The sequence below is a fragment of the Vibrio sp. Vb1166 genome (genome assembly GCF_033338695.1).
Taxonomy (GTDB): domain Bacteria; phylum Pseudomonadota; class Gammaproteobacteria; order Enterobacterales; family Vibrionaceae; genus Vibrio; species Vibrio alginolyticus.
In genome coordinates this window covers 346,029-403,699 of record NZ_JAWOTE010000001.1, presented here as the reverse complement: position 1 = coordinate 403,699, position 57,671 = coordinate 346,029, and the positions used below count along the sequence as shown (strand labels likewise).

Below are 57,671 nucleotides of genomic sequence, written 5' to 3'. Positions count from 1 at the left end.
GTTTTTGATAACGCTACGGAACACATTTGGCAATACTTTCTTAAAGCTTATTGATAGTTCAGCAAAAAGCGAACCAAATAGTGAAGAGGAAGAGCAATGACGGCAACTTATCGTCGGCAACAAGGAAGTAAAGTCTATACCTTTAAGTCATTAGCTGACTTGATGGCGAAAGCGACACCGGAGCGCTCAGGCGATGCGTTAGCCGGGGTTTGTGCTCAGTCAGCGGCAGAACGTGTAGTCGCACAAATGGCGCTATCTGAGTTACCACTTAAAACGTTTCTTAACGAGGCGGTTATTCCATACGAAAGCGACGATATCACTCGCCTAATTATCGATACGCATGACCTTGAAGCTTTTAAACCGATTGAGCACTTGACGGTCGGAGATTTTCGAAATTGGCTGCTGAGTGAAGAAGCCGATGGTGAAACGTTGGCTAAAATTCGTCAAGGTTTAACACCAGAAATGGTGGCCGCAGTCAGTAAGATTATGCGCAACCAGGATTTGATTCTCGTTGCTAAAAAATGCCAAGTTGTCACGGCTTTTCGGAATACGATTGGTTTGCCGAGTCGCCTGTCTACTCGCTTACAGCCGAATCATCCCACTGATTCTCTCAACGGTATCGCAGCGACCATTTTTGATGGTCTGATGTACGGAAATGGCGATGCGGTTATCGGTATCAATCCGGCAACAGATAATGTACCTCAAGCTATTAAGTTAATGAACTTAATGGATGAGGTGATTCAACACTATCAAATACCGACTCAGTCTTGTGTGTTAACTCATGTCACGAACACGATCGAAGCCATTGAAATGGGTGCACCAGTCGATCTCGTTTTTCAGTCGATAGGCGGCACGCAAGGGACGAATGATACCTTCGGAATCGACTTGTCGATTTTGAAAGAGGCCCATGAAGCCGCGTTGTCTTTGAATCGAGGTAGCGTAGGAAACAATGTGATGTATTTTGAAACCGGACAAGGTACAGCGCTGTCTGCGAATGCATTTCATGGGGTCGATCAGCAGACTTGTGAAGCCCGCGCTTATGCTGTCGCGAAACAGTTCGATCCTTTGTTGGTTAATACTGTCGTTGGGTTTATTGGCCCTGAGTATCTGTTTGATGGCAAACAGATCATTCGTGCTGGGCTTGAAGATCATTTCTGTGGGAAGTTGCTTGGTTTACCTATGGGTTGCGATATCTGTTACACCAATCATGCCTATGCCGATCAGAATGACATGGATAACTTGCTGACACTATTAGGTGTGGCCGAGTGCTCGTTCATCATGGGTATTCCAGGGTCTGATGACATCATGCTCAATTATCAAACTACCTCATTTCACGATGCCCTTTACGCAAGAAAAGTACTCGGTTTGAAGCCAGCACCAGAGTTCGAACAATGGTTAATGGAGATGCAGATTTTCGAGAGCGTGCAAGACGTTCGGTTAAGTGAGCAAATCTCTCGCTCGTTTTCGGGAGCAATTAACCAACTGAATAAGGGGTATTCTCATGGGTAAAGTAATCACCATTGCTCAGTCCCCACAAGATGAGTCTGAAGTTGTCACATACAACCCGTGGGGAAAGTTACGTGACTTCACCTCTGCTCGGATCGCTCTGGGTCGTAGCGGGAACAGTGTACCAACCAACGAGTTACTCTCATTTCAGCTGGATCATGCCCAAGCTATGGATGCAGTGCATTGCAGTTTGAATATTGAGTCTCTCGTTGCTGGTTTGTCGGACTCTTACTCGATTCTTGAAAATACCTTAGAGCCTCCAGTGGTAGTGAGCAGCCGAGTAAGTGATCGGCTTATGTACCTGCAAAGGCCCGATTTAGGAAGGCTGCTTGATGAATCTTCTTGGCAAACGCTCAACTTGATAGCAAATGAGCATAACACTGACATTGATCTTGCGATTGTTATTGCTGATGGACTTTCTTCCGTCGCAATTCAAAACCATGCCGTGCCTGTTGTTACTCGATTGATTTCTCTTTTAAGCGCTGATGATGAACATCAATGGAAATTCGCACCTATCACAATCGTAAAGCAAGGAAGAGTAGCGGTAGGGGATGATGTTGGTGAATGTTTTAACGCCAAGGCCGTGCTGGTTTTAATTGGAGAGAGACCCGGTCTAACTTCTCCGGATAGCATGGGTATGTATCTCACTTGGGGGGCTAAACGAGGCTCTAAAGATTCCCAAAGAAACTGCATTTCCAATGTGCGTCCCCAGGGGCTCAACTATGACGATGCCTGTGAACGCGCATTTTACTTGCTCAAGGAGGCTCGAAAATTACAACTGTCAGGAGTGAATCTGAAAGATCGCTCAGATATCAATGAGCCAAGTGGCGCAAGCGTTGAAGATAAACACAGCGACAACTTTTTAATTTCATCAAAGTAGAAGGATTTACTATGTCTAAACATCAGGAGTACTTGGCCAAAAGGCAGCTAAAAAGAGGCACCGCAGGTTGGATTTTACTTGCGGGCTTAGGTGTCTCGTATGTTATATCTGGTGACTTCGCCGGTTGGAACTTTGGCATCGCTCAAGCAGGATGGGGAGGCTTTCTTATTGCTGCTATCGCGATGGCAGTAATGTATTTCACGCTAGTATTGTCTTTAGCTGAAATGTCTGCGGCTATTCCTGCTGCGGGTGGTGGTTACAGCTTCGCAAGACAGGCGATGGGGCCGACAGGTGGCTTTTTCACTGGCTTATCAGTTTTGATTGAATATGCGCTCGCGCCTGCTGCGATAGTGATTTTTATTGGCTCAGCAGTTAATGAATTGGTTGGTATCGATGGTCCTGTTGTTTACGCACTTTTCTACGCCGTCTTTATCGCTATTCATATGGCAGGGGTTGGCGAAGCTCTCAAAGTAATGATGGTCATCAGCGGTTTGGCTGTGCTAGCTATTCTAATTACTGCTGCTGTGCTTATTGGTCACTTTGACGTTAATAACTTATTCGATATTGCTCCGGCGACGGCTCAGGCAACAGAAATCTTGCCGTTTGGGTGGTATGGCGTATGGGCTGCGTTGCCATTTGCAATGTGGTTGTTTCTTGCGGTTGAAGGTGTGCCTTTAGCGGCAGAGGAGGCAAAAAATCCGGCAAAAGATGTTCCCAAAGGCATCATTGGTGCGATGCTGTTTTTATTGCTAACCGCAACTCTCGTAGTCGTCCTTTTGGCTGGTGCGGTTGGCTCAAAGGTCATAGGCGATAGCGCGGTGCCATTAGTTGACGCCCTAAAGCTTACGGGCAATTCAACGGTAGCAATGGCCGTGAACTTACTCGGGTTAGCTGGTCTTATCGCTTCTTTCTTTTCTATCATTTATGGTTACAGCCGCTTGGTGTTTGCGCTTTCCCGCGCGGGTTATTTACCGCAAACTTTGTCATTAACCAGTGACAAAAAAGTGCCTTCTCGTGCGCTGTTGGTTCCGGGCGTTTTTGGGTTCTTGGTTTCACTTACGGGTGAGGGGGACTTAATCTTGGCGATGGCTGTTGTCGGTGCGACTGTATCGTACGCATTAATGTCCTTGAGCCATATTTTATTGCGAATTAAACAGCCTGAATTAACTCGTCCATATAAAACGCCTGGTGGGATAATTACGTCGAGTATTTCTCTGGTGCTTTCTTTGATCGCAATGACAGGTGTTTATGCTTTTGATCCCTCGGCCTTTTTCATGACAATGGGATTGTTTCTTATCGGTGGTGTTTATTATGGGTTATACAGCCGCAACAAATTGGTGGCAGCAACCGCCGAGGAAGAGTTTGCCATGCTGTCTGTAGCAGAGCTAGAGCTTGAATCAGATGTCGTACGATAGTCACTCTGATTCTTGTTATTCAGCATATTAAGGGAGCCATAGGCTCCCTTTGTCATTTCTATCAAAAGTGCATAGCGCACAAATGCATCACTTTAACTTTATAAGTGGTTAATCATGTGAAAGTCTAGTCTGGATAACGATGGCGCAGATCCATCACAGGTAAAGGTTAAGTTTTCAAGGAAAGGTCATGATAAATAAGGTATTTAATACACTTTTGGGAACAGAGTTACCGATTATTCAAGCGCCAATGGCCGGTGTGCAAGACAGCCAAATGACCATAGCCGTCAGTAATGTTGGCGGGCTTGGCTCGTTACCTTGTGGAATGCTGAACAAAGACGCCATCGTAAAAGAACTTCAACTTATCAAGCAGGCAACTAACCGACCGTTTAACCTCAATTTCTTTTGCCATGAAATGCCGGAGTATGACGCCAACAAGCACGAAAAGTGGCAAAAAACGCTGCAACCGTATTTTTCCGAGGTTGATGCAACCGTTCAGGCTCAGCCAAACGCTCCGACAAGGATGCCTTTCAATCATGATATTGCTGACGCGATTGAACCATTTGCACCGCCAGTGATCAGTTTCCACTTTGGTTTGCCAGACGATGATCTGTTAGCTCGAATTAGAGGGTGGGGAGGGAAGATCCTTTCGTCAGCGACCACGGTGGACGAAGCACTTTGGCTAGAAGCAAAAGGCGTTGACGGTATTATCGCCCAAGGCTTGGAGGCTGGTGGACACCGAGGTATGTTTTTATCGGATGATTTAACTACTCAATTAAGTTTGATGGCGTTATTACCACAAATCGCCAAACGGGTGAATTTGCCTGTTATTGCTGCAGGCGGAATCGCTGATAGAAGTGGGGTGGAAGCCGCGTTGAGATTAGGAGCGAGTGCCGTTCAAGTTGGCAGCGCCTATTTGTTGTGTGATGAGGCGAAAACATCGTCTTTACATCGATATGCCATTGCCAGTGAACGCGCGCAACATACCGCTGTGACCAATGTTTTCTCGGGCCGACCAGCGAGAGGCATTGTGAATCGCGCGATGTCGGAGCTAGGCTACATCAGTGAGTTTGCGCCGAAATTCCCATACGCCTCCATTGAAATGGCTCAACTAAGAGCGCTTATGGAAAAGCAAAACCGAGATGAATTCACACCGTTGTGGTGCGGACAAAACTCGTCGGGTTGTAAGGAAATATCGGCGGCAGAAATGACATTGTCATTAGTGGACGGCATCGATTTAAACTGATATGCATCTTGCCTTTTAAAGCGATGCTGACTGAATGGTTACGAGTTATCCCTGTATTTATGTAGTAAATCTAATGGGATGTGGCAGTAATCATTCGGAAAGTTTGTGAGTCTGTCTTGGTGCTCATCATCACTTGGCACATAATTTGTGAGTGGCAGTACTTCTACGGCGATCTTGTCGGCGTCCGGTCGTACTGCGATAAACGCTTTCGCCATGGTGAGATGCTGTTCGTTTTGGCTATAAACACCAGTACGGTACTTCTCACCTACGTCTTCACCTTGCTTGTTAACGCTGTAAGGGTCGATTATCTCAAACAAATACCCCATTAAAGTTTCAACCGAAACTTGCTCAGGGTCGAACTGGGTTTTCACGCACTCTGCGTAGCCATCGTATTCGGATTGAGTGTTATCCGTTGTGCCATTTGCTCGCCCGGCTTCTGTGTTGATTACGCCCGGAAGGTGGCGCATAAATTCTTGCACGCCCCAAAGGCAACCGCCTGCGAAGTAAATTTCTTCCATTACTTTTATCCTAGTCTTTACCGTTGTTGGGATGTAGGGAGTTAACCCCTCTTCTTCCATCCCATTTTCGTTGCCCTATTATCTGTTGATGGGAGCGATATTCGCAAGGTAAAGCTTGGCTAATCAGACCACGCGTTTTTTCCTTTTTACTTTCAAGTTCTTTTCATATGAAACATCAGGTGAGTATACTGTAAGCTCATCAATAAGGAGCGAACCTGTGAACCCAAGACAAAATGAAATTCTGCAATTAGTGAACGACCGTAAACGCGTTCAAGTCACGGAGCTTTCTGACATCATTGGCGTGTCGGGCGTGACCATCAGACAGGATTTGAACTTTCTGGAGCAACAGGGCTACCTAAAGCGCGTTCACGGCGCAGCTACCGCGTTGCAAAGTGATGACATTGATGCCCGCCTGGAAGTACGTTTCGATATTAAACAATCGCTCGCAAACCAAGCTGCGGATTTGGTCGCACCGAATGAGACAGTGCTGATTGAAGGAGGCAGTGCCAATGCGTTGTTGGCTCGGACATTGGCTGAGCGCGGCGATGTGACCATCATTACGCCATCGGCGTATATCGCCCATCTCATCCGTAACACTTCTGCCAACATTATCTTGCTTGGTGGCGTGTATCAGCACCAAGGCGAGAGCTTGGTCGGACCGCTGACTAAGTTGTGTATTGAGAACATTCATTTCAGCACGGCCTTCTTGGGTATTGACGGCTTCCATCAAGACACTGGCTTTACTAGCCGCGACATGATGCGCGCTGAGATCGCAGAAACCATCATTGCGAAAAAAAGGCGCAATATTGTTCTAACGGATTCTAGTAAATTTGGGCAAATTTATCCCTCATCAATTGGTAAGACTGACGAAATATCAGTGCTGCTGACTGACAAAGCCGCTCCGAAAAGCGACCTTGAACAAATCAAAAAGCGAGGTGTGGAAGTTATATTAGGCTGATTAAGCCACGCTTCGTTTTCGCTTCGCGAGCATTGCTGTTGGGGAGAAACCGGTGACTAGCATAGTGCCGCTAAGCACTAGAATTGTTCCTATGATGGTGTTAGAGCCGACGGGCTCATCTAGCACCAAGTAGCCCCATAAGATACCAAAAACAGGAACAAGAAAAGTGACAGTCAGTGCTGACGCTGGGCCGATATCAGAAACTAAGCGGAAATAGAGCAAATAAGCGAACCCTGTGCATACAACGCCGAGCGTGACAACAGAGCTCCATTCGAAATGACTTGGTTCTGCACGCATTGGTAAGAATGGTAGCAGCGGCAGTACCCAAATAACCGCCGCCCACATGCTGCCGTGAGCATTGTCAAAAGCAGGTACTTGTGGCGCATTTTTAGTGTAGTTGGTAGCAATGCCATAGCTGAAAGAAGCCATCAAACTGGCGGCAATAGGGAGCATGGCTTCTTCACCTATGGTTGAAGTATCTAAGCCGACCAAGACTGCAACGCCTCCAATGCCTATTAGCATACCGAGAACAGATTTCGCTGTGAGTGGGCTGCGGTACCAAACAAAGCCAACTAGTGCTCCCCATATTGGGGCGGTTGAGTTCAATATTGCTAAAGTTGATGCATTCAGTGTCTGGGCTGCGTACGCAAAGAGTAAAAATGGAACTGCGCTATTGAATAAGCCAATAATAAAGAAGTGTTTAGTATGCGCAGTTAACGTGAGTTTCTTCTTCAAATATACGGCGATCAATAACAAAGCGACGGCGGCAAATGTAACTCGAAATTCGATTAAGTAAGCCGGCCCGAATGTGTTGGCGGCGACTCGCATAAACAGAAACGAGCCACCCCAAATAGCAGCGAGGCAGAGTAAGCGAAAAAAACTGACGGCAGTCATTTGACATCCTTGGTCGAGGTCTAGCGCCTCATCGATTAATTGTTGCGCTAACAGTGAATTAAACCAAGGATGAGGTCAACCAGAAATGTAATGCCAGTTCCGGATCTGGCTAGCTTGGGCTCACGTTGATGGTGTGTTGTTGATTTGTGATGACTTAATGGCTCTCTGACCATACTGCGAATTCATTTCCACTCGGTTCAGTGAAGTGGAATCGACAGCCGCCGGGGAATTCGAAAATAGGGCGGATAATTTTTCCACCATGCTGCTCTACTTTTGCCTGAGTGGCCTGAATGTCTGAGCTATAAAATACTAAAAGTGCGCCACCATTTGCGGTTTGGTTTATAAACTCAGATTTGAAGAATCCGCCATCCAACCCTTGTCCTGAAAATGCAGAATATTCTGGGCCATAATCGGTAAAGCTCCAGTCAAAAGCACGCTCAAAAAATTGTTTGGTCGCACTGACATTAGTGGAACCAAATTCAACGTAATTCAATTTTTCATGTTGATGCATGGTGAAATCCTTCTCGGTTACTATCGTTTCTAGGCGAACTTTTCTACGATGATGTCGTCCGCTTTTTCGACAAATAATGCGCCATTATCTCTGAGCTCTGTCAGCACATTCTCTATATTATCAGGCAGCACCGCACGAGTTGAAGCAAGATTAACTACCACACTGTAGCCAAGTTCCAACGCTTGCATGACGGATTTTTTCACGCAAAAGTCTAAGGCAAGGCCACCGATAACTAAGGTATCAATCCCGTTGAACTTTAGAAATTCATGCGCGCCTGTCGTTTTGGTGTCGGCAATATCATGGAAAAAAATACCGTAAGGGTGCGCGTCAGGATCCATACCTTTATTAACTTGAAAATCATAGTCCAACACGGGTGGTAAACCATCTAGCAGCTCAGAACCTGTTGTGCCAAGCACACAGTGACGGTTCCACTTTATATCCACATTCGGTAAACCAACGGGCTCAAGCATATTGGCTGGCGATTCTGCATCCCATTTTGCTTTCGGTGGGTGCAAGTCACGACTGACCAGTTTTAATCGGCCTTTGGCATGATTACTCAAAAGCTCCGGTACGATTTCCAACGCACCTGCAACGGGCAGTTCATTTGGACATAACTCACTAAAGCCTTTCTCTGGATCAACGTCGATCACTGCTGTAGTTTGATAGTTTACTCGAACAGTCATGGCAGACTCCTTGTCTGTCTGATTGTCTGCGTTTATCCACGCAAACAGTTTTGAAAAAAGGTTACTTCGTCGCTAGTCAGCGTATATACCATTGCGGGTTTTCCACCTTTGCCTTTGTTGGTTGAAGCGACTTTATTAGTGGGTTTTAGTACGCCTGAATCTATCAAGCGGCGCTTAATCGTCATTCGGCTGATATCAATACCAAACTCTTGATAAGCAGAAATGATGTCCGCAACCAAAAACTCTTTGTCTAATGCAAACAAAAGAACCGATGTGTATTCAATGGATGCACGAAGCTTTTGCCACGCTTTTTCAATGGTTTTTTGATGATCAAATGCGAGGGTTTCTTCTCCATTGAGAATAGCCTGTAGCGAAAACCATTTAAGTTGGCATTCCGGTACACCTGCATTATTTATTTGCTCTACATTGTTACGATCGACTAAGGCGTAGTGCGTAATGTTTAAGCTCCAGTCTTCTGGATCGCGCTTTGGATCACCGTCGATAAACGCTTCGCTAAAATGGCGAGGGTAGGTATGGATTTTCTCACGGCAAATTCGGCGACGCGCCGCTTCAAAGTTTTCATCGGCCGGGCGTCCGCCTTCACTGGTTAAGTCTTTATCAAAGACAAATCCGCCCGGTAGTGCCCAGACTCCATGGTATGGCCGATTTGGATTTGAACGTTTAATCAACAACACTTCCAATCCCTTATCGGCACAGCCAGATAGCCTGAATGGAATAATGTCGACAGATACGATCATGGTTGGGTCCTAATATTGATTTGTAAGTAATCTAGCGCATAACAAGTGGTCAATCAATGGGTAAGTAACGAGTTGTTAGAAACGTTTTCGGTAGTGTTCTTAATACGGTTTGAGCATAAATTTACGGATGACTCTGACTTATTCACAATGCTTGTTCGAATTCTAGACAAAAAAACCTTATAAAAATGGGTGGTTAGTAACAAAAGTTGACAAACTATAGATGGGTGTTTATTGTTTACGCAAATTAGTTAGTAACAAAAAGTTATATACCCAGGAAGGGCATGTAGAAGGGCACCTAATGACCACCAAACTATTTTCTTCCCGCATCATTCAAAGCGCTTTGGATTTCGATGTCTACAAAGTCAATATGATGAGTGCTGTAACAGCGCTTTACCCTGATGCGATGGTGTCATATAAGTTTATCGTGCGCAGTGAGGAAGACCTTTCTGAGCTTTTGCCTGAGGTAAAAGCCGAAGTCCTTAAACTGCAAGATATTCAATTTACGCAAGAAGAAATTGAATATATTAAGCGTGTCGCGCCTTACCTGAATCCTGACTTTGTTGATGCACTGCGCCATTTCCGTTTCAACCCACAAAGCGATGTCTCTTTCCATAACAAAGCCATGGCTGATGGCTCAAGCCAGTTAAGAATTACTATTAACGGTTTGTGGCGAGATACCATCTTGTACGAAACGATCATCATGAGCATCGTGTCTGAAGTTCGTAGCCGTCAGCGTTGGTCAGATATCCCTGTTGTGCAATTTACCACTGTTTTAGAAGAGAAAGTTCGGCACCTAAAGTCGGAACTAAAACGTCGTAACATCACTAACTTTAAATTTTCTGACATGTCGACGCGTCGACGTTTTTCCTTCCAAGCTCAGCGCACTATGCTGGAATATTTGTGCCAGGAAGTGCCGGAATGTTTGACAGGAACAAGCAACTATCACTTAGCAAAAGAGCTAAACTTGACGCCTATCGGCACCGTTGCTCATGAATGGTTTATGGGACACCAAGCTCTGGTGAATGTGCGAGATTCGCAAAAAGTGGCGTTGCAACGTTGGCAAAAAATGTTTAATGGTGCACTAGGCATTGCGTTAACCGATACGATTGGTATCGATGCTTTCCTTAAAGACTTTGATGAAGAACTAAGTAACGCGTACTTCGGTGTACGTCACGATAGTGGTTGCCCTTATAGCTGGGGTGAAAAAATGATTGCACACTACCAGTCACTGAATATAGACCCATTAACAAAAACACTGGTGTTTACCGACGGACTTAACTTCGAACAAGCGTTAGATATTTGCGAGTATTTCCAAGGACGTATTCAGGTGAGTTTTGGTATCGGTACTTTTCTTGCCAATGATATGGGTGATTATGTCAATAAAGATGGTGAAGCCTACCAGCCACTTTCTATCGTGATAAAAATGGTCACGTGCAATGGTTCACCGGTCGCCAAAATCAGTGACGAACCTGAGAAAGCCATGTGTGAAGATATCTTCTTTTTGATGAATCTCAAGCGCCGCTTTGAACAACCTCTTGATTTAAATGAGTGTCGTAAAATGATCGATCGTTTAGAAACTGAAGGTCAAAATTATCTCATTGACGCGTAGGCGTTATCCTCTCTCCTTGATAAGCACCCTCTATCGTTACGACAAATTTATATAGGTAAACGTGGAGGGTGATTTCGTTATAGTAATATACAGAAGTAACCAGATACAGCGCAGGAAAGCACTCAAAAGTTGATGTGTTATCTGCCTTTGATTAGTGTAAATCGATACGTTACAGCATCGTGGACGGTGTATCTCATCCGACACTAAACTCAGTCTAATCACGTAGTTTATTCCCACGTACCATGAGCTCACTCGGGTATAGACGTCTATCTGCTTTTATGACTTTGGGCTTCACGTAGTTGCTTGAATCAGGAGTCAAAATGAACCTAGTAGTACATTTGCAAAAGAAAGCGATCCGAAAATATGGCTATGAGATGGCCACTCGCCAAGCATGGAGGTGTGGTATCAAGGCAAATCTTGTAAAGCGCGTGATTGGCCTTTTTAAAGGACAAATTGTTTGTGTGGTTGAAGGTTGCCGAGCAGAGTTTTCTTCTCCTCTTAATAACCCCCTTCACGAAGATGACAAGCAGGGGCGATATGTGTTTGTTGGCGGTGTATGCTGGGAACCAAATAACATTATAGCGCCTGGTTTCCCTGATTTTATGTTTATGCACGTGCGTAATCTAAGCCACCGTCATAAGTATTTAACGGATGACGAACTATTTTTGAGCTTGGCTTAAAAATAAATCTCATAGACTAGTCCAGCCCAATCATAATCAGTAGTGATACAGTTTTAGCTCTGTTGACACGTTGCTGAGTGTTTCTTGACGTACCTCTTATAAAACAGTGTTTCTTTACTTGTTAATAACAGAGGGTTTGTTTTCGTCTGATGTGATTTCCCTTTTGCGATTTACCATAACGCTCATCAAAGCAAACCATACTGGGATGTAAATCATGAATATGAAATCTATCGCAATTGCAACGGCAGTTGTTGCTGTACTAGCAGGCTGTAAAGACAAAACGCCACCAGCTCCAACTCAAGCAAACATTACTTTGGTTGAAGCGGTGACTGAAACGGTGAAAAAGCCGCACCAAGTATGTAAAGACGTGGTAGTAACCGAGCAAGTTGCCCCTGCGGATGACAATAAAATTATTGGTACGGTTGGTGGCGCAGCAGCTGGAGCAGCGCTGGGCAACCAAATCGGTGGTGGCTCAGGTAAAGTGATTGCAACTGCAGCTGGTACGATTGCTGGTGCACTGACAGGTCGTAAGATCCAGGAGAATGTGCAAAAAGGTGATGTAGTAACAACGACGAAAAAACAGTGTCATACAGAATATACGACATCTGATAAAGTAGTGGGTTACGACGTCACTTACGAAGTTTCAGGTGCACCAACGACGGTTCGTTTGGCGAGCAAGCCAGCGACAAAAACGTTCCCAATTCAAGATGGTAACGTTGTTCTACCACAATAGTTAGCGACTTAACCGAAGCGATTAACAAGCCCTTTTATCTTTGAGATGAAAGGGCTTTTTCACACAAGCGGCGTTTTCATCTGTTTTCCTATTGGAATGTGCGGCCAGAAATACCCGTTAATTTCCGTGTTCGATACAATCACTTTTCTAAAAGTACGAACGGAAAAAACATGGAAGATTTTTACCTGACCGAGCACGGTTTGGCTGGTTATTTCGAAGCGCAATGGTTCGACAAGTTCATTGAGGATCAACAGATTGAGATGATAACCAGTCGCTCAAAACAAGTCCCACTTTCTTTTTTGTCATCACCTCACTGCTCCCAAGTTGCTGATTTTATTGCGCAGGCGGTAATCGAAAGCAGCGTTCAGCCGTATTCCCTACTTGAGGTTGGGGCGGCGCTGGGAAGAAATTATTATGAGTTAGTGCAACGCTTACCTAACCTTAGAGAAGCGACGCTTGTGGAGCCTTCAAATAGGTTAATGGATGGCTTGAAGCAACTATTAATAGAAGAACAACGCGTCGAGCTTACTTACCTTCACGATGTGAACACCTTAAACACTTTAGAGGTAGAGAATAGAGATATCGTACAGAAATGTGCTCATGTTGATTTGACGCTAATTAACCAGCCTTTTGAGCTTGATACTCTCCAATCTCGCTTTGATTTAGTCGTATGTTTAAATGTGATTGATCAATGTGAGTCGCCACTTAGCGTGATCAATGCTCTAAAAAAAACCACCAAGGTGGGTGGGCTGATCGTTGTCTCTTGCACTTATCAGTGGAACGCGAAACACATCAAAAATAAAGAAGAGGCGGTTGATGATATCAAAGAATACTTTGCTGAAGGCTGGCGTCTAGTGTCGGAAGCCGAGCATGAATATCGCATCCGGTTTAATGATCGCTTTGCAAGGCAGTTTTTATCTCACGTAGTCGCTTACGTAAAAAACGATTAGAGCCACATAAAAAACCGAGCACTTACGGCTCGGTTTTTTAGTCTTTGGGCTAGAGCACAACTTTAAGTAACGTGCGCTTCTTGTTGCTCTTGCAACTTTTTCTTGCGACGCTCTCGTTTAGAAAGCCAAACCAGAGGCACAACAATCATAATGGTTCCTATTGCCATAAATATATCTGGCACTTCTCCAAACCAAATCAATCCCACAAACACGGCACCAATTAAGCCACTGTATTCAGCGCTAGCAATTTTGTTGCTATCGATCGAGCGGTAAGCGATGACACATGTTGCTGCATAAATCATGATGAACAAACTTGAGCCAGCAGCAACAGGGAAAGCACTCCAGTCCCAAGGTTCTGCTTCGATCAGAACAAGCAAGAAGGCTACTGGAATACCTGCCAAGTTTGTCATCAATAACGTTTGCATCACAGACTGATTTTTTGGCAGTTTTCGAATGAGCAAGTTATTGATTGCTAAAGTAATTGCAACAACTAAAGCTGAAATGGCTGCCCAATCGATTTGGTCTGGACGAATGATGACCAATACACCGGCAAAGCCCATTATCGCTGCAGCGACCGATTGCTTAGACAACTGTTCTCCAAAAAAGATTGCTGCAAGTGGCAACATGATCAATGGCGCGGCGTAAAAGATCGCGTTCGCAGTTGCGAGCGGTAAAGATGAGATCGCCAAAACCATGAATATTGCACCAAGTAACCATACGTGAGCGCGAACAGCATGCCACTTAAACCCTTCAAGAAAAGGCGCATTTTTTGTTAGCAGGTAGACTGGCAGCAGGAAAAGCACCGCTGATATTTGTCGGAAAAAGACAAATTGAAAAATAGGCACTTCATTTCCGACACTTTTAATTAAAGAGTCCGAAAGCACCGCAATGAGATTTCCAACAATTAATAGCAGCATCGCTGCTCCGACCGATGTAACTTTCACTTTTTCCTCTCCTCTTTCTTTGCCAAAGAGTAGGTGATGTCATAGGATGAAGTGAAGTGATATTTATTAGTTTAAGTATGAGATTTTTAGATAATGAAATTGCCACCACTCAGAGCTGTTCACTGTTTTGAATCTGTTGCCAGAAACTCTAGCTTTTCGCTTGCTGCTGAAGAACTCAATGTGACGCAAAGTGCCGTTAGCCACCAGATACGATTATTAGAAGATTATTTGGGTGAATCATTATTTATCCGTCAAGGCAGAAAGCTCTCTTTGTCCGATACGGGCACCCGCTATTTAGAGGATATTAGCCCAGCAATTAGCTCAATTGCGATGGCCAGCCAAAAGGTGCGAGAAGGGGACAAAGGCAGCATACGGTTGGCGATTTATAGCTCGCTTGCCGTAAAGTGGCTTATTCCGCGTTTGTCTGATTTTAAGCGCTTACATCCAGAAATCGATCTGACACTCAATATGGTCGTTGGTGATCCTGAACAGACAGACAGCGTTGGCGATTGTTTCATCACGGTAGAAAAGCCAAAGCGAAACTACATGTCGGTAAAGTTATACGCGGAGACGCTGTATCCGGTCTGCAGCCATAAAATTTGGAAAGAGTTGCAAGATCAACCGATTCCAGAAGCGCTTTGGCGATACCCTATTTTGTCGACAGACTCAATTTATCGTGAGAGAGGAAAAGACTGGGCTGAGTGGTGCAGAGCGGGCGGTTACACCTTGCCGAAAGATGTCGATGTTCAACATTTTAGTCATATGTTGTTGGCAATAGAGGCGGCGCGTTATGACCAAGGCATCGCATTTGCGAATGATTTTATGCTCAATGAAAGAGATAAAGCGCACGATTTGGTGTACATCCCTTCTCATGGATTGGAAACCGGAGACAGCTTTTATTTTATTCATAAAAAGAGTCGAGCCAAGCAAGCGGAAATCATCAAGCTCACTAACTGGTTGAAGCAGCAATGCTTGTGAAATGACTAAATTGTCAAAATTAAGAAAGAAAGTGGCAAAGTTGTGTCTAAATATTTCATGTTTTATTGAGTTTTTATTCATTAACATCCACTTGGTTTTGAAACCAAGTGAAATGGACAGCATGGCATGCTTAAGGATGGGCAAAACACAACCTCAATAATTAACAGGCAGTGAAATACAATGTTTAAAAAAACATGGCTAATGACAGCCCTTCTAGCAACATGTTCTGTTGCAAACGCAGCTCCTTACGTTGGTGCATCTGTAGGTCAAGCATCGTTTGGTGATGTTAATGGCTCTATCAATGGTGGTGGTACTAACGCTAGCACTAAACTTAAACTTGAAGATGACTCAAGCCTTTCAGGCAAAGTATTCGGTGGTTACAAATTCAACGAATACATTTCTCTAGAAGCAGCCATTGGTGGCTACGATGCTTTAGACGGCAAAGTTGTTACTGTTGGTGACATGAAGTATCTATCGATTCAGCCAAAAGCGACTCTACCGATTGGCGATCGTTTCAACCTTTTTGCTAAAGCTGGTCTTTCTTACTTCAATGCTGAATTCAAAATTAGCAACTCTGTGATTGACGGTAGCGCAGGCCATACCACCATTTCTGACAGCACTGTAACAGGCATGTACGGTTTAGGCGCAGAGTTCGCTATTACTGAAAACTTTGCTCTACAAGTTGAATGGGAATACATGATGCCTGAGCTAGACATTGCGAAATTTGGCAATGAAAAAGTAACGGTTGATGCAGACATCAATGTGTTCTCTGTAGGTATGAGCTACCGTTTCTAAGAATACTTATTCAAGTTACCTCTTGGCTTAGTAAACGTTTTTGACTTCTGTTGGTCGAGCTGAGTCCAAGCTTTGAATTTGTTTAGATATAGCACAGGAAGTTTAGTTGCTAAGCGTCCTGTGCTATTTTTTTTGCTTTGGAATAACTCTTAGGAATCTTTGTGAACGATGTCAATCTTAGGTATCTGGATCTACTGTTAAAGCACTTTGAACCTCACCAGTATCACCTTGTTACGCTTTCTGAGCTAGAAGCGGTGATTTGCACGTCGAGGCGCAATGTTTCTATTGTGATGAAAAAGCTTGCCACTTACGATTGGGTCGATTGGCAACCTGCGATTGGCCGAAGTAACGCTAGCCGTCTCAGTATTAATATTTCCCTCCAACAAGCGATGACCGAGTTTTTGGTTGAGGAGCTTGGCAGAGGAAGAATGAACTCAATAACGAAACTTATTGATTGGTTCGGTCAAACCGCGGTTAGAGCACTAACTATCGCATCTGAAAAAGTGAATCGATTGAATGAATCAAATAACGCTATTTTGATTTCTTCTTACCCTTGGGTATCCAAAATCGACCCTGCGAATACTTACCGTCACACTGAATTACACGTCGCGAAAAGCGTTTATGACGTATTGCTGACCCAAAATTCCAATGGTGGTATCGAGCCATCGTTAGCACACGAATGGAAAATGGAAGGCAAGGTAATGACGTTATGGTTGCGGCCAGGCATATATCGCCATGATGGCGAACCCCTTAACATACAGGATGTGGTTTGGAGTATAGAAAGACTTAGGGAGATAAAAGGACCAGTTCACGAGCTCTGGCAATGCATTGATAGCGTGGTTGCAGAAACATCTAACTGCTTAAAAATCATATTGAAGCATCCGAACAAGTTGTTTCCATACATGCTAGCAACTCCTCATGCGTCTATTCTGTGTCGAGATGTCGTCTCTTTCGGTTCTAGTTATTCCTACCACATAGGGACTGGGCCATTTAAAATCAGCGGCTGGAACCAGGAGAGTATGACTCTTGAAGCGCACAAAGAGTATTTTTCAGCACGCGCATTGTTAGATCAAATAACGCTGTCTCATGGTGATGTTAAAACCTTAAATATGTTGAGCTTTAACCAAAGCTCCGATCACGTTGAAGTGGAAAAAATTAGCGCATTTTCATATGTGACCTACCGCGAACGCGCGGAATCCCAACTCACAAAAGAAACTTGGTATCAACTCGCTGATTACATCCATGTGCAAAAGCGAATTTATGATGCGCCAAGTGCCGTTGACAGCATTCAGTTAGAGACTCACGAGCAAGATTTATCAATAACAGATGGTGTTGTGATACCTAAACTGAAAGGTAAAGTGGTATTAGCTGAACCTGTCTGGACGATTCCGAGTTTAATTCGTCATTCCGAATGGTTGCACAGTGTGATTCGTGCAACGGGATTAGAGTTAGAGATCATTGTTATTGATGACATTAGTTTTCCTGAGGTAGTGTCTCACCAAGCAGATTTGCTCTTCATTGAGGAAGTCATGGAAGCACCATTTGAATATGGCATCTTCGAATGGCTGTCGATAGCAACTGGACTGCGTTTTAGTTTTGATCAAAGCCAGATGTTAAGCCATAGAGAAAAGGTTCGCAGGGCGATGGCAGATGATCACTCGCTACAGTCTTTATTAAACCTAGAGAAAGCGCTGCGCGATCAGTACCTATATTTGCCTTTGTTTGTTGGCTACGAAGAAGTGACAAAAACACAGCAAGTGCGAGGTGTGCAGGTGAAGAATACAGGCTATAGCGATTTACATAGGTTATGGATTGCTCATTCACACTAGAGTCGGTGTTCAAGATTATGCAAATGTCCAACGCATAAAGCCATCGAAATGATGGCTTTATAAGGGCGTATCGGATTAGAAGTTGTACGACACACTTGCGCCAACAACCCATTGGTTTGCGCTATCAACGATAGAAGAGTCGCTGATACCGCTGCCTAGGCGCGTGTATTGTGTCATTTGGCTTACTTGCCAGTTGTCGTTGATTGGCATAACAAGTTTGTAGCCCACACCATAGCTTACCGTTGAATCACCTTTGTATGCTTTGCGGTTTGCGTTTGCTTCGCGTTGTTTCACACCAAAGTAGTAATCTACGTAGTCTTCACTTTGATAAGTTAGGTTAGCAAAAGGAACAAAATCAACACTACCGAATTTCATGATGTGGAAGTAAGTCGCGCCCGCCAAGTAACCTTTGTAAGCACCGCTGATATCGTGCTGAAGGTATGTAGAAATGACGTTGTTTTGATCCAGTGTAAAGTCTGCGTTTAAACCTAGATCGACGGCGAAACGGCGTTTATCTGTGCCTTTCAGGCTTTTCGCTGTATCACCGTCGCGCATTACACCACTACCTACAAGGTAGGCACTCATGTTGATTAACTCATTGGTGTTACCGAAGAAGCGGTAGTTAATGCCACTTAGGTCGGCATTAAAGTCGTCACCATGGTAACCACCGTTGAGAATTGGTGCTGTATTATGCTTTTGAGCTTTGAAAAGATCGCTGCCTTGAGCCACACCAGCTTCTACGTTCCAACCGCCTTCGTTGTTGTAGATGTTACCGTTACGAATGTAAGTATCGCCAGCGAAAGCTGAGCCAGCAGCTGTCAGAGTAAGTAGTGCAATTAATGTTTTTTTCATCATTTTTCCGAGTTGTTCTGTTTTGTTTTGTTTTGAACACTGTACAAAATGACGTTGTAAGCATCTATCGGCAAAGCGTATGGAAATGTAATGAACAATCAGGGTAAGAAGCAGAATGTTGCTTCAGAATAGAAAGGTTGCTGGAATAGCTTTCGTTAAAACAGCGAAAAAATCCGAGCTGGGGTGGCTCGGATTTGGGGTATTTATCAGGTATTGATACTAACTTCTTACTGTTTCGTTAAGTTGTATAGTGGTGCTAGGTCACCCGTTACTTTTTCGCCATTCATGTCTAGCTTCATAAGTACGTTTTCACCAACAAAGTATTGGTTTGGTGCATCTTCATTTGTCAACGTTACGATGCTGCCATTTGCGTCCCAAGTGAATTGACCTTCAGATTTTGATTGACCGTCTTCTTTGTCTTGGTAGCTTTCTTCAAGTACGTAAGTGCCATCTTGATTTAGTGTGATGGTCATATCGATACCAGCACAATCCGCGCAAGGTAGTGTTCCTTTGTAGGTGCCGTTCCAGTCCAGAGCACTTTGTGCGTTGTGTTCAGAGTCTACAAATGTCTCTTCAGTAATTACCTGTTCTTCTTCTACTGGTAACGTGTCAATTGTCTCAGTCGTAACGTCTGCACTGGTGGTGACTTCAGTTTCCGTTGCCTGAGGTACTTCAACTGCGCTTGTTTCGGCAGGTTTCTCATCTTGACAGCCTGCAAGAATGATTACCGCGCCTGTTAGTGCCAACATTGTCTTTTTCATTTTATCCCTCTTTAAATCAAGATTTTGTATGAGAGTAATAGTAGACATTTATCGAGGATTTGCGTCATCAAAAAGCAATAGAATGATCTAACTATGTCAATAAAACCGGATATGAGCATGAAATTGTCAGGAAAATCAGAACAATGTAAATGTTGCTTTGGGTATCAAGCTTGAGCCCACAGACAAATATCTAAAAAGGGGAGTGGGAGTGGGAGTGAGTTAATTGATAACAGCCCACATTGTTGTGAGCTGTATTATCAACATCATCTAAGAAACGTTATTGAAGCTTGAGCGTGAAGTGCCTCGTTTTGTGCTTCGTTGATCAGAAAACAGCTCCGCAATAACCTGACGATTTAATTCGCCTTTCAAATGGCCGTGCTCATCGATGACGGGCAGTGAATGTTCACACGACATGACTTCAGTCAGCACTTGCTCAATGGCTAAATGTGGAGAGATGATAGGCACCTCTTCATAGATATCATCACGCCAATCTGATATATGAGTTAACTTCGCTGCGTTTAGCAATCCTTGCTGTGTTATCACGCCTTGATAGCCTGCATTGGTCTCATGGTAGGCATAATCACGTTTAACACGTTTCATTTCACTTAGTGCATCTTCAATGGTTTCAGCGCGAACACAGTACGAAGGTGGCTGCATCAGCGTTTCGACTGTCAGTGCTCGCGCTCTATTGACGTCTTTTACAAAGGCTTCAACGTACTCATCGGCAGGATGCAGTAAAATTTCGTCTGGTGAACCTTGTTGGACAAGTTCACCGTCTTTAAGAATCGCGATGCGATCGCCAAGTCGAAGCGCTTCATCTAAATCATGAGTAATGAAAATAATGGTTTTGTGCAGCTTCTGTTGCAGCTCTACCAGCTGATCTTGCATTTCGCTCCGAATCAGAGGGTCCAATGCTGAAAAAGCCTCGTCCATCAACAGTATTTCGGCGTCGGTAGCCAGTGCCCGTGCAAGGCCCACACGCTGTTGCTGTCCACCCGATAGTTGAGCAGGATACTGGTGCTTATAACCCGTCAGTCCAACGGTTTCTAACCATTCATTTGCTTTTTCTAAGCGCGCCTCTTTATTCATTCCCTGAACTTCCAAACCATATGCGATGTTGTCGATAACAGTGCGATGAGGCAGCAAACCAAAGCGCTGGAACACCATAGACATCTTGTGACGGCGAAACTGTTCAAGCTCTTTGTTCGAAAGTTGCATGACATCCACCCCTTCTACCAAAATCTGCCCCATGGTTGGATCGATTAATCGGTTGAAGTGGCGAATCATGGTGGATTTTCCAGAACCGGATAATCCCATAATGACAAAAATTTCACCCTTTTGAATTTGCAGGTTGATGTCTTTTAGTCCGACCGTGTGGCCCGTTTCCGTTAAAACCTGCTCTTTACTATGTCCCAACTTAACGCGCTCAATCACGCTATTGGGCTTGGGGCCGAAGATTTTATACAGACCGCTGATTTCGATAAGTGGACTAGTCATGTTTTGAGTCTCCTAAATGAGCTTGAGTGCGTTTCGCATACGCTTGTGAAGCACGATCAAAAAGGATTGCTAGGGCGACAATTGCTAAACCATTGAGAAGACCAAGAGTGAAATATTGATTGGTAATAGACTTTAGAACAGGCTGACCTAAACCTTTTACCCCAATCATTGATGCGATGACCACCATTGACAGTGCCATCATGATCGTTTGGTTAATTCCCGCCATGATGGTTGGCATTGCAAGCGGAAGCTGAACCCCAAAAAGCCGTTGCCGAGTGCTGGCACCAAATGCGGTTGCGGCTTCCAATACTTCTTTATCAACTAGACGAATGCCCAAATTGGTTAAACGAATAACCGGTGGAATCGCGTAGATCACTACTGCAATAAGGCCAGGAATTTTCCCGATGCCCAATAACATCACAACTGGAATGAGATACACAAATGCCGGCATGGTCTGCATGACGTCGAGTAATGGTGTTACCACCGACTGAATGCGATTAGAGCGCGCCATAGCGATACCGATAGGGATACCGAGTGCAATGGCAAGCATGGTACACACAGTGATGATACTGAGCGTGCGCATAGTGTCTTCCCACATTCCGAAATAGCCAATCAGAATCAGCGAACCAAAACATGCAGCGGCCAGTTTCCAAGAGCGGCTGGCGGCATAAACGAGAGTGGTGCAGACACCTAAAATAATGAACCAAGGTGTAGAAATCAGAAGTTTTTCAAACCAGACAAGAAACGCAAGGAGCGGATCAAACAGAGACTCAATGAGTTCACCATACTCGCGAGAGAAATCTCTGTAGGCGCCGTCGAGTGTTTTGCGAATCGCCCTGAGATCAGAGGCATCCATTTCCGGGAATTCGCTGAGCCAATTTGAGTCAGACATATGTACTTCCTTTTTCTGATATACCTAAGCGCTTTCAAGAAACTTAATTTGGCAAGAAGAGTAGGGCACCTAGGCCAAGTAATGGTCGTTCGACAGGTTCTTTATCGAACGTATTACTCTTTAAGCTCAGGCGAATATCGTCAAACTTCTCTTTTTCGTTCCTTAGGTATACATCCTTTAAATAAAACAATCATTAGTGTTCAAACTAATAATTTGCTTAGATTATAGTTTTTCTTCTTCAATAAAATGAACACATTAGCGTGTATTTGTATGAAAAATCTGCGCAAATTAACGTTTTTATTATCCGGTTAATTAGAATTGATCTTTTTGCTCGTTTGTCATCGAAATTTCTAAATTATTAGATGTCTAATTAATGCTGATGTATTACGTATTTGTCGTGTTGATTTTTGCAAACTTAGTTTATTGGCATATGCTAAAAATGTTATTGGCATATGCCAGTTTAAGGCGTAATTTGACTCTGTGTTTTTGAGGGACAATGATGGCAAGACCAAAGATAGAAAGACGAATATGCGGACGTGCGGCTCACCACTGCTTTAAGCCCAATGGCATTCCATTTAATCAGTTGGAGCAAGTCGCCATATTACCAGAAGAGTTAGAAGCGCTACGTTTAGCCGACTTAGAGGGGCTTAGCCAGCAGCAAGCTGCGGAGCAGATGGGCGTTTCTAGACAAACTTTTGGTAACACAGTAAAAAGTGCAAGATTGAAAGTCGCAAAAAGTTTAGTTGAAGGTCATGCATTAGTTTTTCCGAATGAGGAGTCAAACTTATGATTTATGCTATTCCTAATGATGGTGAGCGGGTGGCAAACCACTTTGTAAAAGCACCATACATCGCTATTTATTCTGATACTGACGGTATGCTAAAAAACTTAGCGAACATTGCTTCTATGCCACAAGCGGGTTGTAATGCGAAGTCTCAGTTGATTCAGTCTCTACAAGGGTACAATGTGGATGCTGTTCTTGTGCGAAATATTGGTGAACGTGTATTGGCAAAGCTACTTAGCAGTGGCACGCCAGTATTTAGGCTGTCTACTCGTAGTTCATTGGAAGATGTGCTTGCGGTTCCAAGAGAGCCTTTGATTGAGCCCTCTCAAGGACGCCCATCAAACAATCATAAGAAAAGTGTTCACAAACAAAAAGGCGGCTGCGGCTCCTGTGGTTGTGGTGGCCAAAAATCAAAAACCTCCTTGTTGGCAAGACCTAAAGCGCTACTCAAAGCAACATCTAGCCCTGCTATACTTAAGCTAGAGTCGATGGCTAATAAGGCAGGTTAATATGGTTTGGTTATTTACCTTTCTTGGTTTTCTCGCAATCATTTTGTTGATGTCACTTGGCGTCATTTTTCATAACAAGCGTATTCAAGGAAGTTGCGGCGGTTTAAACAACGTCGGTGTTGATAAAGTATGCAACTGCGAAACCTCATGCGCAGAACCTGAAAGGCGTTTATATCAAATCTCAGAGCCTAACTCATCACCTGAGCGCTAAGGCTTTTGGCCCATTGCGGCAAGGTTTGCCGAAACCAGTCCAAATATTTGCTGGTCTGCGGATTCTCTCTGGAGACCAGTATGTTGACTACCTCGACAACGATCCACGCTTTTGCTAGTCCGATATCGCGCGCCAATTCTGTTGTTTCACCTTTCTCTGCGCACTCTATATACTTGCCTGCTACGTTCAAGTAATCATCAAATGTGCCCATGCCCTCGATGAGCGGCGCTAAATCTATCGCGACATGCCCTGTAGAAAAGCGTTCCCAGTCGAACAGCACTAGCTCGCCATTTTCGCGCTGTCCCCAGTTTCCAGCATTCGAGTCTCCGGAGATCAAGTTCTGTCCATCGAAAAGATGCGCCGATCGTTGTTGGAGGTTGTGGAAGAACTGCTCTGTCTCTGAGCCCAGTTCAAGTGTAGCGAGTGCTTGTTGAGTCGCTTGTGGTGTCCACTGGTGGCGGTGATAAACACCATCTGATGTTGGTGGAAGTTGGTGCAGTTTGACGAGTTGTTCAATGACTCGATCATCTTCAAGTAAGAATGCTTGCTCGACTGCGTGGGGAACGTATTCAATGTGCAGAACGTTTTTCTGGTCGTCGAATTGAATCAAGCGCGGTACGTGTATTCCAAGCGCGTTAAACTGTTCGGCATAGCGTTGATAAAACGCCACTTCTATTTGAGTAGGGTTACGTTTTTCTATTACTTGGACGCCATCTTTTTCGATGAGAAAAACTTTGGCACTGCCCATTTGGTTGAATTCTTGTTGCGACACCGGACTTCCTGTCTTCATGTAGAGAGAGCTCACCTTAATCGCTGCACTCACGTTTGCCAATAGCCACGACAAAGTGCCTCAAAAATATTAAATGCAACTGTTTAAATATGATTTTGCTGTGAGTGTCTAAATTTTACACAGTCTCGCCTGTACTCCGATAAATTCGTTCTACGCTTACTATTCGTCTTAATAAAGGAGAACCAAAATGGCTGTAATGAAGCAGGATATTCCAAATCGTGTAACGGTTTACCATGACAATATCGATCAAGAACAAGAGCTGAAAAATGCGATGCTGCCAGAGAAACCGCGCTACTTTAACGGTGCTCCGACTTACAAAGCGAACAGCATCGAAGAGTTTGAAAGCAAAATCAGTCAGATAGGTTTGTCTCTCGATAAATAATTTTTCTTTTACCTAAAAGCGCCCTCAAAATGAGGGCGCTTTTTTGTTTATGTGATTGATTTGAATCGTAGGGAATTAACCTTGTTGTGCACTGCCTTGGCAGACCTGTTTTTGCACTGCTGGTGGCGCGGGCTCGTAATGGCTTAAAGTCATACTAAAACTGCCTTCACCACCCGTGATAGCTCGTAATCGACGAGCGTAATCTTGCAGCTCGTTTACTGGTGACTTGGCTCTGAGTAAGGTGAAGCTACTGTCGATTGGCTCGGTGCCTTCGATTAAGCCTCGGTTTCCAGATAAATCTCCAGAAACATCGCCAACGTTCGCGGTTGGGATGTGCAGTTCCATCTGGACAATGGGTTCTAGCACAATAGGATCGGCGTTGTTAATCGCATCTAAAAAGGCTTTCTTACCTGCGATGACAAACGCAATTTCTTTCGAATCGACGGAGTGATATTTACCGTCATAAACGGTGACTTCCACATCCTTAATTGGGTTGCCAGAAATCGCGCCTTCCTCTAACGCTTGCAAAATACCTTTTTCAACAGCAGGAATGAGCGCGGTTGGAATGGCGCCACCCACTACTTTGTTGATGAACTTAAATCCGGCACCACGTTCGAGTGGACGAACCTTCAATTGCACTTCACCAAACTGGCCTGCACCGCCACTTTGTTTTTTGTGTCGATAATGCCCTTCGGCAGGTTTGGTGATGGTTTCAAAGTATTCGACGCTTGGTTGGCAGGTTTCGACGTCCAGTTTGTACACGTTCGCCATCTTTTCTAATGCGACTTTGAGGTGAAACTCCCCTTGGCCGCTGATGATGGTTTCGTTGGTGCGAGCGCGATGTTCGATGCGCAGCGAAGGATCTTCACTGGCAATTTTATTCAGCACATCTCCTAATTTTTGCTCATCTCCACGCTTAAGAGGCTTCAAGCACAAAGAATACATGGAGTCAGGAAGGTCCAACGTTTTGAGTTGAACTCCATCTTCTTCGTGAGAGTCATGAACGATTGAATCGAATTCGAGATCATCCACTTTGGCTAAAACGCAGAAGTCGCCTGCAAGCGCGCGAGGGATCTCGGTTCTATCTTTGCCCTGCAGTTGATATAAGTGCCCAACTTTAAATGCCTTGTTGCTTTCGCCAATATAAAGCTGGCTGCCCGCATTGATTTCACCCTGATACACACGTAAGTAGGCAAGTTTTCCCATATATGGGTCGACGCTGACTTTGTACACGTGTGCGACGGTGTGCTCTAAGGTTTCGCAATTTACTTTGATTTTTTTGCCGTTCTTTTCCAGTAGAGGAGGGTTACCCTCGTTTGGCATGGGCATGATCTCCGCCAAGGTGCGTAGCAGCAGCTCGACGCCCGCGCCGGTTTGTGCTGAGACAAAACAGACCGGAATCACATGTCCAGTTCTCAGTGCTTCTTCAAACGGATCATGCAGTTGCTCTGCGGTGAGTTCGGAGCCTTGTTCCAGATACAGTTCCATTAGTTCTTCATCGACTTCGATAACTTGGTCAATCAAGGTCTCATGAGCTTCATCTACCGTCGTAAGTAAGGTTTCTCGTCCCAATTCTGGTTCGAAATAGCAGTCAACTACAGATTCCCCGTCAGCCGAAGGTAAGTTGATCGGCAAGCAGTGGTCACCAAAATGCTCAACGATGTTCTCCATCAATCTTTCTAACTGATTACCGTGGTTATCGAGCTTATTGATGATGATCATCTGACATTTTTGCTGCTCTTTAGCAAAGGTGAATAAGCGATCGGAAGTTTGGTTAAGTGGGGTTTGAGGGTCGATGACAAGGGCAGATGTTTCAACGGCAGGAAAAACGCTGATAGTACGGCCAAGTAACTCGTTTTGTCCCGGAGTATCGATGATATTGAGCCGGTGTTTATTCCAGCGCAGTGCGACTGGCGTTGCTTCAATACTGTGTTGATATTGGATGGATTGAGGGTCGAAGTCGGTAACGGTATCGCCTTTTTCTACGCTGCCTAAATGGTGCGTGGCATCGCAGGTGAAGAGCAGTTTTTCTATCAGCGTGGTTTTACCGGTCCCGGTTTGGCCGACAAAAGCGATATTGCGTATTTTGTTGATAGGCATAGAGCCTCCTTGCAAGATGGCGTGAAAAACCTACGAATTGCTAGGAAGTGGGTTGTTATAGAAACCCACGCACTGCATTGGAGTAGGGCGGGATTACCGCCTATTCGTTTTCCACGTCATTTTCCGGATGACTCGATGCATAAGACCACCTTCTTGGACTACTGGAATCTTAGCATGCCTCAATAACCATATAATTTATGTGACTTATTTCATGATGGGGCTGATTGTTTTTTAATCGAGATCATAAACTCAGAGGTTCTGACTTTTGGAGCAAAACCTCTGGATTTTTTAGGCTATTTGGAAAGAACGATTTCGCCGTCGCGATAAACCAAGCTTGGCGTTACATCTTGTCCGAGCAACACCGGGCCATCAAGATCGACAACGCTTGCCTGAGCAGCAATGGGTAAGGCAGCGCGCATCGCAAGCGACGTCCCCAACATACAACCGGACATGAGGCTAAAACCGAGTTTTTGGGCGTCGTCGGCTAATAATAGTGCTTCAGTGAGCCCGCCAGTTTTATCTAGCTTAATATTCACCATTTCATATTTTCCAACCAGCTGATGTAATTGCTCTCTGGTGTGACAACTTTCATCGGCGCAAAGTGGAATGGGGTGCGGAATGCTGGCGAGTACGTCATCGCAGTCTTGTGGCAACGGTTGTTCGATCATGGTGATGTCTAGCGGTTCGAGTTGAGCAAATACCGTCGCGAGGTCGAGGCTTTGCCATGCTTCATTCGCATCTAAAACAATTTGCGCGTGCGGCGCAGCATCGCGTACTGCGGCAACGCGATCAAGCACGTGTTCACCATCCAGTTTTACCTTAAGCAGTTTTGCGCCTTGGCTAAGGTAATCCTGCGCCTGTTTTGCCATCGCTTGCGGCGTGTCGATAGAAACCGTCATCGCCGTCACAATCGCCTCTGGTAACGTAAAGAGGTCGTGAACCTGTTGCTTGTGGCTCAAAAGCGCGTGAAGATGCCAAAGGGCGCAATCCAATGCATTTCTTGCCGCCCCCGTGGGCAATAACGATTGAAGCTGGCTTTTGAGAACCATGACATCAGCTTCGCCTTTGGCATACAAACTTTGCAGTTCATGTGCGGCGTGAGAAATCGCCTTAATCACCGATTCAACCGATTCACCATAACGAGGGTATGGCGTGCATTCACCTTGGGCGGTCATGCCTCGATGTTCAATTGTCACTCGGACTACGTGGCACTCTGTCCGACTGCCGCGAGAGATGCGAAATGGTGTCGCCATGGCAATCGTGACAGGTTCTACATGAATTTTCATCTCACTAGTTTTCCCTAAACCGCAGTTATTTTCTAAACCGTAAATGTTTCTTAAATCGTAAGGAGCCTATCTGCAACCGCATCAACGCCAAAACGTACAGGGTCGGTGACGGGCACTTGGTATTTGTCGCTCCAATCCTGGCATAACTGGGCAGCATCTTCTTCGCTGAGCGCCGAAGTGTTTAAGCAAATACCCACTAATTGAGCGTTTGGATTTGTTAGGCGAGCAGCGGCCAGATTCGCTTCTATCGTTTGTTCAATGGTTGGCAAGCTCGCATGTGGTAAGTTGCGGATGTGCGGGCGACCAATCTCATGGCACAGTATCAGAGCGTCAGCTTGTGCGCCGTGAAGTAAGCCCAAACTTACGCCAGCAAACGAAGGGTTAAATAACGAACCTTGCCCTTCGATGATGTCCCAATCGTGATCGGTGAACTCAGGGCTGATCGTTTCTACTGCGCCGGAGATAAAATCGGCAACTACGGCATCAATTGAAATGCCACTGCCTGCGATGAGAATTCCAGTTTGACCCGTTGCTTTGAACTCTGCGCGACAGTTTTTACGCTTTAATGTGTGCTCAATGGCGAGGGCAGAGTACATTTTGCCAACGGAGCAATCTGTTCCTACAGTAAGTACTCGCTTGCCTGCGCGAGCTTTGCCATTGCCGACCTTGAGCGGGGCATCATAATGGCGAACATCATACAGTTTGGTTAATCCGCGTTGTTCTAGATCGGCAAGAGGAGAAAGTTCCGCCAAACGTTGGTGCATGCCCGATGCAATTTCAAATCCCATCTCTGCCGCTTCAAGTAAGGTTGCTTGCCAAGCTTCGGGAATGACGCCTCCTGGATTTGCCGTGCCGAGCACCAGCGTTTTTGCTCCTTGCTGCTGCGCTTGTTGTAGTGTCATGTCGGTTAAACCAAGCGATACGGTTTCTGGCGTCAGGCGGATTTGGCCAAGACAAATCTCAGGTCGCCATTGGTATATGCCACGCGCGGTTTTTGCTGCGAGTGGATCGGTTACATCGCCAAGAAAGAGTAGGTAAGGTTGAGCAATTTGCATGATGGTTCCCTTCGTCATCGTTATTGCTCATTAATGTAGCCAGACTGATTTAGGAAACCGAATGCTTATTTGTTAGGCAGGTATAACTTCAGGTTATACCTTTAACCCATCTGTTGTTTTAGGGCGGTGATAAATTGCTTTGTCGCAATGGATTGAGGTGTGTGCTCTGCGAATAAAATAGAGACGGAGAAGGACATATTTGGCTCCAAAGCATGCACGGAAACGGCATTATCTTGGCGATATTGTTTTGCAGTCCAAGGGTCTACAATTGCGAATCCTGCTTCGTTTTTCACCAGTTCAGCCGCCGCGGAGTAGCTGCGGACGGTGATGGCATGTTGATAATGCTCGTCACGCGCTGATAAGGTTTGATGCAGCAATAGACCCAAAGGGTCTCGGCTATCTAAACCGATAATGAGTAAATCGTGACTGATGAGTTCTTCTAAAGTGACGGTTTTTTCTGTGGGTATCGCTGCGCTTTTAGGGGCAATTAGCGCCAAGTTTTCTTTTAATAACATGTGTCCCATGATCGCTGGTGGCGTTTCTTCACCGAACGCAATGGCGACATCCAATTCATGTTTCAGTAAACCTGAGCACAGCTCATCGCGATTGGCCGTTAAGAGCTCAAAGGAGATGCCGTGCTCTTTCGACAGCAACGCGACAGTCGGCGCTAACAAGTGTGCGGCCAAAACAGGCGGGGCACCGACTCGTAAATGTTGAGTTCCCTGTTTGACTTTGTTGGTCAGAGAGCGAAATTGTCCGAGTTGTTGATAGACTTTTTCAGCCTCTGGCAATAAGGCTTTGGCTTCTTGAGTGGGAACGAGACGCCCCTTTACACGCTCAAATAAAGCGAAGCTCAGTTGTTGTTCTGTATGGGCGAGAACTCGAGTTACATTGGGCTGGGAAACGTGTAGTAAGCGAGCCGCACCAGACACCGTTCCTGCTTGCATAATGGCGTAAAAGACTTCTAATTGCCTTAAATTCACTGCGAATTCCTTCTGCTCATGTTGGTCACCTCAGAATACCCAACCTTGCTGATAAGCGATAGAGGTAAAAGTGCTGGCGTAAAAAATAGGAAGACGATGTTGGTTGCCTTCCTATCTCGCTTTTTCAATTTCTCAACTTCTCAATTTCTATGCTTCACTTTGCTGCTGCATGAAGGGGCAGGTCGTTAAACGGCTCGACGTCTCGACTGAGTAATCCCATCAAAATCACTGCTAACACCATGACAGCAGCTGCGATTGCAAAACCGTATTGTGTTAGTTCGTAATGACTCAACATTGCAATCAGGACGTAACTGAGAGATTGAATGGTGGTGGCAAACATGCTGATGCCGCCATCGACGCGACCTCGTTGATGAACCGCTACGGTGTGATGCATCCAGTTGACTCTCGCAATGCGATTTAGCGCGTTAAATACGCCAAACAGCGCCGTAAACAATAAGATGGTCAGCGGGCTCATCGCAAAACTCATCCCGATAAGCGCAAAAGATACCATAACCATCGAAGCGAACATAATGTGGCTATGGGAGGCACGGCTTAGCACTTTGGTGACAATAAAGCCGGTTAGCAACGAGCCGAGGCCAAAACTGATGTTGAACCCTGCAAACCAATCGCCAGAGATGCCTTGTTCAGAAAACCAAATCGGCACCAGTTTGCTCAAATACGTCAATGCAGGATAAGAGAGGCAAGAGAGCAGAATAAAGCCATAAAATCGGGGTTCGAGACGGAATATTTGTTTGCTCTCTTTGAGTTGCGCGATGAAAGCAACGGATTTTGACGCCCTTAATTGTTGGGTATAAGGCGTCAGAATATAGAACATCGCTGCTAACGCAGAGGCGCTGGCCGCAAACAAAGCAAACTCTTTCATACCCCACATTTCAAGCAAAACAATACCCAACGCGCCAGCTCCGAGGGTTGTGGATTGCATTACAATTTCTTGCTGACCCGAAATTTTCGCATACTCATGGTGCTGATAATTTTCTTGGGTGAAGGCGTTGTTGGTCGTCCATGCAAAATTACTCGAAACCCAATACACCAATTGCGCAAAAGCCAGCAACCAGTGTGACTCAAACCCTAACCAATAAGCAATGAACACCACCAAAGCCATACCCGATTGAATCCATTGATTGAGCACGAGTAGTACTTTGCGTGAATGTCGGTCAATTAAAGTGGAAAAGAAAGGCGTAGCCAGAAAAGAAATCGCGGTGCAGCTCAGAGAAACTAAAGCGACGAATGTACCCATGTTAGGTTCGGAAAGCATGACCCATGGCAGCGCCATCATGAATAAGCCAGAGGAAATGCTGTCGAAGAAGCGGCCAGCTAAGTACGGCTGAGTTTTATTTTTCATTATGTTTGCCTCTAACTCCCGATGAGTTTCAAAAGCTTGATGTCCAACTGTCTTGTGTTTAACAACCAAGTCGTTCGCGCTGAACACATTATCTTGAGATCGCCGGGGTTTAGCGTTAATTAAGATGGTGCAACTTTAAAACCTCAAGTAAGCTTGAGGTAAAGCATTTTTTTAACAAAATTGATACACAGGGAGTCAAGGATGGAAATCAGCGTAGGAGAAGTGGCAAAACGTTCTGGAGTGAAAGTATCTGCCCTACATTTTTACGAGCAAAAAGGACTGATTTCGAGTTGGAGAAATCAAGGTAATCAGCGTCGCTACCATCGCAGTGTGTTGCGCCGTGTTGCGGTGATCAAAGCAGCGCAGCAAGTTGGGTTGTCGTTAGAAGAAATTAAACATGCGTTAGATGAACTGCCGAAACACCAAGCCCCTAACAAAGCGCAATGGGAAGAAATGGCAAGCCATTGGCATGAACAGTTAGAACAAAAGATTCAAAAACTTAAAGCGTTGCAAAACGATTTAGGCGGATGCATTGGCTGCGGGTGCTTGTCGTTAGAAACCTGCGCACTGCGAAACCCAGAAGATGTATTAGGGAAAGACCACTCGGGGTCGAACTTAACGTTAGAAGAAGAGTAGCGATTATCTCTATTCTTTGTCGAAACTGTCGACTACGATCGCGCCCATCGAAGCAGGCATTGTGATGACGATAACGCGTTTTATCGCAACCAAAGGCTCATTCATGAGTGGCAGTTTATCAAGACAGAAAAGAACTAACGCTACCACAACGGCCGCAATGAGGTACGCGATAACCACACGAAAAATAAAGATGGATACGCGATTCTTGATGTGGCTTTGAAACACGCTTTGATACGCGAAAAAACTGAGGAAAATGACAGAAAGACTTAACAGCATGAGCAAGTTTGCCATTGGTAGGCTCTCACCCAATCGCCACGCTTCCTCCGAAAATGAGATCGGGACTGCTAGGGCAAAAGCGCCAACCAATACTTGGCTAGCGTCTTCTAGATTAAAGTGGCTGCTCATGCTGTTTATTCCATTATTCGCTTGCTAGATGTAAGAGCTTTTCAAAACGCTCATTACCGTGCAGCAATTCGAGGTCTCGTTCTTCGGCAAGTAAATCACGAATGGATGGGCTGTATTCAATTGCGCGTTCCAAGTCTTCAATAGCTTGCTCTTCGATACCAAGGCGAGAGTATGCACACGCGCGTTGATACAGTGCAGGGCCGTTGGTGTAATCGACTTCAAGTACGCGGTTACAAATGCTAAGTGCCCAATGGTATTCGTTGATTTCCATCGCTGCGTCGGCTTTGTACGTCAACGCTTCTAAATCACCTGGACGAATTAACAAGATTTCATCATAGATTTCGATACGTTGCTCTGGAGTTTGAGAGCTTTGTGCACGTAGCCATAAGTTATGGATCTCGTTGATTTTCTCAATTTCTTTGTTGTTTTCACTGATAATGCGAGTTTTGCGTTTTAAATCTCGCTCAAGGGCGACAAACTTTTTCTCGTATTCTTGGGCGATCTTCTCCAATCGTTTATCAGCCATCTCTTTGGTGTTGTGTTTAAACTCACGCAGAGATTGCCATCCGACAAAGGCAATCAGAGATGCGACACCAGCAATGATGTAGAAGAAGTATGTAACGGTCACGTTGGCATAGTTCAACGATTTATCTGCGACCGTTAGCTCGCGATCGGTGATCTCTGTGATCATTCGCTTTTCTAGGCTTTGATAGTCCTGACGCAGCGCTTTTAGTTCATCTAAAATATAGCGTTCCATTAATGGTCTATCTAACAGATCCGATTCTGAATACTTTTCCTCCGATGCCATTGTTGGCAAGGCAAGTATCAGCGAGAAAAAAATACCAATAAATAAGCGCATATAACGTCCTTTCACGAGAAGAGTACAGATAGACCATGCAACAATAGCAAATAGCACAAACGTTTAGCAAAGTTATTACAAAAGAAATAACAGTCGTCTTCGTAGAAGTCATATTCTTGTTGTTTTTCAGTTTGTTCCTGGTGGTTATTTGTTGTGATATCTTTTATCCTCCTTGCGAATTTATGATTAATGGAGTGAGCATGGACGCGCGAGCTAAGGATTACTTAGAACAATTCCTAGAATTATTATCACCAGAACAAAGGGAAGCTGTACCATCAGTCAGTGCTGACTATTATTGTGCCGATGAATACAACGCGAATGTATGCGCAGACTTGGTTCGTATTGGACAGAAAACTGCATCGTGCAGTTTGGAGCTTTGGTATCGAGAACATGGTGAAACCATGCCCCAAGTCGGTCATTTACAAGTAGTGACGAATTGGGATGGGGACCCGGTTTGCGTGATACGAATTACTGACGTAAGTACATGCAAATATGAGAATGTAACCGCAGAGTTTGCCTACGCAGAAGGCGAAGGTGATAGAACCTTAAACTGGTGGCGTGATGCTCATACTGCATTTTTTAAAGCTGAATGCGATGAGTTGAACATCGATTGGCATGAGAAACGTACGCTGGTTTTAGAGCGTTTTGAAGTGGTGTATCCCGTCAATTAATCTCTGATAGCAGCACTGATTTGAAGTGCTGCTTTCTTTACTGAGAGACCATTTTTAGCGCTTTCGAGCGGTCACACTAAACATGTGCCAATGTTTTTGGCTTCCTACTACAGTGGTCCCGTCTTCATCTCTTTCATGCAATGAAATGAGGTCGTAACCTTCGAATAAGCTTTCCACTTCCTTTTTTGTTAATGCGGTAATGTTTGGGTGCATTTCGGAGGTAACCCAGGAGTCTTTCACTCCCAAGAAATCGCCGCAGAAGATACCGCCCGGTTGTAATGCGCTGTCTATTTTTGTCCAGACTTGTTTGAAGCCTGTATCAGGGCAAAAGAACAAACTGGCATTTGCGATAACCAAGCTGCACTGAGGGTAATTAAATTCAGTAAAACAGCACTGCGAAACCGAAAATCGTTTATTACCTTCAAAGCGTGTTAAACAAGTTTTTACTGCATCTTCATTGCTATCACATGCGTGAACCTTAAATCCCTGTTCGAGTAGAAAGTGGCTGTCTCGACCTATTCCGCAGCCAATATCAAGAGCGACTTTGCCTTCTATCTTAAGTTGGTTTACGGCATTTTCCACGTTTGGGCGGTGAGGTTGGCTTAAAATTTTCTGATAGTATTCATTCCATTGCGCTGGCATTGAACTTCCTTATGTTGGTTGTGTCCCCTGCCCAAAACTAGCGTCCATTTTGTTTTGCTTGACTGGGGAGGTTTGCAGTATTGGCAGCTGTTATAGCTGATCTTCAATCGGTAATATTCCGGAGAACCAAGCGCCCATTTTTCGCCATACTCCTGCTTCTGGTTCGGAGTCGTATTCTTCGCCTGTTTTTACGTCGGTCCAGACAATGTCCCCGTCGCGCAGAGTTAAGGCATAGGCGTTACTCGACAGTTGATTCGGCAGTTGTTCTAGAAACATTTGCACATATTCTGGCTGTTCGATAACAACGGCCATTTCGGTATTCAAAGCGGCCGAACGTGGGTCCCAGTTCATCGAACCAACGAAAAGTGTTTTGTTATCAATCGTCATTGCTTTAGCGTGTAAACTTGCTCTGCTACTCCCCGTGAGGCTCCACTTACTTTTGAGTTTTGCGCTCGCTTTTACTTCCCAAAGCTTGATTCCAGCTTCGAGTAGATCTTTTCGATATTTTGCGTACCAACCATGCACGGCAAACACATCGTTAGACGCGAGGCTATTGGTCACAATCGTGATATCAACGCCTCGCTTGGCCGCGTTACTTAATGCTTGAGTACCTACTTCAGTTGGAACGAAATAGGGAGAGATGAGCACAAATGAATCCTCAACACTTTTAACCAGCTCCGTTAAATTATCAATAAGTTGGCTCTCTCGGGTCGCGACTTTATCGGGCAGATCAAACCATACTTTCGCTTCTCCCCAGTAGAGCTTGAGTTTGCCTTGTTTTAGATCTTGGTACATATCCAGTTGAGTGAAGTCATAGCGGCCGGTTGAAAACTTTTCCTCTAACCGGAGTTTATTGACCTGCTTTTGAATCGCTTGGTCGGTAATTTGCTGTGAATTCGGTGTAATCCATTCCATTGGTATCGAATAGGCGCTATTCCAGTAGAGGTCGAACTGATCGGCAGTTTGTTGTACCGCCTCACCATAGAGCAGAAGATCAAAATCACCAAACTCAACTTGCGATTCAAAAGAGAAGTATTCATTGCCGATATTTCTACCTCCGACAATGGCGGAAACACTGTCTGCAATCAGAGACTTATTGTGCATACGACGATTAAGACGTTCAAAATCGCTAGCAAGAGCGAACCAACGGGAGTCGCGATACTGATGCGGGTTAAATAAGCGGATTTCTATATTAGGATGTGCATTGAGGGCAGCCATCACATCGTCGTTTCGCTTTTGCATATCGTCAAGCAACAGCCTTACTCGAACACCACGCTTTGCCGCTTCATACAAGCGCCACGTTATTAGCTGACTCGTTTCGTCACCACGGTAAATATAGTATTGAAGATCAAGGCTTTTCTGGGCGGACTCGATCAAAGAGGTTCGAGCAAGAAGGGCATCGTGTCCCTGATTTAACGGTGCAAAGCCAGTTATGGACTTAGGGTCTCTCCCGTAAGCTTCAAAGTACTGCGCAAGAACAGAATCCTTTTGATAACCGAGCTGAAAGCTGGTGGACTTTTCACTGGCGTCATTCAACGATACGGATGAGCATGCCGATAAAATAGTGAGCAGCGAGGGGAAGAGCAACTTGGCGAGCGTTTGTAACAAAGCACATTTCCTTGTCTTACAGAGTGTTACCTACTCCAAATTATAGACTTAAGCTGACGCCACATGCACCCAGAACCGTTTGATAACGAGCGATTAATCAATGAATTGCCATAGAGCCTGCACTAAGTTCAACTTTTAGAGCGCAGATAATCATTTATTTTAATTATCATTATGGCCGTATTGGTCATAATCACTAATATCTGGTGATTATGACCAATAGCACACTGGATAAAATAATGCTTTTTATATAACCATATGATTTCTAATAAATAAATGCTTGGCATGTCATTTGCTGTTTAGAATAAAAGTTAAGTCAGAGCAACTTGCGCAGTTGGTTAATTTTTTGTTAATTTTATTAACTTTGAATTGGCAATAACTATCTAGTTCGCTGCTTAAAAGACTAGGCAAGTGCCGCTTTGATGTTTATTCAAATTCAATTCTCTCACCACCATGCTTACCGGGAGCAATGGACTGAATAAAAGTGTGGTGTTGAAAACAACAATAAAAAAGGATTTTCGATGTTAGCAAAACCCATATTACGTTGGCTTTTACCCTTCGTCGTCGTTGGAGGCTCTTATGCAGGATATGCTGCAATTGCCGCAACTGCGCCGGAAAAAGAGTCAACCAAAGATGCAATTACAGAACCTACTGTTCAGGCTTCTTCTCTTTTTCCTACCGATCACAAAGTGGTGATTACCAGTCACGGTGAATTAGTCCCTTTTGAAAAAACACACCTTTCCGCGCAAGTTAGTGGTGAAGTTAAAAGTTGGCACCCGAATTTTGTGACGGGTGGCATCGTAAAACGAGGAGAGGTTCTTTTCACAATTGAAAGTGACAACTATGAAGCGTCGGTTTTACAAGCTGAAGCCGATTTAGCTAGTGCACGCGCAAACTTGATTGAGGAACAAGCGAAAGCCGAAGTGGCAAAACGTCAGGCAAAGAGACTGAGCGATAAGCAAGTGACGGATCTGTATTTACGCAAGCCTCACGTTTTGAGCGCACAAGCGCAAGTGAAGTCGGCTCAAGCGGCACTCAAACGAGCAAAAAGAGAGTTAGAAAATTGCAAAGTAGTTGCACCTTACGATGCGCTGGTTGTTGAGCGTGATATTGGTGTTGGTCAATTTGTTACATCTGGTTCTCGAGTTGCCACGTTAAACAACATCGAAGTGGCAGAGGTGCACGTACCCATTGCCGGTTTTGATAGTGCATTTTTACCCGAATCCATTGGTGAACTCACTGCGACAGTGACGCAGCAAGGTGTGTTTTCTACCACTAGAGAAGGTCGAGTAGTTCGTGATCTAGGCATGATTGATAGCGCTACCCGAATGATTAACATGGTCATTCAAATCGCGGACCCATACGGTGTCGATAACCAGCAGCCTCCAATTAAATTCGGCTCCTACGTTGAAGTGAGCTTCACTGGTAAGGAACTTAAGCACATCTACCGCTTGCCACAGGAATTAGTTAAAAACCGTACCGTGTGGGTGGTGAATGGCGATAATCAACTTCAACCCAGAACTGTCACGGTTTTGAGAGCAGAAGGTGAGTTTTTGCTGGTGGGCGAAGGCTTAGAGCAAAGTGATAAGTTGGTACTGACCTTACCAGAGTACCCTCAAAAAGGCATGGCGGTACAAATCGCAAAAAAGAGTGACGACTCCGAAACCGTCGTACAGTAAGTAGGAGTTTGTCATGGAAGATACTAAACAAAAGGGCTTAATTGCCTATTTTGCGAATAACCCCGTCGCTGCCAACCTTTTGATGGTGTTCATCATTATCATGGGTGTGGTGAGTTTTCTCTTTATTCAAAGGCAGATGTTTCCGAATATTGAGGTGAACTACATTGATGTTCGTGCGGCTTATCCTGGCGCTTCTCCTCAAGAGATAGAAGAGAGTATTCTCGTTAAGGTCGAGGAATCGATTAAAGACGTCACCGGGATTAAAAAAGCAGTCTCAACGGCCTCTAGAGGTAGCGCGTATGTTTCTATCGAGGTAGACGTTAATGCCGATATCAAGCGTGTCTTAGATGATGTAAATCAACGTATTGATACCTTGTCTAACTTACCAGCGGGTATGGAACCAATCAATGTTTACCAAGTTGAATGGCGCCAAGATGTAATCGAAATGGGATTAGTCGGGGACCGACCGCTCGAGGAGCTTAAACCGATTGCTAAGCAAATCGAAGATGAATTACTTCAGTTAGAAAACGTCATGCTGGTGTATCTGAGTGCGCCAGAAGAAGAAATAGCGATTGAAGTTGACCCACTTGTTCTTCGTAAATACGACCTGACGTTGAGCGATATCAGCAGCGCGATCAGCCGTTACTCAGCCAACTTTTCTGCGGGCGAAGTAAAAACAAACTCAGGGATGATTGCAGTAAGGATTGAAAACCAATACTACCGTGGTGATGAGTTTAGAAATATTCCTGTAAAGCTTGGCGCAAATGGTGCAAAGGTTCTGTTGCAAGATATTGCCACAATAAAAGATGGCTTTACGGAAGAAGAGCGCTACTTTGAATACTCAGGTCAAAATGCGATCTACATGTCTGTTGAAGCAACTCGTGATCAGAACATTATCCCTGTTGCACAGTCCGTTCGTAATTATATTGAAGCAAAAAACAAGACATTGCCGCAGGATGTTAAGCTCAAAGTCTTGGTTGATACGACTTATTATTTAAATGGGCGTCTCGACATGATGTTGAAAAACTTGCTGCAAGGCGCTGCATTAGTCGCGATTATGCTGACCATTTTCCTACGTTTCCGCTTGGCTATGTGGGTAATGATCGGCTTACCAGTGTGTTTCCTTGGTGCGGTGATGATGATGCCAGCTTTGGGTATTACAGTGAACATCGTCTCGCTGTTCGCTTTCATCATGGTGCTCGGTATTGTAGTTGATGACGCCATCGTGATGGGAGAGAGCGCTTACAGCGAAATTGAAGAAAAAGGCGGTGGCGTCGAAAACGTGGTTCGTGGTGTAAAACGTGTTGCCACACCAGCCACTTTCGGTGTGTTAACCACAATTGCGGTGTTTGCCCCTTTCTTGTTGTCTAGCGGTATTGATAGTGCCTTCTTTTATGGTATCGCGGGGGTCGTGATTCTTTGTTTGATCTTCAGTTTGATTGAATCAAAGTTGATCCTACCAGCGCACTTGGCGCATACCCATTTTAAGCCAGTTAAACCAGGTGGCTGGCGTGACCGATTTAACCAACGTTTTTTTGGTTTTGTAAATGGTCCATATCGTAACTTTGTAACAACATGCACCCATTGGCGCTGGACAGTGTTTGCGGTGTTCTGTGGTTTACTGCTGATCAGCGCGGCTTTGATCAACGCGAATTATGTTCGGGTGATCCCTAACCCTAAAGTGCCGACTGACTATCCTGCGATCACTATTGAAATGAATGATACCGTTTCAAGTGAGCAGACAATCAGTGCACTCAAGACTATTGAACGTGTCATGCAAAAGATCGAATCTGAGACCATTGCAGAACATGGTCAAGGAATGATTCGTGATGTGCTGTCGTACAACAGAAGCCGCACCGAAGGTCGTGTATTAGTACCTCTGGTTGATGAAGAGTTACGCCCGTTCAATACATTTGAACTGGCTCGACGTTGGCGTGAAGCTATGCCTGTTATTCCAGGTATGAAGAGCATCAAAATCCGCGAGCAGAGTGCGGGTGGTGGTGACAGGGATGAGTTTGGCTACTTGTTGTTTGGTTCTAACATCAATGAGCTCAACGAGGCTGGGCGTTACTTGATAGAGCGTTTACAGCAGGAAGAAGGGTTATATGATATTTCATCTTCTATTGATTCTGGAAGCAAAGAAGTACTCCTGTCTCTTGCGCCTGTAGCGTACGATCTCGGTCTGGATCTTACCATGATCGCAGAGCAAGTTGGTGGCAGCTTTTATGGTGGCGAAGCACAGCGCATTATTCGTGATGGTGAAGAAATTAAAGTTATGGTGCGTTACCCGCAATTGACGCGTGAAGCATTCTCATCATTGCGTTACGCTGTGATTACCACACCAGCAGGTAAGAAGGTCATGCTAGGTGATGTGGTGAAGATCAACGAGCAGCCGGGCGTGAGTAGCATTCGACGTGAAGGCGGGTATCAAACCGTTTATGTCTATGGTTCGATAGACGAAGAATTGGTTGAACCTCAAGAAATCGTGAAGGTCATTGACGACAATATCTTACCGGATATGAAGCAAGCGTTCTCGAGTGTGAAAACAGAATTGGGTGGTGATATTGAAGAGCAGGCTGCGCAGCGTAATGAACAGATTTTGTTCTTTATTGCAGGCATGATCATCGTCTACATCTTGTTAGCTGTACCGTTAAAAAGTTATACCCAACCTTTGATTGTAATGTCCGTCATTCCGTTTAGTCTGACGGGGGCGATTTGGGGCCATTTCTGGCTAGGTTTAGACATCAGTATGATGTCGACATTTGGTTTGATCGCCGCTGCTGGCGTGGTTATCAACGACTCTCTGGTTATGACAGATTACGTAAACCAAGTGAGAGAAAAGGGTATGAACATCAAACAAGCGGTTGTTGAGGCGGGTTGTGCTCGTTTTCGAGCTATCACGCTCACCTCAATAACGACGTTTGCGGGTGTATTGCCGATAATGTTTGAAACGAGTTTGCAGGCGCGTTTTGTCATACCGATGGCTGTCGCTTTGGGCTTTGCGGTGTTGTACGCAACGGTTCTGACTTTAGTGTTGGTGCCTTGTTTGTATTTAATGCTTGAAGATATGAAAAATATTTTCAGATCGATTAAGAGGTTTATCCATCGTTTGATTAATCGTTTCAGAAAGTCGCCAGTGACGTCGAGCGTTGAAGCAAGCGTATCGAGTTAACAAGCTTGATGTTAACGATTAGGAGCAGCCTTCGGGCTGCTTTTTTGTTTCCGCATTTTGATTCAAAGTGATTTTTTAGTGGGCAGTTACGTAGTTATCTGATGAGAAAACTGCCTGACAAAGTATTTCTAATGTGTATGTTTCTAATGTTTTAAATTCGTATGGTTAATTTGACACTTGGTTAGCGAAATTTACCAGACGAAGATAACGTTGAACATGAGGGTTTGTTTAAGTTGTTGAAAAATAACAAAATAAAAGTTGGCATCGTATGTGCAATATATAAGTTGTAATTAAAATTAACTGCTAATCCTCAAGGAGCTTATTATGAAAAGCGTATTTCTATCTACTCTAAGTCTTATTGCTGTAATGTCATCACCGATCGCTGCTGCTAACACTTTAGACAAAGAGGAGTGGAGCTCAGATTTACGTCAGGACTTTTCTGAGATGAAACATGAAGCTATAGCAGATATTCAGCAAATGAACATGGATGCCATTCACGCACGTGATGAGCGTATCGTGAAAAACATTAAAGATGAGCAAGAACAGTTAGTAAAGGTAACGTGCCACAAAGAGAAAGCAAGCAAGTCATAAACGCCGATAAAAGAGACTAACAGACGAAAATGAATCCAATACGAGTTCGGTGTTAGTTAGCAGTAAGCACTGACCTTGTTGCTCTACTTGCCAGCCTTTTAAGGCTGGCTTTTTTGTTTCTCATTTCATGGGTAGGGATCAGATCCTCAAGCTCATTATCAATAGTTGGCGTGTTTGATGAGCTATTGCTGGATGGAGCGGATGTAACTTTTAAAAGTGTAGATTTCAGTAAAGTGGAGGTGATGTTAGATATTTAAAATTTAGAAAAGATCCGATCTCCTTTTTGACCTTCATAATACCTTAGTATGTGGCTTACCTTTACTTGAATTAGAACTCATATTGCAGGCTCTCGTTTAAAGGTATTGATGCATATTTGAAGAATAAGAGATAGACATATGAGTTTTATTAAAATGTGTAAAGATGGTTTTAGAGGGAAACCAGATTTTGCACACTTGTTACATAATGTATTCCAGATAGATGACTTAGTGCTGTCATTTGAGTGTCCGAACAACATATATGAAGGACATGTATACCAAGATTTTATTGAATTACAACGGTTCAATATTGATTCAAAAGTAGAGCGGCATGAAAAGTTTATAAAATTGGCCACGATTTATTTCTCTTTTCAAAATAAAATAATAAATCCACTATTACCAATCAATAAACAAGGTGGTTTATATATTCGGTTAAGGATTAAATCTTCAGATAAATATATTACTAGTGTTAATGAACTATCTTCATTTATAGAGAAAGAGTACGTGGATTTTTATCATGCTGTAGAGTCACCTGACGGCTCTCGAAAAGGTGATCATACAGAGTTGATGAATGATGCCATTGCGTACGCAAATCATCGTTGGGGAATGGACCCGATAAACGAAGAAAAAAAGAGAGCGAAAGAAGAGTTCCTTGTAGGAGAGTTTCTTCGTGGTTACCCTCCAATCAAATGCCAAGATATCAAGATTGGTGAAAATACATTTTCAAAATATGTAGAAGGAAATTTGGAGTATAAAAAAGACTATCGAAGAGTGTACAATTTGCCTATCAAAAATGAGTTTTACTTTAGTATTGAATTTTTATATGAAATCGAGCCTATGTTTGCTCAAAAAAAGTTTTTAGATTGGGTAAGACACGCGGATGAAATCTTTGAAAAAAATGTTTTAGAGTTGCTAGCACTGTCTCCGCTTATTGATTCACATACTACCTCCAAATCCGAAAGGTTGACAAAAAAAAGTTGATCCAGAGCGTTCATACTTAACTTAAAGAAAAAAGCCCGCGAAAAATGCTTTCACGGGCGAAAAAAGGGCACCAAATTGGGTGTCTATTCATTTTGGAGGTGGTCGAACGTCCATATAAAACTGACAATAGGCTTGGTGAGAGGCTTACCACCAGCACGACCAACGAGGCTAAAGTTAACATTGTTGTAATGATTGTTAAAATGTTAATTCTTCAATCAATGTTTTCATTATCGTGAGTTTAAATTGTGAATGTGTTGCCTGCGTGTATTTTTACTCTGTGAAATTCCGTTTTTGACAATAAGACATATTATAAATCTTGTGTTGGTTATTTGATTTGGTTATATAAAACTCAACATACTTAATCCTTAACTGTTCATATTCACACTTAATGAGACACAATAACCCTCTGTTTGTTAAGTGATTGTGTGTTTTTTAACGCATTGGTATTGAACAAAAAGCGACCTAAGCCGCTCTTGTGCATTTTGATAAGTTTACTTATCAGTCGTTTTAGATTTCTTCGTGCTTATGGACTAGGCCGAAGTCAGCTAAAATGGCATACGCAGCAGGGATCATAAACAACACCAGCAGAGTGGATGCGAAAATACCAAACACGATAGAGATAACCAGTGGTTGGATAACCTGTGCTTGCAAACTGGTTTCAGTCAGTAACGGAAGCAAACCTGCTGCAGTGGTCATTGATGTCAGGAATACTGCTCTAAAGCGTTCCCGACTGGCTTTGACTACTGAGTCGTGCACATTATCCCCTTCATCGACATGATGGCGTATGTACTGAACTAACAGAATCGAGTCATTCACCACAATCCCCGCTAGTGAGACAAAGCCCATCATACTCGGCATACTTAATGAGTGACCGAGTAGGATGTGTCCCCATACCACGCCAATAAAGGCGAGTGGAATCGCAAGCATGACGACGAATGGTTCCAAATAACTGCGGAATTGGTAACTCAGAATCGCAAACACGCCAAATAAACCAAGCAAGAAGCCTTTACCCATTGATGCGCCAGTTTCAGCGGTATCTTTGGCTTCGCCTTCAAAATCAAAGCGAAGACCAGGATACTTTTGCATAAGCTTTGGCGCCTCATCCTGTTGGAACTGACGAATAATGGCGGTTGAGTTGGCTTTCGTATTGTTGATATCGCCGAATACGCTCACAGTCCTCAAGCCATCAATGCGCTGGATTCTTACGTAATTACGTTGGAAATCCAAAGTCGCAATGGTTGCGAGGGGGATTTGACTGCCATCGGACAAGATAATCGGAAAGTTTGCCAATTGCTGTAAGTCACCGGCTTGTGCTTTATCGAGGCGAACTTCGATTGAAATGTTTTCTACCCCAACTTGGATCTCGTCTGCGGTTTGGCCAAAGAAAGCTGCACGCAATTGATTGGCGATGAGTTGGCCGTTAATCCCGTAAGCTTCTGCGCCCGGACGCAGTTTTACCAAGACTTCTTCTTTACCCATACGCATGTCATCCAACACGCCATGGACACCGTCAAACTCATTTAAGTATTGTTGAATGTCGATAGAGGCGGCTTTGAGCGCATCCAGTTCATCATGCTTCGCTCGAATTTCAATCGCTCGTCCACCCGGCCCCATGGTCGGTTGTTTAAATACCAGCGAGATAGGATCGGCAAGTTCACCAATGTCTTCACGCCATGCGTCGATAAATTCATCGATGAGTGTGTTACGACTCTCGGCGCCCAGCAAATCCAGACGTACCGTGGCAATGTGAGGGCCAGATTCATTCGCGTCGGCGTTAGCGTTGAATTGACTGGTAATGTGTAGAACCAATGGATTGCCGTCTTCCACTTTCTCTGTCCATTCTTTATCTAGCTTTTGAGCGGAAGCGACGATCTTATCGACGACAGCTTCCGTTTGAGACAGAGAAGAACCCGGAGGAAGAATAATACGCGCTTCTGCAATGTCGCCATCCAATTCAGGGAAGGGTTGGAACTTGAGTAAACCACCTACTAACGTGGCCGCGGAGATAAGAAGCAAGGCAACCACGCCACCCATAAAGGCATAGCGATACTCGACCACTTTATCTACTGCGTTGACCAAGGTGGTGTTGCGGAAGTTTTCAAAAGAAGCGAGCAGCTTTTGTTTGAACTTCGGTGTTTTTCGCTCTTGCTTTTGTTTATGTAGCGAATGAGAAAGGTGGTTAGGTAGGATCAAGAAGGCTTCCACCAAACTCAAACTCAAAACGAGGATCAGAACTTGAGGAACTGCTTTAAGTACCGCACCCATTTCACCTTGCAGGAATAACAAGCTACCAAAAATACACACCGTAGTTAGGAAGGAAGAAATTACCCCTGGCAGTACCTTTTTCACTCCTTTGATAACGGCATCATCGATCTCTTCTCCTCGGTCGAGGTGAGCGGCAATCGATTCGGCAATAACGATGGCATCATCCATCATGATACCGATGGCCATGAGTAACCCGACCAAAGACATGATGTTGATGGACAGGCCAAGTTGCGCCATCAAAAATAACCCACCTAAGAAGGCTACGGGCAAACCAGCTGCGACCCAAAAAGAGTAGCGAAAACTAAAGAACAACCACATGGTGGCGAAAACCAGAATGATACCTTGCCAACCGTTTTTGACCATCATGGTCAGGCGATCCCAAAGCACAGATGAAAGGTCATTGGTCATTTGTAGCATCACACCGTCTGGCGCGATAGCTTGTTGTTCTTCGACAAATTGAGCAACCCGTTCCTTGATACGCAGTGCGTCATCTTCTTTGTTTTTGCTGACTTTTAGTAGGGCAGAAGGGTGACCATCGAAGAGGACTTTCTGTTCGTCCAATTCAAACCGGTCGGTAATCGTCGCAATATCTCTTAGACGGATGATTGAGCCATTTGTACCAGAGCCCACGACGATAGTCTCAAGCTCTTCCGGCGTCACGCGTCGTTCGTCAAAGCGGATCAGAAAGTTCTTATCTGGCGTTTCGACATTGCCACTTGGCAACTTGACGTTTTGACGACCAATCTGGTCCGCAATATCACCAACACTCAAACCAAGTTGTCGGATAGCTTGAGTGTCTAACTCTACTCGGTATTGGTGGTCAGAGAAGCCAGCAACTTCAACCAAAGAGACATCGTAATCGATTTTTAACGTGCGTTTAAGCTGTTCGGCATACGCTTTTAGCTCTGGCCATGTGGTATCTGCGGTGATCGCGACATCCACAACTGGCTCGTTCCAATCGAGCTCTTGGACCACAGGAGATTCAATCTCTTGTGGGAAGTCGTTTATCGAGTTGATCTGGGTTTGAACATCAACCAACATGCGCCCAATGTCGGCTTCTTCATTCAGTTTTAAGATAAGACGCGCAGAGCCTTCTATCGCTTCACATTGCGTTTCTTCAATGTTAGCAAGGCCATCAACAGCATCTTCCATTCGGACACAGATACTCTCTTCGACTTCTTGCGGGGAAGCTCCTGGGTAAACCACACCAGCTAGGATGTAGGGCGGATCAAACTCAGGAAAAGTTTCACGCTTAATCGTGGAAAGTGAAGAAATCCCCAATATCAGCAGCGTTAGCATCAGCAAGTTGGCTGCTGTTGGATGCTTGGCGAAGAATCGGATCATGAATCAGACTCCTCAATAGTGGCTTCTGACTGTTCAGGTGACTCTTTCAATAGCATGCCGTTAATTGCGGGCAGCAAATCGTTGATGATCAGCTTCTGACCTCGCTCTAGTTCACCATCGATCACCACTTGGTTATTGCGGCGATATAACACTTCAACCGTGACGACTTGCAGACGGTTGTCATCTCCCATCAGGTAAATCTTATCGCCATGAAGCGCACGCTCTGGGATGACCCAACTCGGGTTCTCTTGTCCCTCAATCAAGGCACGCACAAACATGCCGTTCACCAATGGAGGCGCAGACGTTGGGTTTAATGCACGGTAGTCTTGTTCAATTTCCAGAATCACACCGGCAGTCGCTTGGCTTGGATCAACCGTTTCACTGATGCGTGCAACTTTCGCAGGCCAGCTTGCAGAGAGGTTACCGCTGCTGAGTTCAATGTTGGCATGAATCGCATTCATATCAGGTTGTGGAATACCAGATTCATCGCGGACAAACTCACCGATGCTCGCCGCCAAAGTTTGCATGTCATGAATGGATAGTTGAGCTTCCACTTCCATGACATCAATACCATGTCCTGTCACCATGGTTTGTTGGAGGTTAACCACTTGCTTTTTCTCAATTTCTACGTCAGCAATACGCAAATCGTAAGGAAGCGTGATGATGGTTTTATCAAGCGAGCGTTCGGCCTCATCCACTTTTGATGCATTAACTTTAACTAGGGCTTCCGCGACTCGTTTCTCATCCGGCATCAAACCAATTTGATTTTCAATATCCAGCACTAATTTACGTTGAGAGAGCGCGCTTTGCTCTTGCTGATCTACATCCGATTGCGAGGTTAGGCCTTTTTTACGTAGGTTTTGTTTACGGTCTAACTCTTTGTTGGCGATAACCAGACGGTTGGCTTCTATCTTGAGTGTGCTTTTGAGATTCGCTTCTTCTTGGTTCAGCTTAGCCAGAGAGGTTTGAGCAGATTTGAGATCGGCTTGAGCTTGAACCAGTTTCAGTTCGTAATCGAGTGGGTCGATTCGCAAGATTTCTGTCCCTGCTTGCAACACTTGTCCTTTTTCCAGCTGCGGATGGCGGTAGACCACTTTCCCCGTCACTTCGGCTATCGCTTTCCATTCCACTTTTGGGGCGATCTTGCCAAACCCTATGGCTACTGGAGCAATGGCTTTGAGCTCAAGTGGAATCGTCTCGACCAACCGTGCACGATCTCCAGCGGGTTTTACGGGCAAATCTGGTTTGAGGCTAATCGCCAAAAACAGAATGACGACCCCCACCGCAAGAGCAGGAAAGAACAGCAGCTTTTTATTTATCTTCATATTGGTCGCCCGAGTCTAAAAATCCATGTTTCATCAGTTGTATGTTGTGTTCGAATAATCGGTTCAAGAAGGCTTCAGAAAGTTCAATGCCATGAATGGCGAGCAGTGCTGGTGGTGCCATAAAAGGAAATACCATCAAGCTGATGTAAGAGACGCGACAAAGTTGAGGGTCGGCGTCTTTTCGTAAAACGCCACTGTCGATCAACTTATCAAAGATCACACCTTGCATTGGCTTACTGATATCTGCGAAGACTTTTTCGAGCAGTTTGCGTTGGGTTTCCGATGGGGGCATATTCATAACTTGGGCAACTAAGCGTGGGAACTGTGGTACCTTGATCATTTCGCGGTAGTAGGTGCGCATTAGATCGAGAAAGTTTTGCTCGTTACTGTTGGATACCAACGTCTGCATCTGCTTTTGCATCGGTGACAGTGTTTCGCGCAACATGGTCTCGAACAAGCCTTCTTTGTTGCCAAAGTAGTAACGAATCATCGCCACGTTCACGCCTGCTTTCTGCGCGACTAGGCGAGTAGAGACCTTGTCATAAGCCATAATGGTGAAGAGTTCGCGCGCGTGGAAAATCAGTTTTTCCCTTGCGTCGATATTATCTGTGGGTCTTCCCGCCCTTCGATGCGCTTCCGTCACAATCTTCTCTCAAAATATTAAACATTTGATTAATTATAAGACGCTGATTTCTCATGCGACATGTGAAAAATTAATCAGTATTTAATCAAGTGATTAATTTGTGAAGAAGAGAAGTAAAAAAGAGCAGAAAGAACTGCTCTTTGAACAAATAGAAAAGTATTTACTTAGGAAGAACGGGCTTGTGAGGCTATATCACCCCCAACTTAACACACTCCAATTCGGTCTGTTGGCGTGTTCTTTTAGTTGTGGGCATGGATTTACCAGATAAGCGTAGTTCGCGTATTCACAAAGTGGTAAATCGTTGATTGAATCGGTATAGAAATGGATTTCGGAATAAGGCTCAGGCTGATTTTCTAGCCACTGTTTTAATCGCGTGACTTTGCCTTCACGATAACTCGGGATACCGTCGATTTCAGCAGTATAACGGTTGTTTTTCTCGATTAAATCAATTCCGAGTGCGGTTGGAATATTAAGACGGCGACCAACGGCTTCCACCAAAAAAGTGACGCTGGCAGAGATGATAACCATATCTATACCATCACGAGACAGTTGCTCAATCAGGGTTTTGGCTTGAGGGAACTGTTTAGGCAAAATATGGCTTTCAACACATTCTTCAACCAAGGCGTTTACTTCTTCAATCGGCATGTTTTCTAGTGGCTTCATGGAGAACGCTAGGTAATCTTCCATGTCCATTTTGCCTTCAGAGTACAAGGCCATTAGACGCTGATCTTCCATAATAAATAAAGGATCAGTCGCGATGCCTTTCTCAACCATAAACTCGTTCCAAATCATTGCGCAGTCAGCGTTTATTAGGGTTTCATCCATATCAAAAACATACAAAGGTTTGGACATGTTTAGGCTCTCACTGGTTGAATTTCGTTTAGGTTAAAGAGTAGTTCTAGTTGGCTGCCATTCGCTAGTAAGCGTTCTGAAGAGCGGTTAAGTAAGTCAACAGTGAGCTCACACTCTTCAACGTTCACTTGATAGCGAATAACATTACCTAGAAGCTGGTGGTTGGTGATCGTACCTACTTGTGGCGCTGAGATGTGGCTATCATATTGACGACCTTGCTCTTTTACATATATAGACTCTGGGCGAATCGCTACTTTCCATTCGGTATCAATGTTGAAGAGTTGCTTGGCTTTATTGGCCTCTACAAGGTTGTAGTGCCCCATGAAACCGGCCACAAACTCGTTAGCAGGATGAGTATAAATTTCTTCAGGTGTTCCTGCTTGAACAATTTCCCCTTTACTCATTAGGAAGATACGATCAGACATAATCATCGCCTCTTCTTGGTCATGAGTTACGAAGATAGTGGTGAGATTCATCTCTTTCTGAATGTCTCGGATTTGCTGACGAAGGTGTTTGCGGATTTTGGCATCAAGCGCAGAAAGTGGCTCATCAAGCAATAATATGCGAGGTTTCACCACCAATGCTCGAGCGAGTGCGACACGCTGGCGCTGACCGCCAGAAAGTTGATGCGGATAGTGTTTTTCTTTACCTGCCAGATCCACCAGTTTGATGACTTTAGCCACTTCACGTCGAATATCATCATTCGCAAGCTTTTTCATTTTTAAGCCAAATGCAATGTTGCCTTCGACGGTCATATTGGGAAACAGCGCATACGATTGAAAGACCATCCCAATACCACGCTCTTGCGGGACTTGATGCGTGATATCTTCTCCGTTTACCCAAACCTCGCCTCCATCGACAGGGTTAAGCCCAGCAAGGCTGCGAAGTAGTGTCGATTTACCACAACCGCTAGGGCCCAAAAGCGTAATGAATTCACCTTGCTCGATGTTAAAGTGAATGTCCTCAAATACGGTGTTATCACCAAAACGTTTAGTCAGATTTTTCGCTGTTACGTAGCTCATTGTTTGACTCCTCGGCTGAAACGACTTGCCAACCAAGTCAGTAAAAAAATAAATAGGAAGTAGGTCATCACTAAGGCAGACGTAAAGTGGCCGCTCGTCTGACGCATGTTATACAAGTAGATTTGCAGGGTTTCATAACGTGTGCCGACTAAAATATTGGCGAACACAAACTCTCCCAATAGAAATGAAAATGAAAGGAAAAGCGATGCCATCAGTCCTTTTTTGAGGTTAGGTAAAATGACCATCAAAAACGCTTTGGTTGTGCTTGCTCCTAGCAAGTGTGCAGCGTCCATTAAATCGTTAAGGTTAATTGCTTCGAAGCTATTAGAAATCGCACGATACATGAACGGTAACGCGATGGTGAAGTAAGTACCTACTAGAATCCAAGGAGTACCGATAAGGGAGATTTCACTGTCAGCATAAAGTTGAAGCAAGCCGACGGAGGACACCACTGGTGGTACAGCGAATGGTAGCAAAATCAATACGTTCATGAGCTTATCGAGCCTTGGAAAGTAGTAAAACACCACGAATATCGCTGGAAGAACCAAAATCACACTGAGGGTTAGCGAAGCAATACAAATAAACAGCGAACGCCCAAATGCTTGCAAAAAACGCGGGTCGGTCAGCAATTTAACGTACCAATCAAAAGTGAAACCATCCGGAAGCACTGTAGCGCCCCAGCGTGATGAAAGCGAATAGACAAAGGTCGCTAAAATCGGGATGAGCATGATCCCAACAATGGAATAAACCACTGTTTTATGGAGTCGCGTATTAACGTTGTTCATGACTACTTCCTACCTGCATAGCTTTTCGAAATGAGCCATTGGTTAATCACTGTGATAAAGGCAAGTAACGCCATTAGAATCACCGAAATTGCAGCGGCGAGATTAGGTTCAAGGAACAGGTCTCCCGATACCAGACTCGCAATTCGAATTGTGATGACGTTATAGTTACCGGAGGTCAGCGCATAAACACTCGCATAAGCGCCAATTGCGTTGGCTATTAAGATAATAAAGGTACCGAATAAGGCTGGTGAGAGCACTGGCAGCGCGATTTTCGCCCAATACTGTGATGTTTTGGCTCCCAGTAGCGCAGCAGCAGCTTGCCAATCATCACTCAACGCGTCGAACGCAGGGTAGAGCAGCAACACCGCCAGCGGGATTTGGAAGTAGATGTAAATGGCCAGCAGGCCCCATTTACCATAAAGGTCGAAATCACCGAGTAAGCCATACTGCTTGAGCAAAAGGGTAATCGCCCCATTGGTGCCCAAAATAATAATAAAAGCGAATGACAGAGGTACGCCTGCAAAGTTGCTGCTCATGTTCGTAAACGCAATCACACCGTCGCGGACTTTAGAATCGACTCTGCGCAGAGAAGAGACCAACAGAGTCGCAATGGCTAAGCCAAAAATGCTCGACCATACAGCTAACCACAAACTGTTGCCAAACGCCTGCATCATAAAGGCGGAGTCGAGCACTTCAATGTAGTTATCGAAGGCAAACTCGCCATCGTAGATAAAGCTGTTTAACAGTACCCAAATCATCGGTGCGAGTTGAAATAGATAGAAAAACAGTGCGAAAGGCGCCAACCAAATGGCTGGCTTAAAGCGCTTTAACCAAGTACTTGCCAAATTTGAACGTGATTCGCTGGAGCTTGGGGAGAGGACTGAACTGCTCATAGTGCTAACAATTCCTGAGTGTATGGCTTCGTGTGGTCAAGGTTTAGCAATTGACAAACGGTGCCACAAATATCAGTTTGCTTAATATGACAATCTTGATGGGTAAACTTATCACCAATGACAAACAGGGGAACTTCTCGCTCTTCAGGTAAAATCCCACCGTGAGAAAGATCGTTGTTCATGCCATGATCGCTGGTCACAATGATTTGATACCCATCAGCAAGCCATTGATCGATGTAGTTGGAAAGAATAATGTCTGCACCTCGCGCACAATTGCGGTATTGGCGAGAGTCTAGGCCAAACTTATGTCCTGTATCGTCGATATTCATCGGATGGATCAGTAAGAAATCAGGTTGATAGTTGCGGCGTAAATACTCTGCGTCCAGGAACAAGGCTTCATCAGGATAATGATCCCAATGGTAAAAGCAGCCGTGCTGGATATTCAGGGTTTCATCATGCGTGAAACGATCGCGAACAGGTTCAAATGGCGCGCGATTATAAAGCTCACTTACCCAGTGGTAGGCAGCCGCAGCGGTCACTTTTCCTTGGGCTTTTGCCAAACTGAAAATGGAATCGTGTTTGGATAGACGAACGATATTGTTGTTTACGATGCCGCTTTCTACAGGGCGAACGCCCGTTAAAATGCACTCATAAAGTGGGCGAGACATAGAGGGCAGCTCACACTGCACAGGATAAAGCGTTGCGCGAGTTTCTTGTTGGGAACGACTTTGTTCTAGAAGACCATTGAGGTAGCCCATGCAATCACGGGCTACCTGATAGTTCAGTCCATCTAGAACAACAAGGATTACCTTATTGCTCATAACGACTTACTCTTATTGCTGGTGGATTAAGACACTTTCTTGCCATTGACGTGGCAGCTTACGTGCGGACTTTTCCCAAGCTGAGAAGTCAGTCACTGGGTGAACATTGCTGTATTGGTCATTAGCAATTAGCTTGTCTTGCACTGCTTGAGGCAGTGTGATGTTGGTGCGGATTGGACGCGCATAACCTTCTGCTAAGTTGATTTGCCCTTGATCGCTGAAGATGTATTCACGAGCAAGCTTTGCTGCATTAGGGTTCTTCGCGTATTTATTGATTATGGTTGTATAACCAGAAATCACAGAGCCATCTTGAGGAATGCTCACTGTAAAGCGGTCGCGGTCAATTTTGTCGCGGTAGTTCAATGCATTGAAGTCCCACATGATCGCCACTTCAACTTCGCCTTTTTCTAGGTTGGCGATGTTCGGATCGGTAAATGAAAGACGACCTTGCTTCGCGAGTTCAGAAAAGAATTTGAGCGCAGGCTTGAGGTTGGATTCGTCCCCACCGTTGGCGAACGCTGCGGCGAGAACCGCGTTGTTTGCCTGTGCTGCTACGCCTACGTCACCTACGGTCACTTTGTAGTCGCCTTTTAATAGGTCATCCCACGTTTTTGGCGCGTCTTTTACGAGGTTATTGTTGGAGATAAAAGAAATAGTGCCAGTGTAAGCAAGTGCCCAATGACCATCTTCGTCTTTTGCCCAATCTGGGATGTCATTCCAAGTTGTTGGTTTATATGGCTGAGTGACGCCTTTTTTAACCGCTACACGTGCGAAGGCAAAGCCTACGTCACCAATGTCTGCGGTCGCGTTTTTCTTCTCAGCTTCGAATTTTGCGATTTCTTGAGCCGAGCTCATATCCGTGTCTTGGTGCTTAAGGTTGTAATTTGACTTTAAATCAGCCCAAGTGTCTTTCCAGTTTGCCCAACTGTCAGGCATACCCACACTGTAAACCGCCCCTTCTTTTTGTGCTGCTGCTACCAAAGATTCAATATCGGCTTCTTTCGCTACTGTTGGCGTAGCGAGCGTTACCGCAATGATTGCCGCTGGTGCGGTAATTGAACGACTTAGCAAAGTTTTCATTGTCTCCATCCTTCTGGACTAGGTCAGTAAGTTCGCTTTGTATGCTATGGATGGAATGTGACGATTTAGCGCAAGTAATTTGACAGTTTTGCTGATTTTATGTGGCACTTATATTTCATACGTTCAGTATGTGTTCTGTTGATTAATGTCATATTTTTGTTACGTAAACGCCTTATGTTATTCGTCAAATTATCGTTGGACTAGATCAGAATGAGAGCGACAGGCACCGGACAATTTGGTACCCAATTAGGAAAAATTAGAAGCAGCTTAAAACAGCAGATTCTTTCCGGCATCATGTCGGAAGGACAAAAACTGCCGTCAGAGAGAGAGCTCAGTGAGCTGTTTTCTACAACTCGAATCACTATCAAAGATGCGTTGGTGTCTTTGGAAACGGAAGGTCTTATTTATCGAGAAGAGCGCCGGGGTTGGTATGTATCTCCTGAGCGTATCTGTTACAACCCGTTGTCTCGTTCTCACTTCCATCAGATGATTCGAGAGCAGCATCGTATTGCAGAAACTAAGTTACTCAACGTGCGAAGTGAAATGGCCGCAGGTGAGTATGCCAAATCGTTAGAGGTGGAGCGAATTACCCCAATTTATGTAATTGAACGGTTACGTTTTATTGATGGGCGAGCGGTATTGTTTGTTGAGAACGTGCTCAAAGCGGCACTGTTTGAGGGTATATTGTCTGAGAACCTCACCATGTCCCTGACGGGCATTTATCGTGAGAAGTATGGTTACGAGACAAAGCACTCTCGTTTTGATGTGATTCCAACGTCAGCTCCTGCTCATGTCGCTAAGGCGTTGAACCTAGCTGAAGGACAACCCGTTCTGAAAATTCGGCGGGTAAACTACAAACAAGATGGGCATTTAATGGACTGCGAATTCGAGTATTGGCGTCCAGACGCCGTGATGATTCGCATTGATAGCGTAGGATAAAGCGCAGAATTAAAAAGAGCCCAATGAAGGGCTCTTTTTCGCATATTGGTTAGAGAGGCGGTTTAAACGAGGCCTTGCTCTTTCGCCATTCTGCTTGCAATGCCGGGTGCTTTCCAAATGCTTGGCAGCAAAATGAAAGACACAGGTACGGCAGTAATTACAATGAAAGACTGCAATGCAGAAATACCACCAGAGCCCATTGAGATAAGCGCAATAGCGACAATACCCATAATCAGCCCCCAGAACGAGCGAATCACTGCGTTTGGTTCTGTTGAGCCCGTCATCACTACACTGATTGTGTAAGTCATCGAGTCACCCGTCGTCACGATAAATGTTGTCGTTAAGATCAGGAACAGAACCGAAATGATCATTGGGTAAGGTAATTCACCAGTAATCGCTAGCAGTGCTGCAGGCAAGTTAAAGCCTTCAAACGCAGATGAAATCAAACCAGGGTTATCAAGTTCAAACGCAAGGCCACTGCCACCAACGATACTAAACCAGAAGCAAGTAATCAGCGGTGCCGCGATGCTAATAGACATGATTAATTGGCGAATTGTACGACCACGAGAGATACGAGCAATAAAGATCGCCATCATTGGGCCATAACCGATAAACCAACCCCAGAAGAATACTGTCCACCAACTTAGCCAGCCTGTATCACCACGGTAAAGTGCCATAGGGAAGAAGTTATCCACCATACGACCAACGCCTTGCACGTAGCCATCAACGATAAAGCTTGTCGGCCCGAAGAACAGGATGTAACCAATTAATAGTACAGACAAAATGATGTTGTAACGACTGACGATTTGAATACCCTTGCTCAAACCGCTCAGTGCGGAAAGGGTATACATCAGGATCGCCGCCATGATAACCATGCTTTGCGTTACGAACGTATCTGGCAGGCCAAACAATGAGTTTAGCGCGTAGCTAATTTGTAAACCTAAGAAGCCGATAGGACCGATGGTTCCTGCTGCTACTGCAATGATGCTACATGCGTCAGCAACATCACCAATCCAGCCTTTAATGGCTTTATCACCAAAAACAGGGTAAAGCAGAGTACGCGGCTTAAGAGGCAGGCCTTTATCGTAATGCAAGTGCATTAAGACAATGGAAGATAGACCACCAAGGATCGCCCAAGCTAAGAAGCCCCAGTGCATAAAAGACTGAGATAGGGCATTGATTGCGGCAGTTTTCGGTGAGGCTTCCCCGTATAGAGGCGGAGCAGTCACAAAGTGCGCGATAGGCTCAGCTGCGGCCCAGAACACACCACCACCTGCAAGTAGAGTACAGAGTACGATTGACAACCACTTAAAGTTATCAATATCAGGTTTCGCTAGACCACCTAGGCGCACATAACCAGTGCGACCAAACGCAAGAGCCAAACCAATTAGGAAATTCAGAAGAAGCAGTACTTGCCAGTAAGCTCCGAAATATTTAGTAGCAAAGCCGAAGCCGGTGTTAACCATTGCGGTTAGAGAGTCGGTATTCGTTAGAGCAAGTAAAACGAATAGAGTGAGGAAGCTACCACTTAACCAAAAGACAGGATTGGTGAGTTCGAGGCGCTTGAGTAAAGATGGGGGATGAATAGCAGAATAGTCAGCATCCTGAATAGGCGCTGTGTGGGAGGCGGCATTCGTCATATTTGACATAATTACTTCGCTTTTTAGGGCTATGAAGCCGTGCATTTCCCCTCACATCGTTTCAACGAAAAGTGTGAGGATGTTCAAAAAGCCGATGATGTTAACATGTCGAAGTTGCAAATATAACCTTAGATTTCGATTAATTTTTAACAGGTTAGCCAAGTTGCTGATTTTTGGGTAGAGATCAAAAGAAAGAGTTTTTACGTGAAATGCACCGCATTTCGTATGTAATTAACATTTCCCTTGTTTTTGCATGGGATTATCAGGATTACATTGAGAAAACATGTTTTTCCCAAGCTAAGGTTTAACTCAATGGCTCACTTCGAACTTAACGGGCAGTGGATGCTTACCTCGCCACAGCGCCCCAATCTTGAAATTCCAATGTTTATTCCGGGCGATAATGTGTCGGCGCTTTTACAAGCAGAGCAGATTCCAGATCCTTATTTTGCCGATAATGAAAACAAAGTTCGATGGATTGAAGAGTGTGAGTGGCATATCTCGCGTGAGTTTGAAGTCGACGCGTTTACGTTGTCTGCCAAGCAAGTTTGGATGACGCTAACTCGTGTCGATACCTTGGCAGCTTTTTATATTAATGGTGAGTTAGCACTAACTTGCAGCAACATGTTTACTCAACAACGTGTGGATATTAAACCGCATTTAAAGCAAGGTACTAACACGATTCGGGTTGAGTTTGCTCGGGCGGATTTAGAAGGTATCGCAAGAGCAAAAAAACTGCCATTTCCTATTCCATCGGCAATGGGCAACAACCAAATTCCACACATGAACTTGATCCGCAAAACACAATGCCATTCCGGATGGGACTGGGGCATTTGCTTGATGGTATCGGGTATTTACGACCCCATTCAAATCGACATTGTGAATGAGCTTTGGCTCAAAGGCTTCTCGACAGAGCAGCAATGGCAAGCCGATGGGAGTGTGTTTCTTGATGTAGTAGTTGAAGTGGAAACGGACAGTCAACGCCATGAAATGATGGTTGAATTTAATGGTGAGCGTCAATGTATTCAAACAAAAGGAAGTGGTCACTATCATTGCCAGTTCCACATTTTGGAGCCTCAACGCTGGTGGCCATCGGGTTATGGCGAAGCGTATCTCTATCCCATTTCCATTTCTTGCAGAGAGCAAAAGTTAACGCACAACATTGGTTTGCGTCAGTTAACCCTAAATAACCAAGCTGATGAGCACGGCTCTGCAATGGAA

At 44.7% G+C, this 57,671-nt stretch carries 54 protein-coding genes (1 of these 54 only partly in view); 24 read left to right on the top strand and 30 right to left on the bottom strand.

Going from position 1 to position 57,671, the window contains the following annotated elements; genetic code table 11:
- Positions 1–96 precede the first annotated feature (96 nt).
- From R7E51_RS01700 to R7E51_RS01685, 4 genes are all read left to right on the top strand, one after another.
- A complete protein-coding gene (locus R7E51_RS01700; RefSeq protein WP_005388715.1) occupies positions 97–1,509 on the top strand; it encodes an ethanolamine ammonia-lyase subunit EutB in 1,413 nt (470 codons plus the stop codon).
- Entirely contained in the window at positions 1,502–2,386 is an 885-nt protein-coding gene (eutC, locus tag R7E51_RS01695) for an ethanolamine ammonia-lyase subunit EutC (protein ID WP_017819781.1), read from the top strand. Before R7E51_RS01700 ends, eutC begins: the two co-directional genes overlap by 8 nt.
- 11 nt (positions 2,387–2,397) lie before the next feature.
- On the top strand, positions 2,398–3,801 hold the full coding sequence (gene eat, locus R7E51_RS01690; RefSeq protein WP_005373969.1) for an ethanolamine permease: 1,404 nt from the start codon (positions 2,398–2,400) through the stop codon (positions 3,799–3,801).
- A gap of 187 nt (positions 3,802–3,988) precedes the next feature.
- Positions 3,989–5,044: an NAD(P)H-dependent flavin oxidoreductase gene (locus R7E51_RS01685; RefSeq protein WP_017819782.1), complete on the top strand. Its 1,056-nt coding sequence runs from the start codon at positions 3,989–3,991 to the stop codon at positions 5,042–5,044.
- Between the two features lie 38 nt (positions 5,045–5,082).
- Here R7E51_RS01685 and R7E51_RS01680 read toward each other — a convergent pair whose 3' ends face one another.
- Entirely contained in the window at positions 5,083–5,562 is a 480-nt protein-coding gene (locus R7E51_RS01680) for a peptide-methionine (S)-S-oxide reductase (RefSeq protein WP_005373965.1), read from the bottom strand.
- A gap of 217 nt (positions 5,563–5,779) precedes the next feature.
- Here R7E51_RS01680 and R7E51_RS01675 point away from each other — a divergent pair, with 217 nt between their 5' ends.
- The gene (locus tag R7E51_RS01675; protein ID WP_017635127.1) at positions 5,780–6,520 is read left to right on the top strand and encodes a DeoR/GlpR family DNA-binding transcription regulator; all 741 of its coding nucleotides are present in this window, start codon (positions 5,780–5,782) and stop codon (positions 6,518–6,520) included.
- Here R7E51_RS01675 and R7E51_RS01670 read toward each other — a convergent pair whose 3' ends face one another.
- The 4 genes from R7E51_RS01670 to R7E51_RS01655 all read right to left on the bottom strand — a co-directional run bounded on the left by R7E51_RS01670 (position 6,521) and on the right by R7E51_RS01655 (position 9,366).
- Complete coding sequence (locus R7E51_RS01670; RefSeq protein ID WP_005373960.1) at positions 6,521–7,414, bottom strand: DMT family transporter; 894 nt, start codon at positions 7,412–7,414, stop codon at positions 6,521–6,523.
- Positions 7,415–7,568: 154 nt separating this feature from the next.
- Entirely contained in the window at positions 7,569–7,925 is a 357-nt protein-coding gene (locus tag R7E51_RS01665; RefSeq protein ID WP_005373957.1) for a VOC family protein, read from the bottom strand.
- 29 nt (positions 7,926–7,954) lie between these two features.
- Positions 7,955–8,608 carry an isochorismatase family protein gene (locus R7E51_RS01660; protein WP_017819783.1) on the bottom strand — a complete coding sequence of 218 codons (654 nt, stop codon included), beginning with the start codon at positions 8,606–8,608 and terminating at the stop codon, positions 7,955–7,957.
- Between the two features lie 32 nt (positions 8,609–8,640).
- Complete coding sequence (locus R7E51_RS01655) at positions 8,641–9,366, bottom strand: NUDIX domain-containing protein (RefSeq protein ID WP_005373953.1); 726 nt, start codon at positions 9,364–9,366, stop codon at positions 8,641–8,643.
- A 298-nt stretch (positions 9,367–9,664) separates the two neighbouring features.
- Here R7E51_RS01655 and pncB point away from each other — a divergent pair, with 298 nt between their 5' ends.
- The 4 genes from pncB (at position 9,665) to R7E51_RS01635 (ending at position 13,338) form a co-directional block, all read left to right on the top strand.
- Positions 9,665–10,975, top strand: coding sequence for a nicotinate phosphoribosyltransferase (gene pncB, locus R7E51_RS01650; RefSeq protein WP_021035923.1), 1,311 nt, complete (start codon positions 9,665–9,667; stop codon positions 10,973–10,975).
- Positions 10,976–11,295: 320 nt separating this feature from the next.
- On the top strand, positions 11,296–11,655 hold the full coding sequence (locus R7E51_RS01645) for a hypothetical protein (protein WP_017819785.1): 360 nt from the start codon (positions 11,296–11,298) through the stop codon (positions 11,653–11,655).
- A 214-nt stretch (positions 11,656–11,869) separates the two neighbouring features.
- The gene (locus R7E51_RS01640; protein ID WP_005373945.1) at positions 11,870–12,388 is read left to right on the top strand and encodes a glycine zipper 2TM domain-containing protein; all 519 of its coding nucleotides are present in this window, start codon (positions 11,870–11,872) and stop codon (positions 12,386–12,388) included.
- A 170-nt stretch (positions 12,389–12,558) separates the two neighbouring features.
- The gene (locus tag R7E51_RS01635; RefSeq protein WP_017819786.1) at positions 12,559–13,338 is read left to right on the top strand and encodes a methyltransferase domain-containing protein; all 780 of its coding nucleotides are present in this window, start codon (positions 12,559–12,561) and stop codon (positions 13,336–13,338) included.
- A 62-nt stretch (positions 13,339–13,400) separates the two neighbouring features.
- Here the strand turns inward: R7E51_RS01635 and R7E51_RS01630 are convergent, their stop codons facing one another.
- Entirely contained in the window at positions 13,401–14,282 is an 882-nt protein-coding gene (locus tag R7E51_RS01630) for a DMT family transporter (RefSeq protein ID WP_005373940.1), read from the bottom strand.
- A 93-nt stretch (positions 14,283–14,375) separates the two neighbouring features.
- On the opposite strand from R7E51_RS01630, the gene R7E51_RS01625 reads away from it, so the two are divergent.
- The 3 genes from R7E51_RS01625 to R7E51_RS01615 all read left to right on the top strand — a co-directional run bounded on the left by R7E51_RS01625 (position 14,376) and on the right by R7E51_RS01615 (position 17,884).
- Positions 14,376–15,260: a LysR family transcriptional regulator gene (locus tag R7E51_RS01625; RefSeq protein WP_005387224.1), complete on the top strand. Its 885-nt coding sequence runs from the start codon at positions 14,376–14,378 to the stop codon at positions 15,258–15,260.
- Positions 15,261–15,440: 180 nt separating this feature from the next.
- Positions 15,441–16,055 (top strand): outer membrane beta-barrel protein, encoded by a 615-nt coding sequence (locus R7E51_RS01620; protein WP_005373936.1) that lies wholly within the window; start codon positions 15,441–15,443, stop codon positions 16,053–16,055.
- Between the two features lie 161 nt (positions 16,056–16,216).
- The gene (locus R7E51_RS01615; protein ID WP_017819787.1) at positions 16,217–17,884 is read left to right on the top strand and encodes an ABC transporter substrate-binding protein; all 1,668 of its coding nucleotides are present in this window, start codon (positions 16,217–16,219) and stop codon (positions 17,882–17,884) included.
- A gap of 75 nt (positions 17,885–17,959) precedes the next feature.
- Here R7E51_RS01615 and ompV read toward each other — a convergent pair whose 3' ends face one another.
- The 4 genes from ompV to R7E51_RS01595 form a co-directional block, all read right to left on the bottom strand.
- Complete coding sequence (ompV, locus tag R7E51_RS01610; RefSeq protein ID WP_017819788.1) at positions 17,960–18,736, bottom strand: outer membrane protein OmpV; 777 nt, start codon at positions 18,734–18,736, stop codon at positions 17,960–17,962.
- Between the two features lie 227 nt (positions 18,737–18,963).
- Positions 18,964–19,497, bottom strand: a complete 534-nt coding sequence (locus R7E51_RS01605; protein ID WP_005373930.1) for a copper resistance protein NlpE — start codon at positions 19,495–19,497, stop codon at positions 18,964–18,966.
- A 267-nt stretch (positions 19,498–19,764) separates the two neighbouring features.
- A complete protein-coding gene (locus R7E51_RS01600; RefSeq protein WP_005373928.1) occupies positions 19,765–20,994 on the bottom strand; it encodes a quaternary amine ABC transporter ATP-binding protein in 1,230 nt (409 codons plus the stop codon).
- Positions 20,987–21,886, bottom strand: coding sequence for an ABC transporter permease (locus R7E51_RS01595; RefSeq protein WP_005373926.1), 900 nt, complete (start codon positions 21,884–21,886; stop codon positions 20,987–20,989). Before R7E51_RS01595 ends, R7E51_RS01600 begins: the two co-directional genes overlap by 8 nt.
- A gap of 499 nt (positions 21,887–22,385) precedes the next feature.
- Here R7E51_RS01595 and R7E51_RS01590 point away from each other — a divergent pair, with 499 nt between their 5' ends.
- The 3 genes from R7E51_RS01590 to nqrM are packed head-to-tail and all read left to right on the top strand — an operon-like array spanning position 22,386 to position 23,390.
- Complete coding sequence (locus R7E51_RS01590; RefSeq protein WP_005373924.1) at positions 22,386–22,676, top strand: DUF134 domain-containing protein; 291 nt, start codon at positions 22,386–22,388, stop codon at positions 22,674–22,676.
- Complete coding sequence (locus R7E51_RS01585; protein ID WP_005373923.1) at positions 22,673–23,179, top strand: NifB/NifX family molybdenum-iron cluster-binding protein; 507 nt, start codon at positions 22,673–22,675, stop codon at positions 23,177–23,179. The genes R7E51_RS01590 and R7E51_RS01585 overlap by 4 nt, the downstream gene beginning before the upstream one ends.
- A 1-nt stretch (position 23,180) precedes the next feature.
- The gene (gene nqrM, locus R7E51_RS01580) at positions 23,181–23,390 is read left to right on the top strand and encodes a (Na+)-NQR maturation NqrM (protein ID WP_017635136.1); all 210 of its coding nucleotides are present in this window, start codon (positions 23,181–23,183) and stop codon (positions 23,388–23,390) included.
- Here the strand turns inward: nqrM and R7E51_RS01575 are convergent.
- Positions 23,368–24,180, bottom strand: coding sequence for an aminoglycoside phosphotransferase family protein (locus R7E51_RS01575; RefSeq protein ID WP_049872752.1), 813 nt, complete (start codon positions 24,178–24,180; stop codon positions 23,368–23,370). The two genes, nqrM and R7E51_RS01575, sit on opposite strands and share 23 nt — an antisense overlap.
- Positions 24,181–24,367: 187 nt before the next feature.
- Between R7E51_RS01575 and R7E51_RS01570 the strand changes: the two genes are divergently transcribed.
- The gene (locus R7E51_RS01570) at positions 24,368–24,562 is read left to right on the top strand and encodes a hypothetical protein (protein ID WP_005373920.1); all 195 of its coding nucleotides are present in this window, start codon (positions 24,368–24,370) and stop codon (positions 24,560–24,562) included.
- A 75-nt stretch (positions 24,563–24,637) separates the two neighbouring features.
- Here R7E51_RS01570 and fusA read toward each other — a convergent pair whose 3' ends face one another.
- The 5 genes from fusA to R7E51_RS01545 form a co-directional block, all read right to left on the bottom strand.
- The gene (gene fusA / locus R7E51_RS01565; protein ID WP_206957448.1) at positions 24,638–26,662 is read right to left on the bottom strand and encodes an elongation factor G; all 2,025 of its coding nucleotides are present in this window, start codon (positions 26,660–26,662) and stop codon (positions 24,638–24,640) included.
- 293 nt (positions 26,663–26,955) lie between these two features.
- On the bottom strand, positions 26,956–27,948 hold the full coding sequence (dgcA, locus tag R7E51_RS01560) for an N-acetyl-D-Glu racemase DgcA (protein ID WP_017819792.1): 993 nt from the start codon (positions 27,946–27,948) through the stop codon (positions 26,956–26,958).
- A 50-nt stretch (positions 27,949–27,998) separates the two neighbouring features.
- On the bottom strand, positions 27,999–29,003 hold the full coding sequence (dgcN, locus tag R7E51_RS01555) for an N-acetyltransferase DgcN (RefSeq protein ID WP_005373907.1): 1,005 nt from the start codon (positions 29,001–29,003) through the stop codon (positions 27,999–28,001).
- Between the two features lie 101 nt (positions 29,004–29,104).
- Complete coding sequence (locus tag R7E51_RS01550; RefSeq protein ID WP_017819793.1) at positions 29,105–29,986, bottom strand: LysR family transcriptional regulator; 882 nt, start codon at positions 29,984–29,986, stop codon at positions 29,105–29,107.
- Positions 29,987–30,140: 154 nt separating this feature from the next.
- On the bottom strand, positions 30,141–31,349 hold the full coding sequence (locus R7E51_RS01545) for an MFS transporter (protein WP_017635140.1): 1,209 nt from the start codon (positions 31,347–31,349) through the stop codon (positions 30,141–30,143).
- Between the two features lie 201 nt (positions 31,350–31,550).
- On the opposite strand from R7E51_RS01545, the gene soxR reads away from it, so the two are divergent.
- Entirely contained in the window at positions 31,551–31,985 is a 435-nt protein-coding gene (soxR, locus tag R7E51_RS01540) for a redox-sensitive transcriptional activator SoxR (RefSeq protein WP_005373898.1), read from the top strand.
- A gap of 9 nt (positions 31,986–31,994) precedes the next feature.
- Here soxR and R7E51_RS01535 read toward each other — a convergent pair whose 3' ends face one another.
- Together R7E51_RS01535 and R7E51_RS01530 are read right to left on the bottom strand one after the other, a co-directional pair.
- On the bottom strand, positions 31,995–32,390 hold the full coding sequence (locus tag R7E51_RS01535) for a DUF2391 family protein (RefSeq protein ID WP_005373896.1): 396 nt from the start codon (positions 32,388–32,390) through the stop codon (positions 31,995–31,997).
- A 13-nt stretch (positions 32,391–32,403) separates the two neighbouring features.
- On the bottom strand, positions 32,404–33,249 hold the full coding sequence (locus tag R7E51_RS01530; protein ID WP_005373890.1) for a tetratricopeptide repeat protein: 846 nt from the start codon (positions 33,247–33,249) through the stop codon (positions 32,404–32,406).
- Between the two features lie 200 nt (positions 33,250–33,449).
- On the opposite strand from R7E51_RS01530, the gene R7E51_RS01525 reads away from it, so the two are divergent.
- Positions 33,450–33,920, top strand: coding sequence for an ASCH domain-containing protein (locus R7E51_RS01525; RefSeq protein WP_017819794.1), 471 nt, complete (start codon positions 33,450–33,452; stop codon positions 33,918–33,920).
- 54 nt (positions 33,921–33,974) lie between these two features.
- Here the strand turns inward: R7E51_RS01525 and R7E51_RS01520 are convergent, their stop codons facing one another.
- Entirely contained in the window at positions 33,975–34,562 is a 588-nt protein-coding gene (locus R7E51_RS01520; RefSeq protein ID WP_017819795.1) for a class I SAM-dependent methyltransferase, read from the bottom strand.
- Positions 34,563–34,652: 90 nt separating this feature from the next.
- Positions 34,653–36,170, bottom strand: coding sequence for a phospholipase D family protein (locus tag R7E51_RS01515; protein ID WP_017819796.1), 1,518 nt, complete (start codon positions 36,168–36,170; stop codon positions 34,653–34,655).
- Positions 36,171–36,688: 518 nt separating this feature from the next.
- On the opposite strand from R7E51_RS01515, the gene R7E51_RS01510 reads away from it, so the two are divergent.
- The 4 genes from R7E51_RS01510 (at position 36,689) to R7E51_RS01495 (ending at position 42,844) form a co-directional block, all read left to right on the top strand.
- Positions 36,689–37,846: an efflux RND transporter periplasmic adaptor subunit gene (locus tag R7E51_RS01510; RefSeq protein WP_017819797.1), complete on the top strand. Its 1,158-nt coding sequence runs from the start codon at positions 36,689–36,691 to the stop codon at positions 37,844–37,846.
- Positions 37,847–37,859: 13 nt separating this feature from the next.
- Complete coding sequence (locus R7E51_RS01505; protein WP_021707692.1) at positions 37,860–41,018, top strand: efflux RND transporter permease subunit; 3,159 nt, start codon at positions 37,860–37,862, stop codon at positions 41,016–41,018.
- A 324-nt stretch (positions 41,019–41,342) separates the two neighbouring features.
- Positions 41,343–41,609, top strand: coding sequence for a hypothetical protein (locus tag R7E51_RS01500; protein WP_005373876.1), 267 nt, complete (start codon positions 41,343–41,345; stop codon positions 41,607–41,609).
- A gap of 395 nt (positions 41,610–42,004) precedes the next feature.
- Positions 42,005–42,844 carry a DNAase gene (locus tag R7E51_RS01495; protein WP_206957450.1) on the top strand — a complete coding sequence of 280 codons (840 nt, stop codon included), beginning with the start codon at positions 42,005–42,007 and terminating at the stop codon, positions 42,842–42,844.
- 507 nt (positions 42,845–43,351) lie between these two features.
- Here the strand turns inward: R7E51_RS01495 and R7E51_RS01490 are convergent.
- The 9 genes from R7E51_RS01490 to R7E51_RS01450 form a co-directional block, all read right to left on the bottom strand.
- The gene (locus R7E51_RS01490; RefSeq protein ID WP_206957452.1) at positions 43,352–46,453 is read right to left on the bottom strand and encodes an efflux RND transporter permease subunit; all 3,102 of its coding nucleotides are present in this window, start codon (positions 46,451–46,453) and stop codon (positions 43,352–43,354) included.
- The gene (locus tag R7E51_RS01485) at positions 46,450–47,778 is read right to left on the bottom strand and encodes an efflux RND transporter periplasmic adaptor subunit (RefSeq protein ID WP_206957453.1); all 1,329 of its coding nucleotides are present in this window, start codon (positions 47,776–47,778) and stop codon (positions 46,450–46,452) included. The genes R7E51_RS01490 and R7E51_RS01485 overlap by 4 nt, the downstream gene beginning before the upstream one ends.
- Positions 47,765–48,421: a TetR/AcrR family transcriptional regulator gene (locus tag R7E51_RS01480; protein ID WP_021707693.1), complete on the bottom strand. Its 657-nt coding sequence runs from the start codon at positions 48,419–48,421 to the stop codon at positions 47,765–47,767. The genes R7E51_RS01485 and R7E51_RS01480 overlap by 14 nt, the downstream gene beginning before the upstream one ends.
- Before the next feature lie 192 nt (positions 48,422–48,613).
- A complete protein-coding gene (locus R7E51_RS01475; protein ID WP_017633566.1) occupies positions 48,614–49,273 on the bottom strand; it encodes an HAD family hydrolase in 660 nt (219 codons plus the stop codon).
- A 2-nt stretch (positions 49,274–49,275) separates the two neighbouring features.
- Positions 49,276–50,295 (bottom strand): ABC transporter ATP-binding protein, encoded by a 1,020-nt coding sequence (locus tag R7E51_RS01470; RefSeq protein ID WP_025767985.1) that lies wholly within the window; start codon positions 50,293–50,295, stop codon positions 49,276–49,278.
- Positions 50,292–51,080 carry an ABC transporter permease gene (locus R7E51_RS01465; protein WP_206957454.1) on the bottom strand — a complete coding sequence of 263 codons (789 nt, stop codon included), beginning with the start codon at positions 51,078–51,080 and terminating at the stop codon, positions 50,292–50,294. Before R7E51_RS01465 ends, R7E51_RS01470 begins: the two co-directional genes overlap by 4 nt.
- A 2-nt stretch (positions 51,081–51,082) precedes the next feature.
- A complete protein-coding gene (locus R7E51_RS01460) occupies positions 51,083–51,973 on the bottom strand; it encodes an ABC transporter permease (protein ID WP_017633568.1) in 891 nt (296 codons plus the stop codon).
- Positions 51,970–52,794 (bottom strand): alkaline phosphatase family protein, encoded by an 825-nt coding sequence (locus R7E51_RS01455; protein WP_005373854.1) that lies wholly within the window; start codon positions 52,792–52,794, stop codon positions 51,970–51,972. Before R7E51_RS01455 ends, R7E51_RS01460 begins: the two co-directional genes overlap by 4 nt.
- 12 nt (positions 52,795–52,806) lie before the next feature.
- Complete coding sequence (locus R7E51_RS01450; RefSeq protein ID WP_005373851.1) at positions 52,807–53,874, bottom strand: ABC transporter substrate-binding protein; 1,068 nt, start codon at positions 53,872–53,874, stop codon at positions 52,807–52,809.
- 210 nt (positions 53,875–54,084) lie between these two features.
- On the opposite strand from R7E51_RS01450, the gene R7E51_RS01445 reads away from it, so the two are divergent.
- Complete coding sequence (locus R7E51_RS01445) at positions 54,085–54,813, top strand: UTRA domain-containing protein (protein ID WP_206957455.1); 729 nt, start codon at positions 54,085–54,087, stop codon at positions 54,811–54,813.
- 62 nt (positions 54,814–54,875) lie between these two features.
- Here the strand turns inward: R7E51_RS01445 and R7E51_RS01440 are convergent, their stop codons facing one another.
- Positions 54,876–56,462, bottom strand: coding sequence for a BCCT family transporter (locus R7E51_RS01440; protein WP_005373846.1), 1,587 nt, complete (start codon positions 56,460–56,462; stop codon positions 54,876–54,878).
- Positions 56,463–56,765: 303 nt separating this feature from the next.
- Here R7E51_RS01440 and R7E51_RS01435 point away from each other — a divergent pair, with 303 nt between their 5' ends.
- Positions 56,766–57,671, top strand: partial view of a beta-mannosidase gene (locus R7E51_RS01435; protein WP_206957456.1) — the beginning only. The gene runs 1,503 nt beyond the window's last position; only the first 906 of its 2,409 coding nucleotides appear in the window; its start codon is at positions 56,766–56,768; its stop codon lies off the right edge, out of view.

What these genes read in the sequence shown, in the direction of transcription:
- R7E51_RS01440 (WP_005373846.1), bottom strand. Translation starts at nt 56,462, where the DNA reads ATGTCAAATATGACGAATGCCGCCTCCCACACAGCGCCTATTCAGGAT.
- nqrM (WP_017635136.1), top strand. Translation starts at nt 23,181, where the DNA reads ATGGTTTGGTTATTTACCTTTCTTGGTTTTCTCGCAATCATTTTGTTG.
- R7E51_RS01575 (WP_049872752.1), bottom strand. Translation starts at nt 24,180, where the DNA reads ATGAAGACAGGAAGTCCGGTGTCGCAACAAGAATTCAACCAAATGGGC.
- eat (WP_005373969.1), top strand. Translation starts at nt 2,398, where the DNA reads ATGTCTAAACATCAGGAGTACTTGGCCAAAAGGCAGCTAAAAAGAGGC.
- R7E51_RS01655 (WP_005373953.1), bottom strand. Translation starts at nt 9,366, where the DNA reads ATGATCGTATCTGTCGACATTATTCCATTCAGGCTATCTGGCTGTGCC.
- R7E51_RS01475 (WP_017633566.1), bottom strand. Translation starts at nt 49,273, where the DNA reads ATGTCCAAACCTTTGTATGTTTTTGATATGGATGAAACCCTAATAAAC.
- dgcN (WP_005373907.1), bottom strand. Translation starts at nt 29,003, where the DNA reads ATGCAAATTGCTCAACCTTACCTACTCTTTCTTGGCGATGTAACCGAT.
- R7E51_RS01700 (WP_005388715.1), top strand. Translation starts at nt 97, where the DNA reads ATGACGGCAACTTATCGTCGGCAACAAGGAAGTAAAGTCTATACCTTT.
- ompV (WP_017819788.1), bottom strand. Translation starts at nt 18,736, where the DNA reads ATGAAAAAAACATTAATTGCACTACTTACTCTGACAGCTGCTGGCTCA.
- R7E51_RS01545 (WP_017635140.1), bottom strand. Translation starts at nt 31,349, where the DNA reads ATGAAAAATAAAACTCAGCCGTACTTAGCTGGCCGCTTCTTCGACAGC.
- R7E51_RS01620 (WP_005373936.1), top strand. Translation starts at nt 15,441, where the DNA reads ATGTTTAAAAAAACATGGCTAATGACAGCCCTTCTAGCAACATGTTCT.
- R7E51_RS01645 (WP_017819785.1), top strand. Translation starts at nt 11,296, where the DNA reads ATGAACCTAGTAGTACATTTGCAAAAGAAAGCGATCCGAAAATATGGC.
- R7E51_RS01465 (WP_206957454.1), bottom strand. Translation starts at nt 51,080, where the DNA reads ATGAACAACGTTAATACGCGACTCCATAAAACAGTGGTTTATTCCATT.
- R7E51_RS01510 (WP_017819797.1), top strand. Translation starts at nt 36,689, where the DNA reads ATGTTAGCAAAACCCATATTACGTTGGCTTTTACCCTTCGTCGTCGTT.
- R7E51_RS01660 (WP_017819783.1), bottom strand. Translation starts at nt 8,608, where the DNA reads ATGACTGTTCGAGTAAACTATCAAACTACAGCAGTGATCGACGTTGAT.
- soxR (WP_005373898.1), top strand. Translation starts at nt 31,551, where the DNA reads ATGGAAATCAGCGTAGGAGAAGTGGCAAAACGTTCTGGAGTGAAAGTA.
- R7E51_RS01495 (WP_206957450.1), top strand. Translation starts at nt 42,005, where the DNA reads ATGAGTTTTATTAAAATGTGTAAAGATGGTTTTAGAGGGAAACCAGAT.
- R7E51_RS01460 (WP_017633568.1), bottom strand. Translation starts at nt 51,973, where the DNA reads ATGAGCAGTTCAGTCCTCTCCCCAAGCTCCAGCGAATCACGTTCAAAT.
- dgcA (WP_017819792.1), bottom strand. Translation starts at nt 27,948, where the DNA reads ATGAAAATTCATGTAGAACCTGTCACGATTGCCATGGCGACACCATTT.
- R7E51_RS01490 (WP_206957452.1), bottom strand. Translation starts at nt 46,453, where the DNA reads ATGATCCGATTCTTCGCCAAGCATCCAACAGCAGCCAACTTGCTGATG.
- R7E51_RS01595 (WP_005373926.1), bottom strand. Translation starts at nt 21,886, where the DNA reads ATGTCTGACTCAAATTGGCTCAGCGAATTCCCGGAAATGGATGCCTCT.
- R7E51_RS01670 (WP_005373960.1), bottom strand. Translation starts at nt 7,414, where the DNA reads ATGACTGCCGTCAGTTTTTTTCGCTTACTCTGCCTCGCTGCTATTTGG.
- R7E51_RS01570 (WP_005373920.1), top strand. Translation starts at nt 24,368, where the DNA reads ATGGCTGTAATGAAGCAGGATATTCCAAATCGTGTAACGGTTTACCAT.
- R7E51_RS01485 (WP_206957453.1), bottom strand. Translation starts at nt 47,778, where the DNA reads ATGAAGATAAATAAAAAGCTGCTGTTCTTTCCTGCTCTTGCGGTGGGG.
- R7E51_RS01500 (WP_005373876.1), top strand. Translation starts at nt 41,343, where the DNA reads ATGAAAAGCGTATTTCTATCTACTCTAAGTCTTATTGCTGTAATGTCA.
- R7E51_RS01590 (WP_005373924.1), top strand. Translation starts at nt 22,386, where the DNA reads ATGGCAAGACCAAAGATAGAAAGACGAATATGCGGACGTGCGGCTCAC.
- R7E51_RS01585 (WP_005373923.1), top strand. Translation starts at nt 22,673, where the DNA reads ATGATTTATGCTATTCCTAATGATGGTGAGCGGGTGGCAAACCACTTT.
- R7E51_RS01520 (WP_017819795.1), bottom strand. Translation starts at nt 34,562, where the DNA reads ATGCCAGCGCAATGGAATGAATACTATCAGAAAATTTTAAGCCAACCT.
- R7E51_RS01685 (WP_017819782.1), top strand. Translation starts at nt 3,989, where the DNA reads ATGATAAATAAGGTATTTAATACACTTTTGGGAACAGAGTTACCGATT.
- R7E51_RS01625 (WP_005387224.1), top strand. Translation starts at nt 14,376, where the DNA reads ATGAAATTGCCACCACTCAGAGCTGTTCACTGTTTTGAATCTGTTGCC.
- R7E51_RS01680 (WP_005373965.1), bottom strand. Translation starts at nt 5,562, where the DNA reads ATGGAAGAAATTTACTTCGCAGGCGGTTGCCTTTGGGGCGTGCAAGAA.
- R7E51_RS01635 (WP_017819786.1), top strand. Translation starts at nt 12,559, where the DNA reads ATGGAAGATTTTTACCTGACCGAGCACGGTTTGGCTGGTTATTTCGAA.
- eutC (WP_017819781.1), top strand. Translation starts at nt 1,502, where the DNA reads ATGGGTAAAGTAATCACCATTGCTCAGTCCCCACAAGATGAGTCTGAA.
- R7E51_RS01470 (WP_025767985.1), bottom strand. Translation starts at nt 50,295, where the DNA reads ATGAGCTACGTAACAGCGAAAAATCTGACTAAACGTTTTGGTGATAAC.
- R7E51_RS01505 (WP_021707692.1), top strand. Translation starts at nt 37,860, where the DNA reads ATGGAAGATACTAAACAAAAGGGCTTAATTGCCTATTTTGCGAATAAC.
- R7E51_RS01525 (WP_017819794.1), top strand. Translation starts at nt 33,450, where the DNA reads ATGGACGCGCGAGCTAAGGATTACTTAGAACAATTCCTAGAATTATTA.
- R7E51_RS01445 (WP_206957455.1), top strand. Translation starts at nt 54,085, where the DNA reads ATGAGAGCGACAGGCACCGGACAATTTGGTACCCAATTAGGAAAAATT.
- R7E51_RS01530 (WP_005373890.1), bottom strand. Translation starts at nt 33,249, where the DNA reads ATGCGCTTATTTATTGGTATTTTTTTCTCGCTGATACTTGCCTTGCCA.
- R7E51_RS01535 (WP_005373896.1), bottom strand. Translation starts at nt 32,390, where the DNA reads ATGAGCAGCCACTTTAATCTAGAAGACGCTAGCCAAGTATTGGTTGGC.
- R7E51_RS01600 (WP_005373928.1), bottom strand. Translation starts at nt 20,994, where the DNA reads ATGACTAGTCCACTTATCGAAATCAGCGGTCTGTATAAAATCTTCGGC.
- pncB (WP_021035923.1), top strand. Translation starts at nt 9,665, where the DNA reads ATGACCACCAAACTATTTTCTTCCCGCATCATTCAAAGCGCTTTGGAT.
- R7E51_RS01450 (WP_005373851.1), bottom strand. Translation starts at nt 53,874, where the DNA reads ATGAAAACTTTGCTAAGTCGTTCAATTACCGCACCAGCGGCAATCATT.
- fusA (WP_206957448.1), bottom strand. Translation starts at nt 26,662, where the DNA reads ATGCCTATCAACAAAATACGCAATATCGCTTTTGTCGGCCAAACCGGG.
- R7E51_RS01665 (WP_005373957.1), bottom strand. Translation starts at nt 7,925, where the DNA reads ATGCATCAACATGAAAAATTGAATTACGTTGAATTTGGTTCCACTAAT.
- R7E51_RS01455 (WP_005373854.1), bottom strand. Translation starts at nt 52,794, where the DNA reads ATGAGCAATAAGGTAATCCTTGTTGTTCTAGATGGACTGAACTATCAG.
- R7E51_RS01605 (WP_005373930.1), bottom strand. Translation starts at nt 19,497, where the DNA reads ATGAAAAAGACAATGTTGGCACTAACAGGCGCGGTAATCATTCTTGCA.
- R7E51_RS01640 (WP_005373945.1), top strand. Translation starts at nt 11,870, where the DNA reads ATGAATATGAAATCTATCGCAATTGCAACGGCAGTTGTTGCTGTACTA.